The sequence below is a fragment of the Knoellia sp. p5-6-4 genome, assembly GCF_029222705.1.
GTDB lineage: Bacteria > Actinomycetota > Actinomycetes > Actinomycetales > Dermatophilaceae > Pedococcus_A.
Map to the genome: position 1 here is coordinate 508,122 of NZ_JARGZF010000002.1, position 55,307 is coordinate 563,428.

56 protein-coding genes and 1 riboswitch (1 of these 57 only partly in view) are annotated in these 55,307 nt (G+C 72.7%); of the genes, 20 read left to right on the top strand and 36 right to left on the bottom strand.

Features of this window, described 5'->3' with window-relative positions:
• Positions 1-109: 109 nt before the first annotated feature.
• Positions 110-445, bottom strand: a complete 336-nt coding sequence (locus tag P2F65_RS13890) for a hypothetical protein (protein ID WP_275808802.1) — start codon at positions 443-445, stop codon at positions 110-112.
• 398 nt (positions 446-843) lie between these two features.
• On the opposite strand from P2F65_RS13890, the gene P2F65_RS13895 reads away from it, so the two are divergent.
• Positions 844-1,368, top strand: a complete 525-nt coding sequence (locus P2F65_RS13895) for a type II toxin-antitoxin system PemK/MazF family toxin (protein WP_275808805.1) — start codon at positions 844-846, stop codon at positions 1,366-1,368.
• Positions 1,369-1,427: 59 nt separating this feature from the next.
• Positions 1,428-1,928 carry a type II toxin-antitoxin system PemK/MazF family toxin gene (locus P2F65_RS13900; protein ID WP_275808808.1) on the top strand — a complete coding sequence of 167 codons (501 nt, stop codon included), beginning with the start codon at positions 1,428-1,430 and terminating at the stop codon, positions 1,926-1,928.
• Between the two features lie 68 nt (positions 1,929-1,996).
• Here the strand turns inward: P2F65_RS13900 and rpsT are convergent, their stop codons facing one another.
• From rpsT to P2F65_RS13920, 4 genes are all read right to left on the bottom strand, one after another.
• On the bottom strand, positions 1,997-2,257 hold the full coding sequence (gene rpsT / locus P2F65_RS13905; RefSeq protein WP_275808811.1) for a 30S ribosomal protein S20: 261 nt from the start codon (positions 2,255-2,257) through the stop codon (positions 1,997-1,999).
• A 191-nt stretch (positions 2,258-2,448) separates the two neighbouring features.
• A complete protein-coding gene (gene holA, locus P2F65_RS13910; protein ID WP_275810662.1) occupies positions 2,449-3,441 on the bottom strand; it encodes a DNA polymerase III subunit delta in 993 nt (330 codons plus the stop codon).
• 40 nt (positions 3,442-3,481) lie between these two features.
• Entirely contained in the window at positions 3,482-5,746 is a 2,265-nt protein-coding gene (locus tag P2F65_RS13915; protein ID WP_275808814.1) for an ATP-dependent DNA helicase, read from the bottom strand.
• 34 nt (positions 5,747-5,780) lie between these two features.
• Positions 5,781-6,845, bottom strand: coding sequence for a GNAT family N-acetyltransferase (locus tag P2F65_RS13920; protein ID WP_275808816.1), 1,065 nt, complete (start codon positions 6,843-6,845; stop codon positions 5,781-5,783).
• A 222-nt stretch (positions 6,846-7,067) separates the two neighbouring features.
• Here P2F65_RS13920 and P2F65_RS13925 point away from each other — a divergent pair, with 222 nt between their 5' ends.
• The 3 genes from P2F65_RS13925 to P2F65_RS13935 are packed head-to-tail and all read left to right on the top strand — an operon-like array spanning position 7,068 to position 8,973.
• On the top strand, positions 7,068-7,868 hold the full coding sequence (locus P2F65_RS13925; protein WP_275808819.1) for a hypothetical protein: 801 nt from the start codon (positions 7,068-7,070) through the stop codon (positions 7,866-7,868).
• Between the two features lie 26 nt (positions 7,869-7,894).
• The gene (locus tag P2F65_RS13930) at positions 7,895-8,335 is read left to right on the top strand and encodes a phage holin family protein (RefSeq protein WP_275810665.1); all 441 of its coding nucleotides are present in this window, start codon (positions 7,895-7,897) and stop codon (positions 8,333-8,335) included.
• Positions 8,332-8,973 carry a DUF3618 domain-containing protein gene (locus tag P2F65_RS13935; RefSeq protein ID WP_275808822.1) on the top strand — a complete coding sequence of 214 codons (642 nt, stop codon included), beginning with the start codon at positions 8,332-8,334 and terminating at the stop codon, positions 8,971-8,973. The genes P2F65_RS13930 and P2F65_RS13935 overlap by 4 nt, the downstream gene beginning before the upstream one ends.
• 57 nt (positions 8,974-9,030) lie before the next feature.
• Here P2F65_RS13935 and hflX read toward each other — a convergent pair whose 3' ends face one another.
• On the bottom strand, positions 9,031-10,485 hold the full coding sequence (gene hflX, locus P2F65_RS13940; RefSeq protein WP_275808824.1) for a GTPase HflX: 1,455 nt from the start codon (positions 10,483-10,485) through the stop codon (positions 9,031-9,033).
• Between the two features lie 74 nt (positions 10,486-10,559).
• On the opposite strand from hflX, the gene P2F65_RS13945 reads away from it, so the two are divergent.
• Positions 10,560-11,177, top strand: coding sequence for a methyltransferase (locus P2F65_RS13945; protein WP_275808826.1), 618 nt, complete (start codon positions 10,560-10,562; stop codon positions 11,175-11,177).
• Here P2F65_RS13945 and dapF read toward each other — a convergent pair.
• The 3 genes from dapF to def are packed head-to-tail and all read right to left on the bottom strand — an operon-like array spanning position 11,161 to position 13,564.
• On the bottom strand, positions 11,161-12,027 hold the full coding sequence (dapF, locus tag P2F65_RS13950; protein WP_275808828.1) for a diaminopimelate epimerase: 867 nt from the start codon (positions 12,025-12,027) through the stop codon (positions 11,161-11,163). The genes P2F65_RS13945 and dapF overlap by 17 nt on opposite strands.
• Entirely contained in the window at positions 12,020-12,964 is a 945-nt protein-coding gene (gene miaA / locus P2F65_RS13955) for a tRNA (adenosine(37)-N6)-dimethylallyltransferase MiaA (RefSeq protein WP_275808830.1), read from the bottom strand. The genes dapF and miaA overlap by 8 nt, the downstream gene beginning before the upstream one ends.
• Before the next feature lie 3 nt (positions 12,965-12,967).
• Positions 12,968-13,564: a peptide deformylase gene (gene def, locus P2F65_RS13960; protein WP_275808832.1), complete on the bottom strand. Its 597-nt coding sequence runs from the start codon at positions 13,562-13,564 to the stop codon at positions 12,968-12,970.
• 112 nt (positions 13,565-13,676) lie between these two features.
• On the opposite strand from def, the gene P2F65_RS13965 reads away from it, so the two are divergent.
• Complete coding sequence (locus P2F65_RS13965) at positions 13,677-13,895, top strand: antitoxin (RefSeq protein WP_275808834.1); 219 nt, start codon at positions 13,677-13,679, stop codon at positions 13,893-13,895.
• A gap of 67 nt (positions 13,896-13,962) precedes the next feature.
• Here the strand turns inward: P2F65_RS13965 and miaB are convergent, their stop codons facing one another.
• The 12 genes from miaB to P2F65_RS14025 form a co-directional block, all read right to left on the bottom strand.
• Positions 13,963-15,492, bottom strand: coding sequence for a tRNA (N6-isopentenyl adenosine(37)-C2)-methylthiotransferase MiaB (miaB, locus tag P2F65_RS13970; protein WP_275808837.1), 1,530 nt, complete (start codon positions 15,490-15,492; stop codon positions 13,963-13,965).
• 118 nt (positions 15,493-15,610) lie between these two features.
• Positions 15,611-16,342 carry a LamG domain-containing protein gene (locus P2F65_RS13975; RefSeq protein WP_275808841.1) on the bottom strand — a complete coding sequence of 244 codons (732 nt, stop codon included), beginning with the start codon at positions 16,340-16,342 and terminating at the stop codon, positions 15,611-15,613.
• A 218-nt stretch (positions 16,343-16,560) separates the two neighbouring features.
• Complete coding sequence (locus tag P2F65_RS13980; protein ID WP_275808843.1) at positions 16,561-17,211, bottom strand: regulatory protein RecX; 651 nt, start codon at positions 17,209-17,211, stop codon at positions 16,561-16,563.
• Between the two features lie 25 nt (positions 17,212-17,236).
• On the bottom strand, positions 17,237-18,268 hold the full coding sequence (gene recA, locus P2F65_RS13985; protein ID WP_275810668.1) for a recombinase RecA: 1,032 nt from the start codon (positions 18,266-18,268) through the stop codon (positions 17,237-17,239).
• Between the two features lie 277 nt (positions 18,269-18,545).
• Positions 18,546-18,995, bottom strand: a complete 450-nt coding sequence (locus P2F65_RS13990) for a GNAT family N-acetyltransferase (RefSeq protein ID WP_275808844.1) — start codon at positions 18,993-18,995, stop codon at positions 18,546-18,548.
• The gene (locus P2F65_RS13995) at positions 18,985-19,482 is read right to left on the bottom strand and encodes a DUF427 domain-containing protein (protein WP_275808846.1); all 498 of its coding nucleotides are present in this window, start codon (positions 19,480-19,482) and stop codon (positions 18,985-18,987) included. Before P2F65_RS13995 ends, P2F65_RS13990 begins: the two co-directional genes overlap by 11 nt.
• Before the next feature lie 88 nt (positions 19,483-19,570).
• On the bottom strand, positions 19,571-20,401 hold the full coding sequence (locus P2F65_RS14000) for an ABC transporter permease (protein ID WP_275808848.1): 831 nt from the start codon (positions 20,399-20,401) through the stop codon (positions 19,571-19,573).
• Positions 20,398-21,249 carry an ABC transporter permease gene (locus tag P2F65_RS14005; RefSeq protein WP_275808850.1) on the bottom strand — a complete coding sequence of 284 codons (852 nt, stop codon included), beginning with the start codon at positions 21,247-21,249 and terminating at the stop codon, positions 20,398-20,400. The genes P2F65_RS14000 and P2F65_RS14005 overlap by 4 nt, the downstream gene beginning before the upstream one ends.
• Entirely contained in the window at positions 21,249-22,181 is a 933-nt protein-coding gene (locus tag P2F65_RS14010) for an ABC transporter ATP-binding protein (protein WP_275808852.1), read from the bottom strand. The genes P2F65_RS14005 and P2F65_RS14010 overlap by 1 nt, the downstream gene beginning before the upstream one ends.
• Positions 22,182-22,225: 44 nt before the next feature.
• The gene (locus P2F65_RS14015; RefSeq protein WP_275808854.1) at positions 22,226-23,263 is read right to left on the bottom strand and encodes a nitronate monooxygenase; all 1,038 of its coding nucleotides are present in this window, start codon (positions 23,261-23,263) and stop codon (positions 22,226-22,228) included.
• 7 nt (positions 23,264-23,270) lie between these two features.
• The gene (locus tag P2F65_RS14020; RefSeq protein ID WP_275808856.1) at positions 23,271-23,492 is read right to left on the bottom strand and encodes a DUF3046 domain-containing protein; all 222 of its coding nucleotides are present in this window, start codon (positions 23,490-23,492) and stop codon (positions 23,271-23,273) included.
• A 30-nt stretch (positions 23,493-23,522) separates the two neighbouring features.
• Positions 23,523-25,028: a glycosyltransferase family 39 protein gene (locus P2F65_RS14025; protein ID WP_275808858.1), complete on the bottom strand. Its 1,506-nt coding sequence runs from the start codon at positions 25,026-25,028 to the stop codon at positions 23,523-23,525.
• A gap of 91 nt (positions 25,029-25,119) precedes the next feature.
• On the opposite strand from P2F65_RS14025, the gene P2F65_RS14030 reads away from it, so the two are divergent.
• A complete protein-coding gene (locus tag P2F65_RS14030; RefSeq protein WP_275808861.1) occupies positions 25,120-29,838 on the top strand; it encodes an ATP-dependent helicase in 4,719 nt (1,572 codons plus the stop codon).
• Positions 29,839-29,841: 3 nt separating this feature from the next.
• Positions 29,842-30,717 carry a DNA-formamidopyrimidine glycosylase family protein gene (locus P2F65_RS14035; RefSeq protein ID WP_275808863.1) on the top strand — a complete coding sequence of 292 codons (876 nt, stop codon included), beginning with the start codon at positions 29,842-29,844 and terminating at the stop codon, positions 30,715-30,717.
• Positions 30,718-30,720: 3 nt separating this feature from the next.
• Here P2F65_RS14035 and P2F65_RS14040 read toward each other — a convergent pair whose 3' ends face one another.
• The 5 genes from P2F65_RS14040 to rimO all read right to left on the bottom strand — a co-directional run bounded on the left by P2F65_RS14040 (position 30,721) and on the right by rimO (position 34,413).
• Positions 30,721-31,308: a GrpB family protein gene (locus P2F65_RS14040; protein ID WP_275808866.1), complete on the bottom strand. Its 588-nt coding sequence runs from the start codon at positions 31,306-31,308 to the stop codon at positions 30,721-30,723.
• A 10-nt stretch (positions 31,309-31,318) separates the two neighbouring features.
• On the bottom strand, positions 31,319-31,618 hold the full coding sequence (locus P2F65_RS14045; protein ID WP_275808869.1) for a helix-turn-helix transcriptional regulator: 300 nt from the start codon (positions 31,616-31,618) through the stop codon (positions 31,319-31,321).
• A gap of 140 nt (positions 31,619-31,758) precedes the next feature.
• Entirely contained in the window at positions 31,759-32,271 is a 513-nt protein-coding gene (locus tag P2F65_RS14050) for a CinA family protein (RefSeq protein WP_275808872.1), read from the bottom strand.
• A 7-nt stretch (positions 32,272-32,278) separates the two neighbouring features.
• On the bottom strand, positions 32,279-32,926 hold the full coding sequence (locus P2F65_RS14055) for a CDP-alcohol phosphatidyltransferase family protein (RefSeq protein ID WP_275808875.1): 648 nt from the start codon (positions 32,924-32,926) through the stop codon (positions 32,279-32,281).
• Positions 32,923-34,413 carry a 30S ribosomal protein S12 methylthiotransferase RimO gene (rimO, locus tag P2F65_RS14060; RefSeq protein WP_275808879.1) on the bottom strand — a complete coding sequence of 497 codons (1,491 nt, stop codon included), beginning with the start codon at positions 34,411-34,413 and terminating at the stop codon, positions 32,923-32,925. Before rimO ends, P2F65_RS14055 begins: the two co-directional genes overlap by 4 nt.
• Before the next feature lie 33 nt (positions 34,414-34,446).
• Here rimO and P2F65_RS14065 point away from each other — a divergent pair, with 33 nt between their 5' ends.
• Positions 34,447-35,652, top strand: a complete 1,206-nt coding sequence (locus tag P2F65_RS14065) for a dipeptidase (RefSeq protein ID WP_275808881.1) — start codon at positions 34,447-34,449, stop codon at positions 35,650-35,652.
• Here the strand turns inward: P2F65_RS14065 and P2F65_RS14070 are convergent.
• The 3 genes from P2F65_RS14070 to P2F65_RS14080 all read right to left on the bottom strand — a co-directional run bounded on the left by P2F65_RS14070 (position 35,649) and on the right by P2F65_RS14080 (position 40,444).
• The gene (locus tag P2F65_RS14070) at positions 35,649-36,308 is read right to left on the bottom strand and encodes an ion channel (RefSeq protein ID WP_275808884.1); all 660 of its coding nucleotides are present in this window, start codon (positions 36,306-36,308) and stop codon (positions 35,649-35,651) included. The genes P2F65_RS14065 and P2F65_RS14070 overlap by 4 nt on opposite strands.
• A 45-nt stretch (positions 36,309-36,353) precedes the next feature.
• Positions 36,354-37,649 carry a multidrug effflux MFS transporter gene (locus P2F65_RS14075; protein WP_275808887.1) on the bottom strand — a complete coding sequence of 432 codons (1,296 nt, stop codon included), beginning with the start codon at positions 37,647-37,649 and terminating at the stop codon, positions 36,354-36,356.
• Positions 37,650-37,765: 116 nt separating this feature from the next.
• Entirely contained in the window at positions 37,766-40,444 is a 2,679-nt protein-coding gene (locus tag P2F65_RS14080) for a DNA translocase FtsK (protein ID WP_275808889.1), read from the bottom strand.
• Positions 40,445-40,789: 345 nt separating this feature from the next.
• Positions 40,790-40,902: riboswitch (SAM riboswitch) on the top strand.
• 42 nt (positions 40,903-40,944) lie between these two features.
• Here P2F65_RS14080 and P2F65_RS14085 point away from each other — a divergent pair.
• From P2F65_RS14085 to P2F65_RS14100, 4 genes are all read left to right on the top strand, one after another.
• Positions 40,945-42,345, top strand: a complete 1,401-nt coding sequence (locus tag P2F65_RS14085) for an aminotransferase class V-fold PLP-dependent enzyme (protein ID WP_275808892.1) — start codon at positions 40,945-40,947, stop codon at positions 42,343-42,345.
• Between the two features lie 381 nt (positions 42,346-42,726).
• On the top strand, positions 42,727-43,683 hold the full coding sequence (locus P2F65_RS14090) for a helix-turn-helix domain-containing protein (RefSeq protein WP_275808895.1): 957 nt from the start codon (positions 42,727-42,729) through the stop codon (positions 43,681-43,683).
• A gap of 76 nt (positions 43,684-43,759) precedes the next feature.
• Positions 43,760-44,383 carry a hypothetical protein gene (locus tag P2F65_RS14095; protein WP_275808898.1) on the top strand — a complete coding sequence of 208 codons (624 nt, stop codon included), beginning with the start codon at positions 43,760-43,762 and terminating at the stop codon, positions 44,381-44,383.
• Positions 44,380-44,772: a hypothetical protein gene (locus P2F65_RS14100; protein ID WP_275808901.1), complete on the top strand. Its 393-nt coding sequence runs from the start codon at positions 44,380-44,382 to the stop codon at positions 44,770-44,772. The genes P2F65_RS14095 and P2F65_RS14100 overlap by 4 nt, the downstream gene beginning before the upstream one ends.
• 32 nt (positions 44,773-44,804) lie before the next feature.
• On the opposite strand, the gene P2F65_RS14105 is transcribed toward P2F65_RS14100, so the two are convergent.
• Positions 44,805-46,490 (bottom strand): ribonuclease J, encoded by a 1,686-nt coding sequence (locus P2F65_RS14105; protein ID WP_275808903.1) that lies wholly within the window; start codon positions 46,488-46,490, stop codon positions 44,805-44,807.
• Entirely contained in the window at positions 46,487-47,377 is an 891-nt protein-coding gene (dapA, locus tag P2F65_RS14110) for a 4-hydroxy-tetrahydrodipicolinate synthase (RefSeq protein ID WP_275808907.1), read from the bottom strand. The genes P2F65_RS14105 and dapA overlap by 4 nt, the downstream gene beginning before the upstream one ends.
• Before the next feature lie 109 nt (positions 47,378-47,486).
• Here dapA and P2F65_RS14115 point away from each other — a divergent pair, with 109 nt between their 5' ends.
• Together P2F65_RS14115 and P2F65_RS14120 are read left to right on the top strand one after the other, a co-directional pair.
• Complete coding sequence (locus tag P2F65_RS14115; protein WP_275808910.1) at positions 47,487-48,296, top strand: thymidylate synthase; 810 nt, start codon at positions 47,487-47,489, stop codon at positions 48,294-48,296.
• Positions 48,297-48,337: 41 nt separating this feature from the next.
• Entirely contained in the window at positions 48,338-48,805 is a 468-nt protein-coding gene (locus P2F65_RS14120; RefSeq protein WP_275808913.1) for a dihydrofolate reductase, read from the top strand.
• 7 nt (positions 48,806-48,812) lie between these two features.
• Here the strand turns inward: P2F65_RS14120 and paaE are convergent, their stop codons facing one another.
• From paaE to paaA, 5 genes are read right to left on the bottom strand one after another with little or no spacing between them, the layout of a single operon-like run.
• Complete coding sequence (gene paaE, locus P2F65_RS14125; RefSeq protein ID WP_275808916.1) at positions 48,813-49,928, bottom strand: 1,2-phenylacetyl-CoA epoxidase subunit PaaE; 1,116 nt, start codon at positions 49,926-49,928, stop codon at positions 48,813-48,815.
• 16 nt (positions 49,929-49,944) lie between these two features.
• A complete protein-coding gene (gene paaD, locus P2F65_RS14130; protein WP_345803702.1) occupies positions 49,945-50,469 on the bottom strand; it encodes a 1,2-phenylacetyl-CoA epoxidase subunit PaaD in 525 nt (174 codons plus the stop codon).
• A complete protein-coding gene (gene paaC, locus P2F65_RS14135) occupies positions 50,466-51,242 on the bottom strand; it encodes a 1,2-phenylacetyl-CoA epoxidase subunit PaaC (RefSeq protein WP_275808919.1) in 777 nt (258 codons plus the stop codon). Before paaC ends, paaD begins: the two co-directional genes overlap by 4 nt.
• Entirely contained in the window at positions 51,242-51,550 is a 309-nt protein-coding gene (gene paaB / locus P2F65_RS14140; RefSeq protein WP_275808922.1) for a 1,2-phenylacetyl-CoA epoxidase subunit PaaB, read from the bottom strand. Before paaB ends, paaC begins: the two co-directional genes overlap by 1 nt.
• On the bottom strand, positions 51,547-52,569 hold the full coding sequence (gene paaA, locus P2F65_RS14145; protein WP_275808925.1) for a 1,2-phenylacetyl-CoA epoxidase subunit PaaA: 1,023 nt from the start codon (positions 52,567-52,569) through the stop codon (positions 51,547-51,549). Before paaA ends, paaB begins: the two co-directional genes overlap by 4 nt.
• An 84-nt stretch (positions 52,570-52,653) precedes the next feature.
• Here paaA and P2F65_RS14150 point away from each other — a divergent pair, with 84 nt between their 5' ends.
• The 4 genes in view from P2F65_RS14150 to P2F65_RS14165 are tightly spaced (at most 4 nt apart) and all read left to right on the top strand, a layout consistent with a single transcriptional unit that may run on beyond the window.
• Positions 52,654-53,259 (top strand): GNAT family N-acetyltransferase, encoded by a 606-nt coding sequence (locus P2F65_RS14150; RefSeq protein ID WP_275808928.1) that lies wholly within the window; start codon positions 52,654-52,656, stop codon positions 53,257-53,259.
• Positions 53,256-54,059, top strand: a complete 804-nt coding sequence (locus P2F65_RS14155) for an AzlC family ABC transporter permease (protein ID WP_275808930.1) — start codon at positions 53,256-53,258, stop codon at positions 54,057-54,059. Before P2F65_RS14150 ends, P2F65_RS14155 begins: the two co-directional genes overlap by 4 nt.
• Positions 54,056-54,370, top strand: a complete 315-nt coding sequence (locus P2F65_RS14160) for an AzlD domain-containing protein (RefSeq protein WP_275808933.1) — start codon at positions 54,056-54,058, stop codon at positions 54,368-54,370. Before P2F65_RS14155 ends, P2F65_RS14160 begins: the two co-directional genes overlap by 4 nt.
• Positions 54,371-54,374: 4 nt before the next feature.
• On the top strand, positions 54,375-55,307 hold the 5' portion of the coding sequence (locus P2F65_RS14165) for a heparan-alpha-glucosaminide N-acetyltransferase domain-containing protein (RefSeq protein ID WP_275808936.1). Its footprint extends 315 nt past the window's final position; 933 of the gene's 1,248 nt are visible here — the first part of the coding sequence; its start codon is at positions 54,375-54,377; its stop codon lies off the right edge, out of view.

Here is a 55,307-nt window from a genome sequence, read left to right on the forward strand (position 1 = left end):
GATATTAGGCAAGGCTTACCTTCTCAAAATCGCCGTTCCCGGCGGGCGCCGATGGCCCAGAATGACCCACCGTGCCCACCCCGCACCGCACCCCGCCATCGGAGCTCGACTACCGCCGCACGGCGGCCCGGCCTGCCCACTGCGACCTGCCGCACGCCGTGCGCGAGCGTCTCGCCGCGCTCGCCGGCGGCATCGTGGCGGTGGCCGATCCGCCGGTGACGAGCGGCTTCACCGGCGCGTATGCCGGCCGGCTCGTCCTGAAGGACGGCCGGGCGGTGTTCGCGCCGACGATCTCGGCTCCGACCCCACCGCACTGCTGGCCCTCCAGGGCCTCGCCGACGGCACCGACCCGTGGCCGGGCTGGCTGGCGCCGGCACACCGGGCCGACCTGGCTCTGCTCGCAGGGGACGCCGCCGCTGCCCTGGTGGGCGACCGGGTCGTGCACGGCGACCTCCGGCCCGACAACCTGCTGCTCGACCGTGGCGGCAGGGTGCGCATGGTCGACTGGAACTGGGTCTCCGCGGGCCGGCCTGGGTCGACTTCGTCGGGTTGTGGCCCCTGATGTCCCACCACGGCCTCGACGTCGAGCCGTGGCTGGGATCGCCACTGCTGGAGGGCGTGGACGCCGACGACGTCGATGCCTTCCTGGCCGCCATCACCGGCCTCATGTGGCCAAGTCGCGAGGTGACGACTCCACCGCCGCCCTCGCAGTCCTGCGCCCCCACCAGCGCTTCACCGCGCACACGTTCCTGACGCTGCTGCTCAGGCGGCGCGGCTGGGCCTGAGCACCTCCGCGGCTGGGCCCGAGCGCCCCGCGGCCGGCGGGCAGGTAGCGTGCCCGCCATGGCGCGATCACGTCTGGGACAACAGCTCGCCCGCCTGCTCGGCAGGGCCGCCCACGACGGCGCGCGCGGGTGGCTGCGCACGCGCACGACGGCCCCCGCCGGTCGAGCTGCGACGCCCGGCGCCTACCCCGGAGACTTCGAGGGCGTGCCCGACATGACCTACGCCCCCGCCCACGACGGCGACCCCGACCCCGGCGAGGTCGTCTGGACCTGGGTGCCGTTCGAGGAGGACCACAGCAGGGGCAAGGACCGGCCCGTGCTGGTCATCGGCCACGACGGCGACTGGCTGCTCGCCCTCATGCTGACCAGCCGGGACCACGACCGCGACGCGGCTCAGGAGGCCCGCTGGGGTCGCCACTGGGTCGACATCGGCTCCGGGCCGTGGGACCGGCAGGGCCGGCCGAGCGAGGCCCGCGTCGACCGCGTCCTGCGCGTCGACCCGGCGCGAGTACGGCGCGAGGGCGCGGTGCTGTCGAGCCGGCGGTTCGCCGAGGTCGCTGCGGCGGTGCGTGGCCGCCACTGACACGGACACGGCCCCGGGCCTGCCCCGATCCGGTCAGCCTCGCGAATAGGGTTCCGCGCATGGCTGAGAAGAGGTTGGGTGGCCGACTTGCCGTCCTCGTGCTGGATGGCCTGCGACGGGCCCTGGGTCTACCGCCCTCCTACCCGGGGGACTTCACGGACACGCCGGAGGTGGCCTACACGCCGCGGTCTGACGGGCGACCCGACCCGGGCGAGGTCGTGTGGGCACATGTGCCCTTCGAGGAGGACCACCGTCGTGGCAAGGACCGGCCCGTGCTGCTCATCGGGCGCGACGGCAGGTGGCTGCTCGGCTTGATGCTCACGAGCCAGAACCGTCGACCAGACCCCAGCCGCAAGGCGCATGGCGCTCCACGGTGGGTGGAGATCGGGACGGGTCCTTGGGACCGGTCGCAGCGACCGAGCACGGTGCGCGTCGACCGCATCATCCGCGTCCACCCACGCACCGTGCGCCGCGAGGGGGCGATCCTCGACCGGGCCCGCTTCGAGCAGGTGGCTGCGGCGGTGCGGGCCGCCCACCGAACCCCCGCTTCCAGGAGGTAGGCATGCGACAGGGCCCGTCACCGCGATGCGGTGACGGGCCCTGTCGATGGTTCAGGTGGCGCCTCTCGTCAGAGGGAGGCGGCCTTCTTCGCCATGGCCGACTTCTTGTTGGCGGCCTGGTTCTTGTGGATGACGCCCTTGCTCACGGCCTTGTCGAGCTTGGTCGAGGCGACCTTGAGCGCGTCCTTCGCCTTGTCAGCGTCGCCCGCCGCGGCGGCCTCGCGGAACTTGCGGATCCAGGTCTTGAGCTCGCTCTTGACGGCCTTGTTGCGCTCGGTCGCCACGCGGTTGGTCTTGATCCGCTTCAGCTGGGACTTGATGTTTGCCACAGTGTGTCTTTCTGGTTGGTCGGTTGGTTGCCGTTAGAGGGCGGCAGACGCGGCTCGGGACCGGGCGTGGGGCACCCGTGGTTGAACCGCGCTGGGTGGTGCTGCATGCGCGCACGACCTAGGCGCGCACGCGAGGGCCAAATCTACCAGCGGCGCAGGCCAGGGCACAAAACGCGGGTGCCGCGTGACCCTCACCGTCGGGGGCCGCCCTGCCGCTCCCGCGTGATGGTCAGGATCGCGCGCTCCACGGCATACACGGGGTCACGCCCACCGCCCTTGACCTCGAAGTCGGCGGCGGCGACCGCCTGGATCGACCGCCCGAGTGCCTCGGCGTCCCAGCCGCTGAGGGCGCGCCGTGCCTTGTCGACCTGCCAGGGGGCCATGCCGAGGTCACGGGCGACGTCGGCCGAGCGGCCCCGGCCCGCCTGCCCGACCCGGACCAGCTGGCGCAGCTGCTGGGCGAGCACGGCCACGATCGGCACCGGGTCGACGCCGGTGGCGATGGCGTGTCGCAGCAGGCGCAGTGCCTCCCCCGTGTTGCCGGCGACCGCGGCGTCGGCGACCCGGAAGCCGGTGGCCTCGACCTTGCCCCCGTGGTACTTCTCCACGAGCGCCTCGTCGATGACGCCGGTGGTGTCGGAGATCAGCTGCTGGCAGGCGGCGGACAGCTCGCGCAGGTCCTTGCCGACCGCCTCGATGAGGGCTCGCACCGCGTCCGGCGTCGCGCGCCGGCGGGCCGCACGGAACTCGTTGGCGGCGAAGTCGCTCTTGTCGCGGTCGGACTTGACGGCGGGGCAGTCGATGACCCGGGCCCCACCCTTCTTCAGGGTGTCGAGCACCTTCTTGCCGCGCTGGCCGGACTTGTGGGTGACCACGAGGGTGATGTCGGGCTCGGGGGCTGCGAGGAAGGCCAGCAGGTCGGACTGCAGCTCGTCGGGCGCCTCGTCGAGGTCCTGCACGACGACCGCCTTCTCGCCGCCGAACAACGACGGGCTGGTGTGCACGACCAGGGACCCCGGCTCGTAGCCGGCCGCCTCGAGGCGGACCACCTCGATGTCGGGGACGGTGACCCTCACCTCGGTGAGGATCGAGCTCAGCGCACGCTCGGCGAGGATGCCCTCTGGCCCGGTGATCAGGACCAGCGGCGGGACGGTGCGCTGGGGGGTGGTGGTCACGGCGCACAGCCTGCCACGCCGTGGTGACAGGCCGATGCCGAGGGCGGAGTCAGTCGAAGGACATCCGCGCGGCGCTGGAAGCCTCCAGGCCCAGGCCACGCAGGCGGGCCGCGACCACGTCCTCGGGCAGCTCGAGGCTCTCGGCGAGCTCCTCGAGCGTCAGGCCCAGCTCCACGCCGTCGCGCAGCTCCTCGTCGGCGTCCGCCGTCCACGAGTGGCCCTGGGTGACCGCGGTGCGGGAGGAGGCAGCCGGCGGCGGTGCCGACGCCACGGGCCTCGGGTCCGCCTCCGGTCGCGGGTGCTCGGCCCCGTCGCCCATCGTCGTGCCGGCCACCGCGCCGGTCACCCCGCGCAGGGCGGGCTCGTGCACCGTGACCGGTTCGGGAGCGGTCTCGTCGAGGCGGCGCAGCGCGCCGAGCACCCGCTCGCGGTCGGTGGTGGGCCAGAAGGGAGGCAGCGAGCGCTGGAGGAACCCGGCATACCGTGCCGTCATCATGCGGGAGTCGAGGAAGGCGACGACGCCACGGTCGTCGGCCCGGCGGATCAGCCGTCCGGCGCCCTGGGCGAGCCGCAGCGCGGCGTGGGTCGCCGAGACGGCCATGAAGCCGTTGCCCCCCATGCGCGCGATCGCCTGCGAGCGCGCCGACGCCAGGGGGTCGTCGGGCCGCGGGAACGGGATGCGGTCGATGATGACGAGCTGGCAGGCCGAGCCGGGCACGTCGACGCCCTGCCACAGGGTGAGCGTGCCGAACAGGCAGGTCTTCGGGTCGCGCGCGAACTGGCGCACCAGCGTGGTGATCTGGTCCTCGCCCTGGCACAGGAAGCCGATGTCGCCGTCGAAGCGCTCGCGCATCGCCTCGGTGGCGTCGCGAGCGGCGCGCATCGAGGAGAACAGCCCCAGCGCCCGGCCCCCGGCGGCGCGGACGAGCGCCTCGATCTCGTCGAGGGTCTGCTCGCTGATGCCGTCGCGTCCCGGTGGCGGCAGGTGCTGGGCGACGTAGGCGATGGCCTGCTTGGGGTAGTCGAACGGGCTGCCGACGTCGAGGCCGCGCCAGTCGGGAGCGCCGTCACCGCGCAGGCCGAGCGTGCCCGCGACGGCGTCGAAGGTGCCGCCGAGCTCGAGGGTGGCAGAGGTCATCACGACGGTGCGGTCGCCGAACACCTTGTCGCGCAACAGCATCGCCACGCTCATGGGCGCCACCCGCAGCACCGTCCCGCGTCGCGGGTCGCGGTTCACCCACACGACGTCGAGCTCGCGCCGCTCCAGGATGCGGGCGCTGTTCTCGAACACCTCGTCGATGGCCGCCCGCGCGACCTGACGGGTGCCGTCGGACTCCTCCCCCGGCTTGGGCTTCAGCTCGCTCTGCACCTGGCGCGCCGTGTCGCGCACTCGGGAGAGCGCCAGCTCGAGGGCGTCGGGCACTGCAGTCAGCCGGCCCTCCGGCAGCTCGTCGAGCACGCCCTGGAGGAACACTGCGGCGTCGTCGACGGCCTCGGTCGACTCCGCGAGCCGGGAGGCGCGCTTGGCGGCGCTCATCACCAGGCTCGCGGTGATCTCGTCGGTCACCGTCGAGGTCACCCGGTCGACCAGCTCGTGGGCCTCGTCGACGACGAGCACCTTGTGCTCGGGCAGCATCTGGCGGCCCTCGAAGGAGTCGATCGCCATGAACGAGTGGTTGGTGACGACGACGTCGACCTCCTTGGCGGCCTCGCGCGAGCGCTCGACGAAGCACTCGGCCACCATGGGGCACTTGCCGCCCAGGCACTCGTGGGCGCTCACCGACACCTGCCGCCAGGCCCGCTCGCTGACACCGGGCACGAGCTCGTCGCGGTCGCCGGACTCGGTGACCTCCGCCCACTCGCGCAGCCGCACCACCTCGGCGCCGAGCCGACTGGCCTGCTGGTCGACCTGGCCGACGTCGAACAGACCGGACTCGTCGTCGGGAAAGCCGCCCTCGAGCTTGTGGGCACACAGGTAGTTGCGCCGGCCCTTGACCAGGCCGTAGGTCGGGCGCTGGCCGAGCAGCGGCGCCAGCGCGTCGGCCAGCCGGGGCATGTCGCGGTCGACGATCTGGGCCTGCAGGGCGAGGGTCGCCGTCGCCACCACGGCGGGCTTCCCGGCCTGCATGGCGTGCTGCACGGCGGGGATGAGGTAGGCCAGCGACTTGCCGGTGCCCGTGCCGGCCTGCACGAGCAGGTGCTCGTCCTTGGCGATCGCGTCGGCGACCGCGTGCGCCATCTGCACCTGGCCGGGGCGCTCCACTCCCCCGACGCCCTGGACGGCAGCGTGCAGCAGGTCGTCGAGGGAAGGCATGGGGCAAGGGTATGCCGTGGCGCCGGCCGCGCGGTCAGGTGCCGCCGTGCGGCTGCAGCGGCGTGCCGTCGAGACGGCGCGTCATGATGACGTCGTCACGGTCGTCACCCGGCGCAACCCTGATGGCGCAGGGGATCCGGCCGACCTCGGTGTAGCCGCAGCGGGCGTAGAAGCCGCCCACGCCGGTGCCGCTGCGGTAGTCGAGGGTGACCATCTCGATGCCCTCGGTCTCGCGGGCCACCCGGTGCAGGCCGGCCATGAGCAGCCGGCCGAGGTTGCGGCCGTGCAGGTCCGGGTCGACCATCACGCGGTAGAGCCACAGCGCGTGCGCGAGCAGTGGCGTCGCGGAGGCCACCCACCACCCGAGCCCGACGAGACGGCCCGCCGGGTCACGCAGCTGGGCCAGCACCGCCTGGCCGTCGGCCAGCTGCGCCTCGTGGCGGGCCAGCGCGTCGTCGACCTCGTCGCGCGTCGCACCGGGGCGGAAGCCGACAGCCCCACCGGCGTCGTTGACGCGGCACCACAGGCCGAGCACCTCGTCACGGTCGGGCACCTCCGGCACGTGGGACACCCGGTGCATCCGAGGCGCCTCGAGCACGACGGACGGTTCCTCGTCCGGCAGGTCGTCCGGGTGCCGCATGGTGCCGGCGCGGAACAGCCCGGCCCGCTCGGCGGTGCGCAGTGACGCCTGGTGACCGGGACGCACGACGGCCCGCACCGGCACACCCGGGAGCCACTCGGTGGCGAGGGTCACCGCCTCGCGGGCGACCTCCCGGGCGTAGCCGCGGCCCTGCGCCTCGTGCCTGAAGCGGTAGTAGAGGTTGAGGTACCCCTCCGCGTGCCGGAGCCCGGCCATGCCGACCGGGTCACCGGTGGCCAGGTCCTCGACCACCCAGTAGCCGAAGCCGTGCTCGTCCCAGTGGCGCACGAAGCGCTCGAAGACGTCGCGGTTCTCGGCCTCGCCGTGCATCGCCTGCGGCGCATGGGTGTAGAGCCGCGCGTCGGTGTGCAGCGCCACGTGGAAGGGCAGGTCGGCCGGCCCCGGGCGGCGCAGCCTCAGGCGGGGCGTGGTGGTCTCGAAGAGGTGCGGGGTCAGCACGGCGGCAACGCTAGTGGCCGGCGGCGACAGCGTGTGGACGCACCAGGGGACTCGCCCGTGGTCGCGGTTCTTCAAGTCGCCGTCTGCGCGGGCCCGTGCGACGGTGGAGTGCATCAGGGAACGGCGCCTCTCGTGCCAGTGACCTTGCGCTCAAGCAGTCGGGCGTGCTCGCAACGACTGGCACAGCAGCGCGTTCCGGACCACACGAGAGGAACGAACGGCATGACCGACCGACCGTATGGCACCAGCACGGCGACCGGGCCCCAGGCCCAGGTCCCTGCCACTCCCCCGTCCCAGGCCACGACCCAGCCCGAGGGTTCCACCACCGAGGTGGCCAAGGACCAGGCCCAGAGCGTGGTCAGCGACGCCAAGCAGGGCGGACAGCAGGTGGCCCAGACCGCCAAGGAGCAGACCCAGGAGGTCGCCTCCGAGGCCAAGTACCAGGCGCAGCACCTCTACGAGCAGGTTCGCGGCGAGTTCGGCGACCAGGCGGCCAGCCAGCACCAGCGGGCCGCCAGCGGCCTGCGCAGCCTGGGCGACGAGCTCGGGGCGATGGCCCGTGGGCAGTCCACGCAGCAGGGCGTCGCCAGTGACCTCGCCCAACAGGCATCCGAGCGCGTGAGCGCCCTGGCCGGCTGGCTGGAGTCGCGCGAGCCCGGCGACGTCCTCAACGAGGTCACCAGTTTCGCCCGCCGCAAGCCCGGCACCTTCCTCGCCGCCGCCGCGGCCGTCGGCTTCCTCGGAGGCCGGCTGACCCGCGGCCTCGCCGCCGAGGCCACCGACAACGAGCCGCCTGCCACGACCATGGGGAGCACACCGACGCCGCGTGCGTCGGCGACGGACTTCAGCACCGGCAGGACCGGCTACAACCCGGGCCCGGCCACAGCAGCCCCGCGGGCGACCACGCAGGCGACAGCGCTTCCTGACGAGCCGGCCTGGCCCGCCCCGGGCAGCCCGGTGTCGCCCACGGGGGTCGACGCCACCACAGGCCTGGCCCCGGGGACGGGTCAGGAGCGCATATGAGCACTGCCGCAACCGGCGGCCCTGGCATGGGCAACCTGGACGAGGACCAGATCCAGGGGTCGCACGACACCTACGTCAAGGGCGAGGTCTCCTCGATCGGCGCGCTGATCAGCGACGTCGCCACCGACCTGTCGACCCTGATGCGGCAGGAGGTCGCCCTGGCGAAGGCCGAGGCGCGCGAGTCCGCCACGCGGGCCGGCAAGGGAGCCGGGCTGCTCGGTGGCGCAGGAGCGGCGGCGTTCTACGCCGTCCTGTTCCTGTCCATCGCGCTGTGGTGGGCGCTCGGCAGCCTGATCGACAGCCTGGGGTGGTCCGCGGTCATCGTGGCCGTCCTGTGGGCGATCGTCGCCGCGGTCCTGGCCAGCATGGGCCGCAAGAAGCTGAAGGAAGTCCAAGGAATGTCGCGCACCGTGGAGACCGCCAAGCAGGTCCCCGATGCACTGAAGGGAAACGAGGACCGGGTATGAGCGAGCAGACGAGCAACGACCCCGAAGAGATCCGGGCCGAGATCGAGCGGACCCGGGGCGACCTGAGCCGTGATGTCAACGCTCTCGGCGAGGCGGTGTCCCCCGGGAACGTCGCCAAACGCCAGGCGAGCAAGGTGGGCGAGGGCATCGCCGGAGCGGCAACGAGCGTGAAGGAGCGGGTCATGGGAACCGCAGAGGACATGGGCAGCTCGACCAGCAGTGCGGCGTCGGGGCTCACCGACCGCGCGTCCGACATGGCGTCCGGAGTGGGCGACCGCGCGTCGGACGCCACCTACACTGCCAAGCGGAAGACGCGCGGCAACCCCCTGGCCGCCGGCGTGATCGCCCTCGGCGCCGGCTGGCTGCTGGGTTCGCTGATACCGGCGAGCGAGAAGGAGCGCGCCGCGGCGGCGACCGTCAAGGAGAAGGCCCAGCCCGTCATGGAGGAGGCCCAGTCCGTGGCGAAGGAGGCGGCCGAGCACCTCAAGGAGCCGGCCAAGGAGTCCATGGAGTCCGTCAAGGGCACGGCCCAGGACGCCGTCGAGACGGTGAGGTCCGAGGGCCAGTCCGCCGCCCAGGACGTCAAGGGCAGCGCACAGGACGCCCGCGACACCGTCCAGCAGCAGCACAGCAGCTGATCCCTCCCGCAGACGGCGGAGCCCGTCGCCCTCAGGGGCGACGGGCTCCCTCGTCGTTCAGGCGGGGTATGCCGTGAGCTCGGCGGCGAGGTCGGGGTGCACCCGGGCCTGCACGCGGGTGCCGTCGGTGGTGTGCTCGGCGCCGAGGACCTCGCCCTCGTCGTGGAGCCGGCTGACGAGGTCGCCGCGCTCGTAGGGCAGCAGCACGTCGACGTCGATGGTCGGGCGCGGGAGCTCGCCGGCGATGAGGTCGCGCAGCTCCGCGATGCCCTGGCCGGTGCGCGCCGAGACCACGATGCAGTGCTTCTCGTGGCGGCGGAGCCGGTCGAGCACCTCGGGGTCGGCCGCGTCGGCCTTGTTGACGACGATGACCTCCTTGACGTCGGCGGCGTCGACGTCGGCGAGCACCGCCCGGACCGCGGTGATCTGGCCCTCGGGGTCGGGGTGCGACCCGTCGACGACGTGCAGCAGCAGGTCGGCGTCGGCGACCTCCTCGAGCGTCGAGCGGAACGCCTCGACGAGCTGGGTCGGCAGCTGGCGGACGAAGCCCACCGTGTCGGCGAGGGTGTACAGCCGTCCGTCCGGCGTCTCGGCACGGCGGACGGTGGGGTCGAGGGTGGCGAAGAGCTGGTTCTCGACGAGGACGCCTGCGCCGGTGAGCCGGTTGAGGAGCGAGGACTTGCCGGCGTTGGTGTAGCCGGCGATCGCCACGCTGGGCACGCCGTTGGCCTTGCGGCCGGACCGCTTGGTGTCGCGGCCGGTCTTCATCTCCTTGATCTCCCGGCGCAGCTTGGCCATCCGCTGGTTGATGCGCCGCCGGTCGAGCTCGATCTTCGTCTCACCGGGGCCGCGGGATCCCATGCCCTGGCCGCCGGCCGCCTGGCCACCGGCCTGGCGCGACATCGACTCACCCCAGCCGCGCAGGCGCGGGAGGAGGTACTGGAGCTGGGCGAGCTCGACCTGCGCCTTGCCCTCCTTGGACTTCGCGTGCTGGGCGAAGATGTCGAGGATCAGGGCGGTGCGGTCGATCACCTTGACCTTGACGACGTCCTCGAGCGCCCGTCGCTGGCTGGGGGTCAGTTCTGTGTCGCAGATGACCGTGTCCGCACCCTCGGCGATGACGATGTCGCGCAGCTCCTCGGCCTTACCGGCGCCGAGGTAGGTGCCGGTGTCGGGCTTCGAGCGGCGCTGAACCAGGCCTGCGAGGACGGTCGAGCCGGCCGTCTCGGCAAGCGCCGCGAGCTCGCGCATCGAGTTGTCGGCGTCCTCTGCGGTCCCATCGGTCCAGACGGCCGCGAGCACGACGCGCTCGAGGCGGAGCTGGCGGTACTCGACCTCGGTGATGTCCTCGAGCTCGGTCGACAGACCGGCGACGCGGCGCAGGGCCGCGCGCTCCTCACGGTCGAACTGGTCGCCGTCGTATCCGTTGTCGCCGTCGAGCTCGGTGTCGAACAGGGCCTCGTCGGCCAGGGCCTCGGCCCGCTGGTTGAAGAGTTCAGTGCGTGAAGTCATATCCCCTCTAGGTTCTCACCTGATGAACGGGTCGGGCGACTCGTTTATGCCCCCGCTCGCTAGCGTGTGCGCTGATGAGCCAGAGCGACCACTACTTCACCGCGCAGCCCGCGAGCCCGGGCGAGCAGCGGGCCCTGACCGTGCGTCTCGCCGGCCGTGAGGTCACCGTCCGCACGGCCCCGGGCATCTTCAGCCCGGACGGGCTCGACAAGGGCACCGCGGTGCTGCTGCGCGAGGTGCCGGAGCCCCCCGCCACGGGGGACCTGCTCGACCTCGGCTGCGGTTGGGGACCGGTGGCGCTCACCCTGGCGCTGCGCTCCCCCGCCGCCCGGGTCTGGGCGGTCGACGTCAACGAGCGCTCCGTCGCGCTGACCGCGGCGAACGCACGCTCGCTAGGTGCGGACGGCGTTCGAGCCGCGCGTCCGCAGGACGTGCCCGACGACGTGCGGTTCGCGGTCATCTGGTCCAACCCGCCGATCCGGGTGGGCAAGGCGATTCTGCACGACATGCTGCTGCACTGGCTGCCGCGGCTGGAAGCCGGCGGCACGGCATACCTCGTGGTGCAGAAGAACCTCGGGTCGGACTCCCTGCAGCGCTGGCTCGCCGAGCACCTGCCGGCGGACGAGTTCAGCGTCTCCCGCCACGCCTCGGACAAGGGCTTCCGGGTCCTGGCGGTCACACGAGGTTCGTGACGCCGTCGGCGACGAGCGTCGCCGGCCCGGCCAGCTCGACCTCCTGGCCCGGCAGCGCCGAGACGCGCAGGCGGCCGCCGGGAACGTCGACGGTCCACACGTCGGGCGCGCCCTCCCCGGCCCAGAACCTCGTCGCCAGCGCCGCCGCGCAGGCGCCGGTGCCGCAGGAGCGGGTCTCGCCCACACCTCGCTCGTGCACGCGCATGCTGATGTGGCCCAACCCGTGCGGGCGGACGAACTCGACGTTGGTGCCCTGGGGTGGGGCGGGGTTCACCACCGGCGCCCGGGTGAGGTCGAGGCTGTCGAGGTCGATGCTCTCGGGCAGCGCGACGACCGTGTGGGGGTTGCCGAGGTCGAGGCTGACGGCCGAGAAGGGCTCGCGGCCGTCGAGGTGCACCAGGGCGTCGACGCCGTCGTCGCCGGCGTCGACCGGGTCGGCGAAACGCCACGGGCCGAGGTTCACGGCGATGAGGCCGTCGGGCTCGAAGCGCACGCGCTTGACGCCGGCCCGCGTCGCGATGGAGAACTCCGTGGCGGTCTCGAGGCCTTCACGCCGCAGGTAGGCCGCGAAGACCCGCGACCCGTTGCCGCACATCTCGGCGGCGCTGCCGTCGGCGTTTCGGTAGTCCATGAACCAGGTCGCCTCACCCGCCTGCGCCAGCACCGCGTCCTCCGCCGCCATCGCCGTGGGCACGACGCGGATCACGCCGTCGCCACCGATGCCCGCACGGCGGTCTGCCAGCAGGGCGACCTGGCTGGGCATGAGGTCATGGGTGCCGTCGAGGTCGGGCACGATGACGAAGTCGTTCTCGGTGCCGTGCCCCTTGGTGAAGGCCAGTGCGTCAGCCATGCCGGTCATTGTCCCTGATCGCCTGACGCACGAGGTGCACGGCTCGCGCGACGGCGTCGTCGTCGCGCGGATCGAGCCACGTCACGCGCGGGTCGGGCCGGAACCACGACTCCTGCCGCCGGGCCAGCCGGCGGGTCAGCGCGGCGGTCTGCTGCTGTGCCTCGGCCTCGGTCAGGTCGCCGTCCAGCTGCGCCAGCACCTGCGCGTAGCCGATGGCCCTCGAAGCCGTGCGTCCCTCGCGCAGGCCGCACCCCTCCAGCCCGCGGACCTCCTCGACCAGGCCCCCCTGCCACATGCGCCGGACCCGTGCCTCGATCCGCTCGTCGAGCACCGGCCGCGGCACGTCCAGCCCCAGGGTCACCGTGGGCCGCAGGTACTCGCGGCTCGGCATGGTCGCCGAGAAGGGGCGTCCCGTCAGCTCGATGACCTCCAGGGCCCGCACGATCCGGCGGGTGTTGTTCGCCTCGATCGACACCGCCGCGGTGGGGTCCGCCTCGCGCAGGCGCCCCAGCATCGCGGGAGTGCCGAGCTCGGCTGCCTCCTGCTCCAGCCGGCGCCGCACGTCCGGGTCGGTGGGAGGGATCTCGAGACGGTCCAGCGCGGCGCGCACGTAGAGCCCGGAGCCCCCCACGACGAGGGGGTGCAGTCCCCGGTCGGTGATGTCGGCCAGGTCGGCGCGCGCGGCCTGCTGGTAGGCCGCGACGCTCGCCTCCTCGGTCACCTCCAGCACGTCGAGCTGGTGGTGCGGTATGCCGCGCCGCTGACTCACGGGGAGCTTGGCGGTGCCGATGTCCATGCCGCGGTAGAGCTGCGCGGCGTCCGCGTTCACGACCTCGCCGCCGAGCTCCTCCGCGAGGTGGAGCGCGAGGTCGGACTTGCCGGTGGCGGTGGGGCCGACGACGGCGACGACGACGGACTGCTCCGAAGGCTCGGCCATCCCTTACAGGTCGTGCTCGTCGGGGGCGTCGTGCCCGAAGGGGTCGGGGTCGACACCCGGCATCCAGCTGTGACCGGGCTTGCCCCAGCCGTTGCGCTTGACCGCCTTCTTCGCCTTCCTGCCCCACTTCTCGCCCAGGCGGTCGACGTAGAGGAAGCCGTTGAGGTGGTCGTACTCGTGCTGCATGCAGCGGGCGAACCAGCCGGTGGCCTCGAAGGCGACCTCGTTGCCGTCGACGTCGTAGCCGCTGACGCTGGCGCGGTCGCCGCGCTTGAGCGGGAAGCTCTCCCCCGGCACCGAGAGGCAGCCCTCAGCCTCCTCGTGCGGGTCGGGCTCCTCCTGTGCCGGCTTCGACGAGCTCACGTATGGGTTGATGATGACGCCGCGCACGGGAACGTCGTCGGAGTTCTCCATCTGCCAGGTGAAGATGCGCAGTCCCACGCCGATCTGCGGCGCAGCCAGTCCGACCCCGTGGGCGGCGTCCATCGTCTCGAACATGTCCGCCACCAGGGCCTTGAGCTCGTCGTCGAAGGACTCCACCGGCAGGGCGCGCCGGTGCAGGACGGGCTCTCCGGTGATCACGATGGGGCGAACGGTCATGGCGGGCAGTCTCCCAGACTCTCCGGTCGCGGACTCCAGCAGGCTGCGGCAGGGTGGAGAAGTCCGCGGAACACCTGCGGTCGACACATCCCACCAGCGAAGGAGATCCGCCATGGGCATGTTCGACGAGATCAAGGACAAGGTGGCCGACCTCGCCGGCCAGCACGGGGACAAGGTCGAGGAGCACAGCGACACCGGTCTCGACCGCGCCGAGGAGATGGCCGGTGAGCGGTTCGGCGAGCAGCACGCCGAGCACATCGGTCAAGGCCGCGACATCCTCGACGAGCGCATCGGTGAAGGTGGCGGCGACGAGGGGCAGCAGCCCGTCTGACCCACCCATCGACAGGAGCGCCGGACCCGATCGGGTCCGGCGCTCCTGTCGTCAGGCAGTGCCTCGCTCAGCTGCTGGCGCAGGCCGGGACCGAGGCGGGCGACGTGGCGGGGCGCCCCACACCCGGCATGCCGAGGGAGACGGCCGGCTTGCCCGGCACGGGCGCGTCCTGCAGGGCCTGCCAGGCGTCGCCACCGGCGGTGCGGCGCACGGCATACGGTCCGCCGCTCAGGGCGGCGTCGGCGACGAGGTGGTGGGGGGCGCCGTAGGTGACGCCGACGGTGACCAGGTCGCCCGGTCGAGGGCGCTCCGCGCCCTCGGGGACGGCGAGGTGCACGAGCCGGTTGTCGCGCGCCCGACCGGAGAGGCGCTGGGTCTCGGTGTCCTTGCGGCCCTCGCCGGTGGCGACCAGCACCTCGATCTCGCGGCCCTCGATCGTGCGGTTCTCGGCCCAGGAGATCTCCTCCTGCACCTCGATGAGGCGGTCGTAGCGCTCCTGGACGACGGCCTTGGGCACCTGGTGGTCCATCGTCGCCGCCGGAGTGCCGGGACGGATGGAGTACTGGAAGGTGAAGGCGCTGGAGAAGCGGGACTGGCGCACCACCTTGAGGGTCTGCTCGAAGTCCTCGTCGGTCTCGCCGGGGAAGCCGACGATGATGTCGGTGGTGATGGCGGCGTCAGGGATCTGCTCGCGGACCCGGTCGATGATGCCGAGGAACTTGGCGCTGCGGTAGGACCGGCGCATCTCCTTCAGCACCCGGTCTGAGCCGGACTGCAGCGGCATGTGCAGGCTCGGCATGACGTTGGGGGTCTCGGCCATCGCGGTGATGACGTCGTCGGTGAACGCGGCCGGGTGCGGGCTGGTGAAGCGCACGCGCTCGAGGCCCTCGATCTCGCCGCAGGCGCGCAGCAGCTTGCCGAACGCGAGCCGGTCGCCGAACTCGACCCCGTAGGTGTTGACGTTCTGGCCCAGCAGGGTGACCTCGACGACGCCCTGGTCGACCAGCGCCTGCACCTCGGCGAGGATGTCGCCGGGTCGCCGGTCGGCCTCCTTGCCGCGCAGGCTGGGGACGATGCAGAACGTGCAGGTGTTGTTGCAGCCCACCGAGATCGAGACCCAGCCGCTGTAGGCGGAGTCGCGACGGGTCGGCAGCGTGCTCGGGAAGACCTCGAGGCTCTCGAGGATCTCGACCTGGGCCTCGCGGTTGTGGCGGGCACGGTCGAGCAGCGCGGGAAGGCTGCCGATGTTGTGCGTGCCGAAGACGACGTCGACCCACGGCGCGCGCTTCACGATCGTGTCGCGGTCCTTCTGGGCCATGCAGCCCCCCACGGCGATCTGCATGTCGGGGTTGCGGGTCTTGGCCGGACGGAGCTGGCCGAGGTTGCCGTAGAGCTTGTTGTCGGCGTTCTCGCGCACCGCGCAGGTGTTGAAGACCACGACGTCGGCAGCCGCGGGCCGCTCCCCCGCCGGCACGCTGTTGAGGTCGACGTAGCCGGCCGTCTCGAGGAGCCCTGCGAGTCGCTCGGAGTCGTGCACGTTCATCTGGCACCCTTGGGTGCGCACGTCGTAGGTCTTCTGCGTCGTCTGTGTGGTCATCGCACGGACAAGGGTACGTGCTGCGCACGACCGGGTATGCCGCGCGGGCACCGTGACGGTCAGCGCCTGCCGTGGCGCTGGCCGCCGCGTCGGTGTCAGCGGGTGGTACGCGTCGGCGTCAGCAGGGCATCTTGCCCATCAGGGTGGTGCGGGCATAGGCGCCCGAGGTGACACCGGCGCACGTGATGTACCCGTAGAACTGGTCCGTCCACGTGGTCGTCGACCCCTTGCCGCCGACGAGGAAGGGTCGCCCCTGGGTGAGGCGGATGGTCCCCGGCGAGACGTACGAGGTGGTGACGTAGCCGTCGACCGCGATGCTGATCGAGCCTGCCTGGCGGCTGCAGACGACCTCGTGCCAGGCCCCGTTGGCCAGACCGGTTCGCGTGGACTTCACCATGAGGTAGCCGCCGGTGCCCATGAGCACGCAGATCGCTGTGCCGCCGTTGACCGGCTGGAGCGCGATCTTGTACTGACCGGCGTCGTTGCCCATGCCGCCCTGGATGACGTTGGGGTTGGACCCGGCCGCCACCTTGGAGGTGGCGAACACCGCGCCGAAGGCGAACTCGAGGTCGCCCGGGCTGAAGGTCGAGCCGCTGACCGTGCCGTAGGCCGGGGCGGAGTTGAAGCTCACGTAGCCGCTGCCCCGACCCCAGCCGCCCTTCATCGTGAGGTTCTGTGCGTCACCGTCGAGGTCGTCGACCTTGCTGCTGCCGGTGGGGACGCTGAACCCCCACAGTGCCGACGGGCTGGTGGCTGCTTGCGCCTGTGGAGCCGCCACCACCGCCGCGGGCACCAGTGCCGCCACGATCGTCGCCGCGGCAGCGGTCAACTTCTTCACCTTCGTGCTCATTGCTGTTCCCCTCGTGTGTCCGGGATGGCAAAGGGCCCTCGTCCGTCCACGCTTCCGCGGCGTCCCCGTCGCCGCAGGCCCCTCTGACCCAAGCCACGATAGGTAGGACCGCGACGGTGCACGTCCCCCTTTCTGCGTAGGGGCTCTGGGCCAGATGGCGGGCGCCCGCGAGACGGCGGGCGGGCACTGCGCCCGTCAGCACCCGCCCGAGGGTGTCGTCAGTCGCGCTGGTGCTCGGGGGCGTCAGCGATGGCCTCGCGGATCACGGCAAAGGCCATCGACGACGGGTAGCCCTTGCGAGCGAGCATGCCTGCGAGCCGCCGGGTCTGGACGGCGGCGTCGAGGCCGTGCATCGTCCTGAGCTTCTTCTCGACCAGGGCACGCGCTCGCTCCCGCTCCTCCTCCGGGTCGATCTCGGCGAGAGTGGCCTGCGCCGTCTGCGGGTCGACTCCCTTCGTGCGCAGCTCGCGGGCGAGGGCTCGCGCAGCCAGCCCCCGGCCAGCCTGCTGCGACCGCACGAGCATCGCCGCGAAGGCCCCGTCGTCGACGAGGCCGACCTCGGTCATCCGGTCGAGCACGGCCTCGGCCACGTCGTCGGGGCAGTTGCGCTGGCGGAGCTTGTCCCTCAGCTGCTGGCGGCTCCTCGGCGCCATGGCGAGCTGGCGGAGCACGATCTGCCGTGCCACGTCGTACGGGTCCGGTTCGCCGTCTCGCCCCTGGAGGTCCTGCTCGGGATCCGGTGGCGTGGCGCGGCGACGGCGGCGCCTGGCCGGCCCGGCCGACCCCGGCGAGGCGTCTTCGGGAGGGCCGGACGTCGCGGCCAGGGCTGCCTCGAGGGCAGCCCTGGCCGCGTCCTGTCGCTCGCTCATGGAGGTGCTCCGTGGCGCGGGTGGATCAGAAGTCGACCGGGACCTCGGCCACCGGCTCAGCCGGCTTGTCGACCTGCGGGCCGATGCCGAGCTTCTCCTTGATCTTCTTCTCGATCTCGTCGGCGAGGTCGGGGTTGTCCTTGAGGAACGTGCGGGCGTTCTCCTTGCCCTGCCCGAGCTGGTCTCCCTCGTAGGTGTACCAGGCGCCGGCCTTGCGGACGAAGCCGTGCTCCACGCCCATGTCGATCAGGCCACCCTCGCGGGAGATGCCGTGCCCGTAGAGGATGTCGAACTCGGCCTGCTTGAAGGGCGGGGAGACCTTGTTCTTGACGACCTTGACGCGGGTGCGGTTGCCGACCGGCTCGCTGCCGTCCTTGAGGGTCTCGATGCGGCGCACGTCGAGGCGGACCGACGCGTAGAACTTCAGCGCCTTGCCACCCGTGGTGGTCTCGGGCGAGCCGAACATCACGCCGATCTTCTCGCGCAGCTGGTTGATGAAGATCGCGGTCGTGCCGGTGGTGTTCAGCGCACCGGTGAGCTTGCGCAGGGCCTGGGACATCAGGCGGGCCTGCAGGCCGACGTGGCTGTCGCCCATCTCGCCCTCGATCTCGGCGCGCGGCACCAGGGCGGCGACGGAGTCGATGACGATGATGTCGAGGGCACCCGAGCGGATCAGCATGTCGGCGATCTCGAGGGCCTGCTCACCGGTGTCGGGCTGGCTCACCAGGAGCGAGTCGGTGTCGACGCCCAGCTTCTTGGCGTACTCGGGGTCGAGGGCATGCTCGGCGTCGATGAACGCGGCGATGCCGCCCTTGCGCTGGGCGTTGGCCACGGCGTGCAGCGCCACGGTCGTCTTGCCGGAGGACTCCGGGCCGTAGATCTCGACGACGCGGCCGCGCGGCAGGCCGCCGATGCCGAGGGCGACGTCGAGGGAGATCGACCCGGTGGGGATGACCTCGATGGGCGGGCGGACGTCGTCGCCGAGCCGCATCACGGCACCCTTGCCGTGGTTCTTCTCGATCTGGCCCATCGTGGTCTCGAGTGCCTTGAGCTTCATGTCCTGGCTGTTGCCTGCGTTGGAGGCGGCCTGGTTCGGGCGAGCCATCGCCACACCTGCTTTCTGTTCGTCGAGTCGGGCGCGCCTGCCTTCGACCCGGCACCAGTTCGTGTCCTCGAGCTGCTGTCGGGTCAGACGCTAGGAGTCAGCACCGACAGCCGAACCGGCGCCGACCAAAGCGGTGGACGGCGTGACTGCGGAAGTGCTCCTGTGGACGAATCTAGCCGAACACGTGTTCGAAGTCTGCAGGCGCGCCGCGACACGCCGCAGGAGTGCCTCAGCGCCCTGCTCGCCGCATCGGCGTGTGCGGGATGCCGTCCTCGACGAAGCCCCGGCCGCTGGGTTCGAAGCCGAAGCGGAGGTACCAGTCGACGAGGTGGGACTGCGCGTCGAGCGCCACCTCGCGCTCCCCCGCGACCTGCAGCGCACGCTCCACCAGCGCGGCGGCCAGCCCCTCGCCCCGGTGCGCCTCCCGGGTGGCCACCCGGCCGATGCGCAGGCGGCTGCCGTCGTCGAGCAGCCTCAGCGTCGCCACCGGCTCGCCGCCCCGCTCGACCCACAGGTGCCGGGTGAGCGGCTCGGTGTCACGGCCGTCGAGGTCGAGGTAGGGGCAGTCCTGCTCCACCACGAAGACCTCCGAGCGCAGGGCCCACAGCCGGTATGCCGTGTCCGACGGCAGCTCGGCGAAGGTCGCCACCCGCACCTCGTGGGTCACGTCACCAGCCATGCGTCCCGGGGCCTCCCTTGAAGGGGCCGACGACCTTCGAGGTGACCCAGCCGCCGTAGAACCCGCCCGGCTGGGGCACGACCCGCTCCTCGTCGACGAAGCAGGCGTCGACGAGCGCGGGCATGACCGCGAGGTAGCCGGCGATGGGCAGGAAGGGCGCGGTCGGCTGCGGGTACCACCAGACCGCCCGTCGCGCCACGGCGTCGCCGCAGACCAGGTCGCCGTAGGCGGCCTCGCCCTTCCACTCGCACACCGTCGACCCGGGCACCGGGCGCACCGAGCCCGGCAGGAAGCCATGGGGCGGCAGGTAGTAGGTGGGCGGGTGGCTCGTCTCGAGCACCCGGTAACCCTCGGTGGTGTCGGCGACGACCCGCCCTGCGAGCAAGACCCGCAGGCGAGCGGTGGTGCGCTCGAGCCGCGGGGGCCTCGGGTAGTCCCACACCGACTCCTGGCCCGGGCCGGGGACGAGGGGCTGGGGTCGGCTCACCCGGCCAGCCTAGGCGGCCCGCGAGGCGGCCACGCTGCCGGCCGTCACGGCATACCGCCTCCTTGCGCCCGTCGCCGCACGGCGACGGTCACGAGAGGAGCAGCTTCTCCAGCCGCCGCGCGGTGCCGACCACGCCGAGCCCACCGAGCGCCACGAGGTAGAGCACGTGCCACAGGACGCCGGGGTCGACCTCCCCGAGCATGAGCGCCCGCTCGAGCGCGACGCCGTGGTAGAGCGGCGTCGCCTGCACGAGCCACTGCAGCGAGGGCGGGTAGGTGGACAGCGGGAAGAAGGTGGCCGAGAAGAGGAACATCGGCTGGATCGCCAGCGTGATGTAGTCGAAGTCGACCCAGGAGCGCATGAACGTGGTGGCGAACATGCCCACGGCGGCGAAGGCGAATCCGATGAAGACCGCGGCCGGCAGGGCCAGCAGGGCCCACCACGACTGGACCGCCCCGGCCAGCAGGGCGACGAACAGGAACAGCGCCGAGTAGATGCCGCCGCGCATCAGCGACCAGGAGATCTCGCCGACGGCGATGTCGCGCGGCCCCATCGGCGTGGCCAGCACCGAGTCGTAGAGCCGGGCGTAGCGCAGCTTGAAGAAGACGTTGAACGTCGAGTCCATGACCGCGCCGTTCATCGCCGAGGCGGCCAGCAGGGCCGGTGCGACGAACTGGAGGTAGCCGACCTCGGCGCCGCTGTCGGTGACCACGGTCTGCACGAGCGCGCCGATGCCCACGCCGATGGAGAAGAGGTAGAACACCGGCTCGGCGAACCCCGTGACGAGCGCGATCCACCCGTGCCGGAACGAGGTGATGTTGCGCTCGACGAGCATGCGGGCCAGGCCGGCGCCGGCCGGCATGGGCAGGAGCCGGGCCAGTCGGGAGGCCGCCCTCGGCGCGGTGGTGGTGGCGCTCACGTGACCAGCCTCCGGGTGAAGGAGCGGACGGCCAGCACCCAGCCGACCGCGACGAAGGTGGCGAGGACGAGCAGGTGCAGGGCGAGCCACAGCCAGTCGACCTCTCCGGTGGCGACCATGCGGCTGGACTCCACGCCGTGCCACAGCGGGGTGCACCAGGCGACGGGCTGCATCCAGAGCGGCAGCTGGTCAATCGGGAAGAACGTGCCGGAGAACAGCATCAGCGGCGTCATCACCCAGCGGAACAGGATGTTGAAACCGTTGTCGCCCTCCTGGCGGGCGGTGAAGGCGAAGATCGGCACGGTGAAGGCCATGCCGGTGAGCACCGCGATCGGCAGCGACAGCAGCGCCCACCACGACGAGAACCCGCCGAAGAGCGCCGCGACGCCCATGAAGATCGCCGTGGCGACGGTCAGGTGGCCCACGACCGACAGCAGGTGGCCGACGAGGATGTCGCGCACGCCCAGCGGCGTCGCCAGCATCGCGTGGTAGCCCATGTTCCACTTGATGTATCCGAGCACCTGGTAGGTGGACTCCCCCATCGCCACCCACATGGCCTGGGTCGCGACGATGGCGGGGACGACGAACTGCAGGTAGGGCGTGCCACCCACACCGCCGGCGCGGTCGTCGACGAGCGCGCCGAGGCCGAGGCCCATGGACAGCAGGAAGAACAGCGGCGACAGGAAGCGGCCGATGATGCTGCCGCGCCACGTGCGCCGGTAGACGGTCAGGAGGTACTCGAAGACCGCCCCCCAGCGCTCCGAGCTGCCCATCGGCTGCCGGGCACCGTGCTGGGCCCGGTCGCCGGGAAGCGGCGCGGGCTGCGCGGCCGTGGTTGCCGACGTCATCAGTCCACCAGCGTCCGGCCGGTCAGGTGGAGGAAGACGTCCTCGAGGGTCGAGCGCCGCACGAGCGACGACAGGGGCGCGATGCCGCGCGAGTGCACCACCGCGGCGGCCTCGTCGCCGTCGTCGGTGTAGACCAGCAGGCGGTCGGGCAGCACCTCGACCCGCTTGCCGACGCCCGTGACCTGCTCTGCGTGGTCCTTGTGGTCCTCGGCGTCGAAGCGCAGCTCGAGCACCTCACGAGTGGAGTACTCCTCGATGAGCTGCCGGGGCGAGCCCTCGGCGACGATCTTGCCGTGGTCCATGACGACCAGCCGGTCGCAGAGCTGCTCAGCCTCGTCCATGTAGTGGGTCGTCAGCACGAGCGTGACACCCGAGCGCTTGAGCCGGAACAGCCTGTCCCACAACACGTGTCGCGCCTGCGGGTCGAGGCCGGTGGTCGGCTCGTCGAGCAGCAGGATCTCGGGAGAGTTGATCAGCGACCGGGCGATCGTGAGGCGCCGCTTCATGCCACCGGAGAGCGGGTCCACCTTGTCCCGGGCCCGCTCGGTCAGCTGGGCGAAGTCGAGCAGCTCGGCAGCCCGCGACCGGACCTCCTTGCGCGACAGCCCGAAGTAGCGACCGTAGATCCAGAGGTTCTCCTCGACGGTGAGCTCCTCGTCGAGGGTGTCGCGCTGGGGCACCACGCCGAGGCGCGCGCGGATCGCCGGACCGTCGGTGGCCGGGTCGAGGCCGAAGAGCCGCAGCTCGCCGCCGGAGACCGGCGAGACGCATCCGACCATGCGCATCGTCGACGACTTGCCGGCACCGTTGGGGCCGAGGAAGCCGAAGGCCTCCCCCTTCCGCACCGCGAAGTCGATGCCGTCGACGGCGGTGAAGTCGCCGAACGTCTTGGTCAGTCCCCTGGCGCTCAGCAGGATGTCGTCCCCAGTCACAGGCGCCACGCTAGCGAACCCCCGCGACAGTCCTCACCAGGGTTTCAGCCGCGGCGCGCCGCCTGCGACTGCTCCACCTCGCGCAGCAGGCTGCGGACGAGCTCGCCGGCCGGCAGCCGCCGGAGGCGCTCGTGGCCGGTGCCGGCCCAGAGGTGCACGAGCTCCGCCTCCCCCGTGGCCTTGCCGTGGGCGCGCAGCGGCGCCGTCACGTGGTGGATGTGCGGGTATGCCGCGGGTGCGCCTGCGCCGTAGCCGTCCGTCCACGCGGTGCGCAGCGCGCGGGCGCTGCGGCCGGTGAACGCCCGGGTGACCACGGTGCCCCTGCGGTGGGTGAGGGCGTGCACGTGCACCGGTGACGTGCCGGCCTCCGGGCAGGCGAGGAACGCCGTGCCGAACGCCGCCGCCGCGGCTCCCTCGGCCAGCACCTCGGCCGCCTCACGCCCGGTCATGAGGCCGCCTGCCCCCATGACGGGCAGGTCGGTGCGGGCTCGCACGGCCCGCACCAGCTCGCGCACCGGCAGCTGCTCCTCACCCGTGTCGACCGGTCCGCCACGGTGGCCGCCGGCCTCCCACCCCTGGGCCACGACGCCGTCCACCCCGAGGGCCTGCGCCCACTCGACCTCGGCGGGCTCGTTGAGGGTCACCCAGACCGCGACACCGGCCTCCTGGAGGCGTCCGACGACGTCGGCGGGTGGCCACCCGAACGCGAAGCTCACGACGCTCGGTCGCGCCTCGACGAGCACGTCGACCTTGGCTGCGAAGTGGTCGTCGTCCCAGCGCGCCACGCCGAGCTCGACGCCTGCCGCAGCGGCCCACGGGGCCAGCCGCGCGGCATACGCCTCCGCGGCAGCGGTCATCGAGGGCTCGTCCGGCGATGGCGCGAACACGTTGACCCCGAAGGGTTTCGCCGTGCGCGAACCGAGCTCGTGCAGGTCGGACCGGAGGCGCTCAGGGGTCAGGTAGGCCGCGGCGAGGAAGGGGAAGCCGCCGGCCCCGGCGACCGCGGCAGCCAGCTCGACCGTGCTCGGGCCACCGGCCATGGGCGCCAGCACGACGGGCGCGTGGGGCCAGCCGGCAGTCACGCCGCGATCACTTCCTGGCGCGATGCTCGACGCCCAGGCGTCGCGACTCCGGCACGTCCATGTCGTCGCAGAGCGCCAGCCACACCGTGCGGGGCGACTCGCCCTGGTCGAGGGCCTGCAGCGCGGTCCTGTTCCCGAGGGCGCCGACGACGTGGTCGCGCGCCAGGGAGCCGGCGTAGGACTCGCCGAACTCGTCGTTCATCAGGGACCAGAACTTGCTCAGCCGCACAGCGGCGAGTCTGTCACAGGTGCGCGACCGTCAGTCGAGGTGGCGGAAGCGCGGCCACAGCTCGCGCCAAGGGGCTGCGGGGTGGGCGCAGACCATGACGGGTGCGCCCTGCTCTTCGTTGTCGACACCGACACCGTTGTCGAGGCGGTCCACCGTCCGGCAGGTGCCGAAGAGGCCTGTCAGGTGGGGCGCCTGCCAGCCGACCAGGACCACCGTGTCCGTTTCATCCGCAGGAGGGCCGGCGTCGTGCAGTGCGTTGTGCCCGCTGTGCGGGGCGGGGAGCCCGTGCGCCGGGCCGAAGCGTGCGAGGGCGCCGGCCTCCCCGTAGTTCGAGGTGATGACCGCCACCCGGTGCCCCTCCGGCACCCCGCGGACGGCGTCCGCGACCTGCGCCACGTAGACGGGCCACCCGACCTGGTCGCCGGCGAGGGGCCCGATGTCCGGCACCGGCGTGTCCCCCAGGCGCTCCGCAGGGACGGCGGGAAGGGCCAGCACCACCGCGAAGGCCGCGTTCGCGGCGAGCCCGGCAAGGGCCAGCCGGCGCCACCCGGTGCGGGCGGACAGCCAGCGCGCCACCGGCACGCACCCCGCGGCATACATGGCGCTCAGGAGGTGCACCGGGTAGTGCGGCTGCGCGCCGGAGAGCAGGGTGAAGGCCACGAGGACACCGAAGGCGACGGCCAGGAAACCGACCTCGCAGCGCTGCGGCCGGCGCAGGAGCCAGGCCACGCCCACGCCCCAGACGACCGCCAGCACCGGGCCGAGCATGACGAGCAGCAGCGGCAGGGCGAGGGCGCGCACCTCGCCGGCGTTGTTCTCCGCCAGCGCGGCGCCCATCGCCAGCTGGGGCCAGTCGTGGGTGGCCTGGTAGGCGAGGTTGGGCGCGGACAGGAGTGCGGCGAGCGCCGCGCCGGCCCACAGCCAGGGGCTGCGCAGCACGCGACGGGGACCGAGCACCAGCACTCCCACCGCGAGGGCGACGCCGAGCACCGCGACGAGCAGGCGGCTGTAGGACGCGGCACCCGCGACGGCGCCGGCCGCCAGCCACCAGCGGGGGTCGCCGCGCACGGCCAGGACCGTCGCCAGGGTGGCGGCCAGCCAGAAGCTCTGGTCGAGCGTCGAGGTCAGCAGCAGGTGGCCCAGCATGAGGGGCATGGCCGCGAAGGCGTAGCCCCACGCCGCCAGCGCCTGGGCCCCGCGGCCGCCGCCGAGCGCACGGGCGATGAGGGCCACCAGCACCACCGACACCGCCGAGGCCAGCGTGGCGGGCACCCGCAGGGCCCAGGGCTCGTCGACGAGGCCGGCGACCGACCGGGCGAGGAACGGGACGAGCGGCGGCTGGTCGACGTGTCCCCAGGCAGACGGCAGCATCCGGAAGTACAGCTCGTCGCGGTGCCAGCCGTAGCCGCGGCTGCCGGCGGTGAGGACCACTGCCTGGGCCACGGCTGCCGGGAGCACCCAGCGCCAGGCCGTCGCAGGTCGAGTGCGGGTGAGGGCCACCCGGCTCGACGCCGGGGCACGGCTGCTGGTGGTCACGGTCCGCGACCCTAGGGCCGAGCACCGCAGGAGGGAGCAGGTTCCGGGACATGTCGCGCCGGTGTCGGTGCCCGGTGGCAGGCTTGTCGCGATGGCCCGTTCCCCCGGCACCGACGTGCTCGCGCGCTTCTCCCCGGCCACCGCGGCGTGGTTCGAGGGTTCCTTCAGCGAGCCCACGCAGGCGCAGGCCGGCGCCTGGGAGGCCATCAGCTCCGGCAGGCACGCCCTGGTCGTCGCCCCGACCGGTTCGGGAAAGACGCTGTCGGCCTTCCTCTGGGCCCTCGACCGGCTGGCCAGCGAGCCGCCGCCCGAGGAGCGGCTGCGGCGCTGCCGCGTCCTCTACGTCTCGCCCATGAAGGCGCTCGCCGTCGACGTCGAGCGCAACCTGCGCTCACCGCTCGTGGGCATCGGCCACGCCGCCACCCGGCTCGGGCTGCCCGAACCCGACATCACCGTGGCCGTGCGGTCCGGTGACACCCCCGCCAACGAGCGGCGCGCCTTCGCCCGCACGCCGAGCGACATCCTCATCACCACGCCGGAGTCGCTGTTCCTCCTGCTCACCTCCGCGGCCCGGGAGGCGCTCGCCGGCGTCGAGACGGTGATCCTGGACGAGGTGCACGCCGTCGCCGGCACCAAGCGCGGCGCCCACCTGGCCCTCAGCCTCGAGCGGCTCGACGCCCTCCTCGACCAGCCCGCGCAGCGCATCGGCCTCTCGGCGACGGTGGAGCCGGTCGACGAGGTGGCCCGCTACCTCGCCGGCGGCCGACCGGTCGAGGTCGTGCGCCCGCCCTCGACCAAGGAGTGGGACCTCGACGTCGTCGTCCCGATCGCCGACATGTCCGCGCTCGGCGAGGTGGGGCTCGACGACCTGTCCGGGCCCGCCGCGGGCGCCGAGCGGCGCGCCTCGATCTGGCCGCACGTCGAGGAGCGCATCGTCGACCTCATCGCCGAGCACCGCTCGACCCTGGTCTTCGCGAACTCCCGCAGACTCGCCGAACGGCTGACCTCCCGCCTCAACGAGATCTGGCAGGAGCGCCTCGAGGAGGCCGCCGAGCAGCTCGGCGACACCGACGGCACGGCACCCGAGCCGGCTCCGAGGAGGACCGGCACCCGGACCCCGGCGGAGATGATGGCGCAGGCCGGCGCGAGCAGGGGCGCACCGGCTGTCCTGGCCAGGGCCCACCACGGCTCGGTGAGCAAGGAGCACCGCCAGGTCATCGAGGAGGACCTCAAGGCGGGACGCCTGCCGGCCGTCGTCGCCACCAGCTCGCTCGAGCTCGGTATCGACATGGGTGCCGTCGACCTCGTGGTCCAGGTCGAGTCACCGCCCAGCGTCGCCAGCGGGCTCCAGCGCGTGGGCCGGGCCGGGCACCAGGTCGGCGCCGTCTCCCACGGCGTGCTCTTCCCCAAGTTCCGCGGCGACCTCGTCCAGACCGCCGTCGTCGTCGAGCGGATGCGGTCCGGGGCGATCGAGTCGCTGCACGTGCCGGCCAACCCGGTCGACGTGCTGGCCCAGCAGGTGGTGGCCATGTGCGCGATGGACGAGTGGGCGGTCGACGACCTCGCGCAGCTGGTGCGGCGTGCCACCCCGTTCGCCTCGCTGCCGCGCTCGATCCTCGAGTCCGTCCTCGACATGCTCGCCGGCCGCTACCCCAGCGACGAGTTCGCCGAGCTGCGGCCGCGCATCGTCTGGGACCGCGTCGCCGGTGTGCTCACCGGCCGGCGCGGCGCCCAGCGGCTCGCCGTCACCAGCGGCGGCACCATCCCCGACCGGGGCCTGTATGCCGTGTTCCTCGCCACCGGGGAGGGCACCGGCAGGCGGGTCGGCGAGCTCGACGAGGAGATGGTCTACGAGTCGCGGGTCGGCGACGTCTTCACCCTCGGCACCTCCACCTGGCGGATCGAGGACATCACGCACGACCGGGTCCTGGTCACCCCGGCACCCGGGCTCCCGGGGAAGCTGCCGTTCTGGAAGGGCGACCAGCTCGGGCGTCCCGCAGAGCTGGGCCGGGCCGTCGGGGCCTTCGTCCGCGAGCTCGTCGGGCTGCCCCCGGCGAAGGCGCGGGCCCGCGTGGCCGCGGCCGGCCTCGACGAGTGGGCCACCGACAACCTCCTCGCCTACCTCGAGGAGCAGCGTGAGGCGACGGGCCACGTCCCCGACGACCGCACCATCGTCATCGAGCGCTTCCGCGACGAGATCGGCGACTGGCGGGTGGCCCTCCACTCCCCCTTCGGTGGCCAGGTGCACGCCCCCTGGGCGCTGTGCGTCTCGGCCCGGATGCGTGAGCGCTTCGGCGTCGACGTCCAGGCCATGCACGGCGACGACGGCATCGTCTTCCGCCTTCCCGACCTCGAGTTCGAGGACGGCCGCGGTGCGGGCGCCGAGCTCCTCGAGCTGGTCCGCCTCGACCCTGACGAGGTCCACGACCTCGTGACCGGGGAGATCGGCGGGTCTGCCCTGTTCGCCGCGAGGTTCCGTGAGTGCGCCTCCCGCGCCCTGCTGCTGCCCCGCCGCCGCCCCGACCGGCGACAGCCCCTGTGGCAGCAGCGGCAGCGCGCTGCCCAGCTGCTCGAGGTGGCCAGCCAGTACGCCTCGTTCCCGATCATCCTGGAGACGGTGCGCGAGTGCGTGCAGGACGTCTTCGACGTGCCGGGCCTGACCGAGCTCATGCGCGACATCGAGGCGCGCACCGTCACGATGGTCGACGTCGAGAGCTCGCAGCCCTCGCCTTTCGCCCGGTCGCTGTTGTTCGGCTACGTCGCGCAGTTCCTCTACGAGGGCGACTCTCCGCTGGCAGAGAAGCGGGCCGCCGCGCTGTCCCTCGACCCGACCCTGCTGGCCGAGCTGCTCGGCCGCGGCGAGGGTCTGTCGCTGCGCGACCTCCTCGACCCGGCCGAGGTGACCCGCACCGAGCGCGAGCTGCAGCGCCTGGCGCCCGAGCGGGCCTGCCGCGACGCCGAGGACGTCGCCGACCTGCTGCGGAGCCTGGGCCCGCTCGCCCTGGGCGAGATCGAGCGCCGGTGCCGGGACGGCCTGTCCCGCAACGACATCGGGAGCTGGCTCGTCGACCTCGAGGGTGCCCGGCGCCTGATCCGGGTGCGCATCGCCGGCGAGGAGCGCTGGGCCGCCATCGAGGACGCCGGACGACTGCGCGACGCCCTCGGCGCCTCCCTGCCCGTGGGTGTGCCGCAGGCGTTCCTCGAGTCAGTCCCCGACCCGCTCGGCGACCTCGTGGCCCGCTACGCGCGCACGCACGGCCCGTTCTCCGCGGCCGATGTCGCCCACTGGTGGGGCATCGGTCCCGCCGTGGCCCTCGACGCCCTGCGCCGGCTCGTGTCGGCCGGCCGCGTCGTCGAGGGCGAGCTGCTGCCCACGGAGAACGGCGGCGGCGCCCACGGCCTCGACTACTGCGACGCGGAGGTGCTGCGCACCCTCCGTCGGCGCTCCCTGGCGGCCCTGCGCGCCGAGGTCGAGCCGGTTCCCGCCGTCGAGCTCGCCCGCTTCCTGCCGAGCTGGCAGGGGGTGGGTGGTGGCCTGCGCGGCCGCGAGGGCCTGGTCCGGGCGGTTGAGCAGCTGGCCGGCGCCGTGGTGCCGGCCAGTGCCCTCGAGACCCTGGTGCTGCCCTCCCGGGTGGCCGGCTACACCCCCGGGCTCCTCGACGAGCTGACCAGCACGGGCGAGGTGCTGTGGCGAGGGCACGGCTCGCTCCCCGGCGACGACGGATGGGTGTCGCTCCACCTCGGCGACACCGCCCACCTGACCCTGCCGCCGCACGACGACCTCGAGGTGGCCGACACCCAGCAGGCGGTGCTCGACGCACTCGCCGGCGGCGGGGCCTACTTCTTCCGCACCCTCTCCGACGCCGTCGGCAGCACAGACGACGAGTCCCTCATCACCGACCTCTGGCAGCTCGTGTGGGCCGGCCTCGTCACCAACGACACGATGGCGCCCCTGCGGGCGCTCCTGTCCGGGGGCCGCACCACGCACCGCCGCACCCGGTCGGCGCCGCGTTCGACCCGGTATGCCGGTCGGCGGGGCTCCCTCGGCGCGCTGTCCGGCCAGCGCCCGGCCGGCAGGCCGGCGCTGCCCAGCCGCAGCGGACCGCCGACCGGCGCCGGCCGGTGGTCGCTGCTGCCGGCGCCCGAGGCCGAGGCCACGGTCCGGTCCTACGCCACCGCCGAGGTGCTCCTCGACCGCTACGGCGTGGTGACCCGCGGGTCGGTCGTCGCCGAGGGCGTCGTCGGCGGCTTCGCCGGCGTCTACCGGGTGCTGGCCGCTGCCGAGGAGTCGGGCAGGGTGCGTCGGGGTTACTTCGTCGAGTCGCTGGGGGCCGCCCAGTTCGCGGGCACCGGGGCGATCGACCGTCTCCGGGCCGGCGTGCGGCCGCTGGGCGGCGCCGAGGCGTCGGTCGAGCCCGCTTCGGCGGTGGTGCTGGCCGCGTCCGACCCGGCCAACGCCTACGGTGCCTCCCTGCCGTGGCCGGCCCGGCCCGCCACCGAGGAGGAGACCGGTCGCAAGGGCCACCAGCCGGGCCGCAAGGCGGGCGCCCTCGTCGTCCTCGTCGACGGGGCGCTCGTCCTCTACGTCGAGCGCGGGGGCAGGACGCTGCTGTCGTGGTCGGATGACCCCGCTCTGCTGCAGGCTGCCGCCGACGCGTTGGCGCTCGCGGTCCGCGAAGGGGCCCTGGGGCGCCTCACGGTGGAGAAGGCCGACGGCGGGTCCGTGCTCGGGTCGGACCACCCGCTCGCCCAGGCCCTCGCCTCCGCAGGCTTCCATGCGACACCACGTGGTCTGCGGCTGAGGCGATGAGCCGTGCCTGAGGGCGACACCGTCTGGCGGACGGCGACCCGCCTGCACCAGGCGCTGGCCGGCCGGCCGGTCACCCGGTGGGACCTGCGCTGGGGCGAGCTGGCCACGAGCGACCTGGTGGGGGCGTCCACCGTCGCGGTGGTCAGCCGCGGCAAGCACATCCTCCACCGGCTCGACGCGGGGGTGACCCTGCACTCGCACCTGCGGATGGAAGGTCAGTGGCGCATCGAGGACGCGACGCGAGTGTCCCCGCGACAGCTGGCCAACCCGCAGGTCCGCGCCCTGGTGGCCACCGAACGCTGGGCCGCCCTGGGCCTGAGGCTGGGGATGCTCGACCTCGTGCCGACGGCCGCGGAGGACACCCTCGTCGGCCACCTCGGGCCCGACGTGCTGGGCGAGGACTGGGACGCCCACGCGGCGGTCGCGAACCTGCGGTCCTGCGGGCAGATGCCCATCGGCGCCGCCCTGCTCGACCAGCGCAACCTGGCCGGCGTGGGCACCTTGTGGGCCAGCGAGTCCCTCTTCCTCCAACGCATCAACCCCTGGACCGGGGCGGCCAGTCTCGAGGAGCAGCAGCTGGCGGCCCTGGTCGAGCGGGCCCACCGGCTCATCGACGCGGCCCGGCACCACGCCGTGCAGAGCAGCACCGGCGTCCGCCGGCTCGGCGAGACCAGCTACGTGCACGGACGCTCGGGCCGCCCCTGCCGACGCTGCGGGCAGGGCGTGCGGGTGGCCATGATCGGCACGCCCCCGCAGGAACGCACGATGTTCTACTGCCCCAACTGCCAGGGCGGGCTCGGCCCCACCGACGACGGTCGCGCGCAGACGCCGCTGGGCTCGAGCTCGCGGGGGCGGGCCAAGCCTTACCGGCGCGCCTGACGCCTACGGGGCCGAAGGTGCTCCGGCCCTCACGAGGATCGCCTCGACCACCTCCGACTTGGCGTCCGCGTAGTCCTGCACGCAGCGCCAGCGGCGCGACGGCAGCTCACGCTTGGTCGCGGCATACCGGTCGCGGTCCTCGCGGTGGGTGCACAGCCAGTCGCGGAACATCCGCATCCGCGCGACCTCCCGGTCCGCCACCCCGGGTGAGAACACGTGAAGGTTGACGTCATGGGAGTCCCCGTTGGCGAGGCGGCGGGCCACCACGCGGTGCTCGAGCCAGTCGGGCTCGCGGACGCGCAGGTGGTAGCCGACGGCCAGCAACGCGGGCAGGTATGCCGGCTCGTCAGCGGAGTCGGGCACGAGCAGGAGGACGTCGATGACCGGCTTCGCGGGCAGCCCTGGCACCGACGTGGACCCCACGTGCTCGACGGAGAGGGCAGTGGACCCGAGGGCACTGGTGATCGCAGCCCGCTCCTGAGCGAACAGCCCGGGCCAGGCCGGGTCGGGGCCGACGACGACCACCGGCACGGCATACGGATCGGTTGGGACGACCAGCCCTGTAGCCGGGAGTGGACCGGTGCCGCTCACGCGGGGAGGGTCAGGCAGCCGAGGCCGAGACGAGCGGCGTGGCGGGCACCGGGAGCGAGACGGGCGCGGTGAGCGCCTCGGACTCGGCGACCCGCTCGGAGACGTGCCCCAGCACCTCCGACAGCGGCAGGTGCAGCGCGCTGCAGATCGCGGCGAGCAGCTCGGAGGACGCCTCCTTCTCGCCGCGCTCGACCTCGCTGAGGTAGCCGAGCGAGACGGACGCCGCGGCCGAGACCTCACGCAGGGTGCGGCCCTGGGACTGGCGCTGCTCACGGAGCACGTCGCCGAGTTCACGACGGAGCAAGATCACAGCGCCTCCTTCACAGCTTTCCGGCCCGGTTCTGGCACCCACGTTACCGCGCAGGACCGACGGCGCGCGCGCAGGTTTGGCCAACCGACACCTCGGGAGCCGGTGGCCGCGTGGCCGGGCACCTCGGGACCACTCGCACCTCAACCGCCGGAGACCGGCGGTTCTTCCGCCCTCGCCAGGCCGGCGCGCAGCTCGTCGAGGGCCGCCCGAACCGCAGCCGCCCGGATCGCGGGACGGTCACCGTCGAAGTGGTGCTCCCGCACCGTGGCGCCGTCCGGGCCGGCCACGGCGACGAAGACGGTGCCCACCGCAGCCTCGTCCTGCGGGTCGGGGCCGGCCACGCCGGTGGTGGCCACTCCCCAGTCGCTGCCCACCACCGTGCGCACGGCCCTGGCCATCTGGCTTGCCACCTCGGCGTCGACGGCGCCCACCTGCGACAGCAGCGCCCTGTCGACGCCCAACAGCGAGGCCTTGACCTCGGTGGCGTAGCTGACCACGCCCCCGCGCAGCACCGCCGAGGCGCCGGGCACGTCGGTCACGGCCGCACAGACCAGCCCACCGGTGAGGGACTCCGCGCAGGCCAGGGTCTCGCCGCGACGCTTCAGGGCGGCGACGACGTCGGCGGCGTGGGGGCTCTCAGCGGGGGCGGTCACCGCGGGGTCACCCGCGCTTGGCCGCACGGGCGCGCTTGAGCAGGGTGCGCTCGCTGGTGCGGCGCAGCCGGCGTGCCTTCACGACGTAGTCGATCCCGGTCACCAGGGTCACCCCGACGGCCAGCGCCATGGTCAGCCACGCCACCGCAGTCCAGGCCTCGGAGAGCGGGAACGTCCACAGGGGCAGGGTGAACAGGGTCAGGGTGACGCTCTGGAGGACGGTCTTGAGCTTGCCGCCCCGCCCGGCCGGCATGACGCCGTGCCGGATGACGAAGAAGCGCATGAGGGTCACGCCCCACTCGCGAACGAGCACGAGGACGGTCACCCACCACCAGAGCTCATCGAGGATCGAGAGCCCGACGAAGGCCATCCCCATGAGCGCCTTGTCGGCGATGGGGTCTGCCACCTTGCCGAAGTCGGTGATCAGGCCCCGACTGCGGGCGATGTCACCGTCGACGCGGTCGGTCGCGATCGCGAGCAGGAACACCCCGGCCGCCCAGAACCGGAGGGTGGGGTTGTCCCCGCCGTCGGAGAGCAGCAGCCAGCCGTAGACGGGGACCATGAGGATCCGCAGCATCGTCAGGGCGTTGGCGATGTTCCACGGGCTCGGCGGTGGCTTCGGCGTGGGGTCGAGGAGGTGGTCGTGCTCGCTCATGCAGGCTCCGCGAGCAGGTCGATCCCCTCGGTGCCCACCACGGTGGCCGTGACCGTGTCGCCGACACCGACACCCGGGCAGGCTGCGGCCTCGAGGACCGTGACGCCGTCGACGTCCGGGCCCTGGTGGAGGGCGCGGCCGACCACCCGGCCGTCCTCGTCGTCCACCTCCTCGACGAGCACCTCGACGAGCTCGCCGATTCGCTCCTCGGCCCGCTGCGCGTTCAGCTCCTCGATGAGCGCGGAGAAGCGGGCGACCCGCTCGGCCACGACGTGTTCCGGCAGCTTGTGGCCGTAGCCCTCGGCCTCGGTGCCGTCCTCGTCGGAGTAGCCGAATACCCCGACGACGTCGAGCCGGGCAGCGACGAGGAACGCCTCGAGCTCGGCGAGGTCCTCGTCGGTCTCGCCGGGGAACCCGACGATGACGTTGCTGCGGATCCCGGCCCGGGGCAGCCGGGCCCGCACGTCGTCGAGGAGCCCGAGGAACGCCTCGCGGCCGCCGAAGCGCCGCATCCGGCGCAGCAGAGGAGCGGAGGCGTGCTGGAAGGAGATGTCGAAGTACGGCACGACGCCCGGGGTGGCCGCCATGGCGTCGAGCAGGCCGGGACGGATCTCGGCGGGCTGGAGGTAGGACACCCGGACCCGCTCGATTCCCTCGACGGCCGACAGCTCCGGCAGCAGCTTCTCGAGCAGGGCGAGGTCGCCGAGGTCCTTGCCGTAGGAGGTGGAGTTCTCGCTGACGAGGAAGACCTCCCTGACCCCTCGCTCGGCCAACCACCGCGCCTCGGCGAGGATGTCGGTGGGCCGGCGCGAGACGAAGGCACCCCGGAACATCGGGATGGCACAGAAGGCGCATCGTCGGTCGCATCCGCTGGCGATCTTCAGCGGCGCCCAGGGCCTGCCGTCGAGCCGGGCCCGGATGACGCGCGGACCGGAGGCGGGTGCCGGTCCCTCCACGGTGACGTCGGCCGGCTCCAGCGTCGCCGGCGCCTGCTCCGGCGAGGTCGGGTCGCCGTGGCCGGGCAGGGCCACGCCACTCGTCCCACCCTGGCGCTGCACCGGTGAGAGCGGCAGCAGCCGGCGCCGGTCCGAGGGCGTGTGCGAGGCCGGCCGCTCCCCGGCGAGGATCGCCTTGAGGTGGCTGGACATGTCGGCGTAGGTGTCGAACCCCAGCACCGCGTCGGCCTCCGGCAGCTCGGCCGCCAGCTGCTCGCCGTAGCGCTCGGCGAGGCATCCGACCGCGACGACGGCCTGGGTGCGGCCGTCGTCCTTGCCCGCGGACGCCTCGAGCAGCACGTCGATCGAGTCCTTCTTGGCCTGCTCGACGAAGCCACAGGTGTTGACCACCGCGACGTCGGCCTCGGCCGCATCGTCGACCAGCCGCCAGCCCTCGGCCGCGAGGCGGCCGGCCAGCTCCTCCGAGTCGACCTCGTTGCGGGTGCACCCCAGGGTGACCAGGGCGACGCTGCGCGAGGCGGAGGAGCTCATGCGCCCACTCTAGAGGTGGATAGGGTCGCATCCATGAGCGCCGCTCCCGTCGCACCCTCCGCCCGCATCCGGTCGCTGCTCGAGCGCCAGCCGGTGCTCGACGGCCACAACGACCTCCTCTGGGAGGCGCGCGAGCAGGCGGGCTACGACTTCGACCGGCTCGACATCGGCGCCGGCTCGCCGACCACCCACACCGACCTGCCACGGCTGCGCCGGGGCGGGGTCGGCGCCCAGTTCTGGTCGGTCTTCGTCCCCTCCTCCCTCACAGGCGACGACGCGGTCAGCGCCACGCTCGAACAGGTGGACGCCGGCCACCAGATGGTGGCCCGGTATGCCGCCGACCTGGCCTTCGCCCGCACCGCGGACGAGGTGGAGGCGGCCTGGGCGACGGGCCGTATCGCCTCGCTCCTCGGCGCCGAGGGCGGACACTCGATCAACTGCTCCCTGGCCACCTTGCGCATGCTGCACGTCCTCGGGGTGCGCTACCTGACCCTCACCCACAACAGCAACGTCCCGTGGGCGGACTCGGCCACCGACGAGCCGGTGGTCGGCGGGCTGTCGCGCTTCGGGGTCGAGGTGGTCCGCGAGATGAACCGCATCGGCATGCTGGTCGACCTCAGCCACGTCTCGGCCGACACCATGCGCGACGCGTTGCGGGTCTCCGAGGTGCCGGTGCTCTTCTCGCACTCCTCGGCCCGTGCGGTCTGCGACAGCCCGCGCAACGTCCCTGACGACGTGCTCGGGTCGTTGCGCGACAACGGCGGGGTCTGCATGGTCACCTTCGTGCCGAAGTTCGTGAACCCCGACGCCGCGGCCTGGCACGCGCAGGCGGTCGCCGAGGCGCAGGCGCAGGGCATCAGCCAGGCCGACGCCGCGGCCTTCTCCCCCTTCTACAGCGACTACCGAGCCCGCAACCCCGAGCCCCCGGCCGCCCTCGAGGACGTCGTGCGGCACTGCGAGCACGTCCGCGAGGTGGCGGGCATCGACCACGTCGGGGTCGGCGGCGACTACGACGGCGTGGAGGTGCTCCCGCAGGGCATGGGCGACGTCACGGCATACCCGGCGCTGCTCGATGCGCTCGCCGAGCGGGGCTGGTCCGACGACGACCTGGCCAAGCTCACCAGCGGCAACGTCCTGCGCGTGATGCGCGACGCGGAGACGGGTGCCCGGGCGCTGCAGGAGCAGCGCGGGCCCAGCCTGGCGACGACCGCCCAGCTCGACGGACCCACGGCCCCCTAGCGCCGCTTCAGCACGGTCAGGCTGACCACCCGCGAGATGATCATCGCCACGTAGAGGACGCCCGCGACCTGCTCGACCATGGCGACCGACCTCGCGTGGGGCAGCACGGGGATGACGTCCGAGAGGCCCACGCTCGTCAGGGTCGCGAAGGACAGGAACAGCAGGTTCGGGAAGCCCTGGAACCCCTCCCCCTGGAACGACACGAACGAGTTGGGCCAGACCACCTGCACCGCCATGAAGGCGTAGGCGAAGCCCCAGGCCACGACGGTGAAGTTGGCGCCCACCGCGAACACCTCGTCGCGGGTGACGAAGGTGTCGTCGAAGAGGTACCGCACGAGGCCGTAGGCCGTGTAGCCGTAGAACAGGGCGTGGAGGATGGACGACCACAGGCGGATCACCTCACTGCCCGGGTACACCGCCTCGGCGACAGTCAGGACCATCACTGGGATCCCGAGGGTGATGGCGATCCAGGTCAGCGCCGGGGTGGCCCGCACGGCCCAGACCGCGACGGCGAGGACGAACAGCCCGAACACGCCGAGCACGGCGCGCCCCACAGGGGTCTCCCCGGCGAACGGGTACGCCAGCACGGCGATCAGCTGGGCGGCAAGGAGCACACCCGAGGGATGCGCCTTCACGGTGGTCATCCAGTCGGACATGGCGGACACCCTAGGGCGTGACCCGCCTCCCGGCTCGACGCGGCGTCAGTCCTCGAGCACCGACACCCGCAGGGTGAGGGCAGCCACGACGGCTGCGCCGGTGGCCGTGGTGGCCATGACCAGCGCCATGGGCACGGCTGAGCCCGACCCCAGGGCGCCGATGACCGGTGCGGCCGCGCCACCGATCACGAACTGCGAGGCGCCCAGCAGCGCCGCGGCGGTGCCGGCGGCCTCGCCGTGCCGGGTGAGCGCCAGCGCGGGGGTGTTGGGCAGCGTCAGGCCGCAGGCGAACAACAGGAACCACAACGGCCCGAGGACCAGCGGCAACCCGCCGACGCCGGTGACTGCGGCCGCGAGCAGCACGAGGGCGGAGACTGCGCCGATGCCGACCCCCGCCCGGACGATGTCGCGCGGGCCGAGACGGCGCAGCAGGAGGGGGTTGAGCTGGGACCCGGTGAGGAAGCCCAGCGAGTTGAGCCCGAAGGCGAGGCCGAACTGCGCGACGCTGAGGCCGTAGATCTCCTGGAGCACGAAGGACGAGCCACCGATGTAGGAGAAGAGGGTGGCGAACATCAGGCCCGAGATCAGGACCAGCCCGACGAACGTGCGGTCGCGCAGCAGCGACGCGTAGGTGCGCAGCACCGGCAGCGGCTCGAGACGACGGCGACGCTCGGGCGGCAGGGTCTCGCGCAGCAGCAGCGATGCCACCGTCACGAGCACCACCCCGGCGAGGGAGACCAGGCCGAAGACCCCGCGCCACGAGGTGTGCGCGAGGACGGCGCCTCCGATGGTCGGCGCCACGATGGGGGCGATGCCCATGACGAGCATCAGCCGCGAGAGCAGCGTGGCTGCCGCCGAGCCGGTGAACAGGTCGCGCACCGTGGCCATGGCCACCACCGAGACCGCGGCGTTGCCGAGCCCCTGCACGACACGAGCTGCGGTGAGCAGCTCGACGGTGGGGGCGAACGCGCAGGCCACCGACGCGACGATGTGCAGCACGAGGCCGGCGATGAGCGGCTTGCGGCGGCCGACGGCGTCGGCCAGCGGGCCGACGAGCAGCTGGCCGAGGCCGAGGCCGAGCAGGATCCCGGTGAGGGTGCCCTGCACCTGCGACTCCGTGGCCCCGAGCTCGTCGGCGATAGACGGCATCGCGGGGAGGTAGGTGTCGATGGTGAGCGGCCCGATCGCGATGAGGGCGCCGAGCACCAGCACGAACCTCACGTAGGAGCGGCCGCGCGGCGCCTCGAGCATCACCGGCCGCGGGCGGCGGACGCCCCGGCGGCTGGGTCGCTGCGCCGGGTCGGTGGGTCCGGGAGTCAGCTCAGTGGTCGGCGCAGTCACGTCGGTGGCCAACGCAACCGAGTGGGCTCACTATTCCGCGCCGTCTCATTCCACGGCGTATGCCGGTGGAGCACCGTTGGTGCCACCACGGCGTACCGGGGTCGTGGGGCCGATGCTCAGCCGCGCTCGGTGAGCGACCAGGCGTCCTCATCGCTCTCGCCGTCCACCTGCTCGTAGGCGTCGAGGTCGGGGCCGAGGTCGCGGGCCGCGTAGGCGCCGACCGCGACCTCGTCGGTGCGGTCGACCGAGCCGTCGGTGACCGCCCCCGCGCCGTCGCCGTCGAAGACCGGGTCGGGGTCGGGGACGTCCTCGCCGCGCATGAGCGCCAGCGTGGTCGGCAGGTCGTCGGGCTTGACCAGCACGTCGCGGGCCTTCGAGCCCTCCGAGGGGCCCACCACGCCGCGGGACTCGAGCAGGTCCATGAGCCGCCCCGCCTTGGCGAAGCCCACCCGGAGCTTGCGCTGGAGCATCGACGTCGAGCCGAACTGCGTCGTGACCACGAGCTCGGCGGCCTGCAGCAGCAGGTCGAGGTCGTCGCCGATGTCGTCGTCGATCTGCTTCTTGGCCGCGACCACGGTGACGTCGTCGCGGTAGTTGGGCTTGAGCTGCTCGGTGACGTGCTTGACCACGGCGTGGATCTCGGACTCGGTGACCCAGGCGCCCTGCACGCGCATCGGCTTGCTGGCGCCCATGGGGAGGAAGAGCGCGTCACCCTGCCCGATGAGCTTCTCGGCGCCGGGCTGGTCGAGCACGACCCGGCTGTCGGCGAGCGAGGAGGTGGCGAACGCCATCCGCGACGGCACGTTGGCCTTGATGAGGCCGGTGACGACGTCGACCGAGGGGCGCTGGGTGGCGAGCACCAGGTGGATGCCGGCGGCGCGCGCGAGCTGCGTGATGCGGACGATCGACTCCTCGACGTCGCGCGGCGCGACCATCATCAGGTCGGCGAGCTCGTCGACGATGACGAGCAGGTACGGGTAGGGGTGGATCTGCCGCTCCGACCCCGGCAGCGGCTTGACCTTGCCCGCGCGGACCGCCTTGTTGAAGTCGTCGACGTGCTTGAACCCGAACATCGCGAGGTCGTCGTAGCGGGTGTCCATCTCCCGCACCACCCACTGCAGGGCCTCGGCGGCCTTCTTCGGGTTCGTGATGATCGGGGTGATGAGGTGCGGGATGCCCTCGTAGGCCGTGAGCTCGACGCGCTTGGGGTCGACCAGCACCATGCGCACCTCGTCCGGTGTCGAGCGCATGAGGATCGAGGTGATCATCGAGTTGACGAAGCTCGACTTGCCGGCGCCGGTGGCGCCCGCCACGAGCAGGTGGGGCATCTTCGCGAGGTTGGCGATGACGTAGCCGCCCTCGACGTCCTTGCCGACGCCCATGACCATCGGGTGCTCGTTGCCGCGGGCCGCCTGGCTGCGCAGCACGTCGCCGAGGCTGACCTTCTCGCGGTCGGCGTTGGGGATCTCGATGCCGATCGCGGACTTGCCCGGGATCGGGCTGAGGATGCGCACGTCGGCCGAGGCCACGGCATACGCGATGTTCTTCGACAGCGCGGTGACGCGCTCGACCTTGGTGCCCCGGCCGAGCTCGACCTCGTAGCGGGTGACGGTGGGGCCGCGGCTGAACCCGGTGACCTGCGCGTCGATGTCGAACTGCTCGAGGACCTGCGTCAGCGACTCGACCACGCGGTCGTTGGCGGCGCTGCGGGTCTTGTGCGGCGACCCGGGCTCGAGGATCGCGTTGTCGGGCAGGGTGTAGGTGATGTCGCCGGCGAGGGCGAGCTGCTCCACCCGCTGCGGCAGCGGCGTCGTGGGTGGGGCCTCGAGGGCGGCCTTGACCTCCACCGCCGGACTCTGGGCGGCGCCACCGGGCTCCTTGGTCGAGCTGGGGGCCAGGACGCCAGGCGTCGTGGGGCGCTTCTGGCCGGGGCGCAGCCGCTTGCCGTCCGGGGCGACGACGGCGGCCTGCTCGAACGGCATGTCGCCGTCGAGGTTGCCGTCGGCGTCGGGGCCGATCTTGCGTCGCTGCCGCTTGGGCTTCTCCTCCTCGGGCTCCTCGACGGGTGTGCCGCGGTGCAGCAGGTGGTCACGCAGCTCGGCGAGCCGCTCGGGGATCATGTGGACCGGCGTCGCGGTCAGCACGAGCAGCCCGAAGAAGCCGAGCATCAGGAGGATCGGCACCGTGCCGTAGACGCTGACCGCGGCCTCGAGGGGGCTCGAGGCGAGGAAACCGATGATGCCGCCCGCGTCACGCATGGGGTCGGCGCCGTCCGGCGGCTGCGGGATGCCCTTGGCGACGTGCACGAGGCCGGAGGCCGCGAAGGAGAGGGCCCCGAGGCCGATGCCGATCCGGGAGTTGGCGGTGGACTCGTCCGGCGCCCGGAGCAGGCGCAGGCCGAGGAAGAGCAGGGCGAGCGGCACGGCATACGCGACCCGGCCGAACGTCCCGGCGACGACGGCGTGGACGACGTCACCGACGACGCCCTCGAACGCCCACCACTCGCGCGCGGCGACGACGATGGCCAGGCCGATGAGGGCGAACCCGAAGCCGTCGCGGCGGTGCTCGGGCTCGAGGTCACGGGCGCTGTGGCCGACGCGGCGCACCGCGCCGCCGGCGACGTGCGCCATGCCCATCCACGTCCCCCGGATCGCGCGCAGCGGCAGCGGCAGGCCGCCGCCCTTGGCCTGCCCGCGCGGGGCCGCCTTCTTGGTGGCGGGCTTGCGGTTGGCCGGGCGCGTGGACGTGCTGCGACTCGTCGAAGAGCGCGCGGAGGTGGACGGACGTGTCGCCATGCTCCGCACGGTACGCGATCGCCTCTGCGGAAACACGCGTCACACGCGCCACAGCGAGCGGTTTCTTGCCCGCGACGGCATCCTCCGAACGGTGGACCCGCCTATCGGGATTCGGCCATTTCCGCAGGTCAGGGCACCAGCGTCGGCGCGGACGTGCCACCCTGAGGGTGCGTCTGGCGGGGCCTGCGTCGACGCTCTGGCGGGAGCGTCGACGCAGGCAGGCCTGGCCACCGCGCCCCTCGCCCCCGCCACGCCCGCTGTCCTTTGGGGCCGGGTCTCAGATGGCGGGAAACACCACCGACCTGGTGGCGCCGGGCGGACGTCGCTCGCTACCGTTCCCGCCAAGGTCATGAGTGCCAGCGCGCAGCCCCGGCTTGCTGGCCAGCAACCCTCCTCCGCGGTGGGGTGCTCCGGGTGACGACCGGGTCGCCTGCGCCCGCAGGTGGCAAGCGCGGACCCGCGGCCACTCCCCCGGGTCCACCGGACCCCAGGAGCACGCCGTGTCCATCGCCAGCACCAGCCGCAACCGAGCCCCCGAGACCCACACCGGGCAGGCCCACCACCGTCGCCACCTGCGGCCCGTGCCCGGCGAGCCCGCCGGCGCGGGCCCGGTGCCCCCGGTGGTATCGGCCGACCTCGGCGTGCCGACCCTGCACCGCACCGTGGTCGACTACGCCAACCTCGACCACGCCGCCTCCACACCGGCTCTCGTCTCGGTCAAGCAGGCCGTCGACACCGCCCTGCGCACCTACTCGTCGGTGCACCGGGGCAACGGGTATGCCTCGCGCGTGACGAGCCGGTGGTACGAGGCGGCCCGGGAGGAGGTCCGGCGCTTCGTCGGTGCGCGTGAGGGCGACGAGGTCGTCTTCACCCGCAACACCACCGACTCGTTCAACCTGCTCGCCCGCGCCCTCCCCCGGGGCACGGAGGTCTTCGTCTTCGAGGCCGAGCACCACGCCACGCTGCTGCCGTGGGCGGGCCGCACCACCCGCCTGCCGGTCCCCGGCAGCCTCGACGATGCGCGCGTGCTCCTGTCGAGCGCGCTCGAGCGCTCCACCGCCCGCCACCGCCTTGTGGTGATGTGCGGGGCCTCCAACGTCACCGGCGAGGTGTGGCCCGTGCGCGAGCTCGCCGAGGTCGCGCGCCAGCACTTCGCCCGGGTGGCCCTCGATGCCGCGCAGCTCGCCCCGCACCGCACCATCGACCTCGAGGCGCTCGGGGTGGACTACGTCGCCTTCTCCGGCCACAAGCTCTACGCGCCGTTCGGCGCCGGCGTGCTCGCGGGGCCGGGCGACTGGCTCGACCAAGCCGCCCCGTACCTCGCCGGCGGCGGCGCGACCGCCTCGGTCACCGAACGGGGCACGAGGTGGCACCGGGGGGCGGCGCGCCACGAGGCCGGCTCCCCCAACGTGATCGGCGCGGTCGCGCTGGCGGCGGCGTGCTCGACGCTGGCCGAGCACCGCGAGGCCGTCGAGGCGCACGAGATCGCCCTGGGCCGGCGGCTGACCGAGGGCCTGGCCGCCGTCGACGGCGTGCAGACCTACTCGATCTTCGGCCCCGACCACGAGCGGGTGCCCGTGGTGGCGTTCACGGTCGACGGCCTGGACTCCTCGCTCGTGTCGGCAGCCCTCTCCGCCGAGCACGGGATCGGCGTGCGGGACGGCAAGTTCTGCGCCCACCTCCTGGTGGACGCCCTGCTCGACGACCCGTATGCCGCCGGCCCGGCGACCGCGGTCCGCGCCAGCGTCGGGCTGGCCAACACCGCCGAGCACGTGGACCGGCTGCTGTCGGCCGTGGCGTCGCTGGCCGCCCGGGGGCCCGCCTTCGAGTACGAGCGCGGCCCTGAGGGCTGGACGCCGGTGTCCGACCCGCGCGACCTCAGCCTCCCCCGCCCCTGGTGAGGCGGGAGCAGGCCGAAGGGTCAGCCGGGTCAGGACCAGCGCGGTTGCTGGTCGCGGGGCGTGCCTGGCGGCGCCTCACCGTGGTGCGAGGTCCCACCTCTCGCGCCAGGACAGCACTCTTCACGCGAGAGCTGGGACCTCACGCACGTGGGGCGCTTGGGCCAGGCGGCGGAAGAGGTCAGGACCAGCGCGGGTGCTGGTCGCGGTCGAACCTGGTGTCGACCCCGTAGATCGGGGCGAGGATCGCGATGGTGACGAGAATGGCGAGAACGATGAAGAAACCCATGGCAGAAATCTTGCGCCCAACCTGATTACCGCCACGAGTGGCAGAAATGCCATCTCCCATAGATTTTCCGCCATCTCCTGTGTCACGCTGTCGGCATGCTGCACAACGTGGCCGTGCCCCTGGTCAACACAGTCTCCCCGTTCGAGTTCTCCGTCGCCTGCGAGGTCTTCGGCCTCGACCGCACCGACCAGGGCGTGCCGCCCTTCGACTTCGCGGTCTGCAGCGAGCAGCCGGGGCAGCCGGTCCCGACCGAGATGGGCTTCACCCTCACGGCCCAGCACGGCTTCGACAGGCTGGCCGAGGCCGACCTCATCGTGGTGCCGGCGTCGCGGCCGCGACAGGCCCCCGTCCCCGCGCCGCTCGTCGAGCAGCTGCGGGCTGCCGACGAGCGGGGCGCCTGGGTCATGTCGCTGTGCAGCGGCGCCTTCACCCTGGCCAAGGCCGGGCTGCTCGACGGCAGGCGCGCCACGACGCACTGGATGAACACCAACGAGCTGGCCGAGGAGTTCCCCGCCGTCGACGTGGTGCTGGACGTGCTCTTCGTCGAGGACGGCAACATCATCACCTCGGCCGGCACCGCCGCCGGCATCGACGCGACCCTCCACCTCGTGCGCAAGGAGCTGGGCGCGACCGTGGCCTCCGCGATCGCGCGCCGCATGGTCGTTCCCCCCCAGCGCGACGGCGGTCAGCGCCAGTACGTCGAGGCGCCACTTCCCGCGATCGAGGCCGACTCCCTCCAGCCGGTGCTCGAGTGGGCCACCGAGAACCTCGCCGAGGACCTCTCGGTCGAGACGCTGGCGCGGCGGGCCATGATGTCGGAGCGGACCTTCGCCCGCCGGTTCCGGGCCGAGACGGGCGCGACACCGCACGCCTGGGTGACCGCCCAGCGGGTACTGCTCGCCCGGCGCCTCCTCGAGGACACCGACGCCTCCGTGGAGCAGGTCGCCGGCCGCACCGGACTGGGCACGGCCGCCATCCTGCGCCACCACTTCACCCGTCAGGTCGGCACCACGCCCCAGGCCTACCGCCGCACGTTCCGTTGTACGGGCTGACAGGCGCCACTGCTGAATCCACGTCAATGAAGTCATCAGCCTTCATTTGTCGCTATTAATGCCCTAGGCTTCATGCATGTTCGTCCTGACTGCTGACCAGAAGCGCAGCACCCGGCACGGCGACCGGGTGCCCCAGGCCCTGGCGACCCTCGAGGGCGCCCTGGGCCCGGGCCCGGACTCAGGCGTGGCGCTCCCCTTCGAGCGGACGGTGGGCGACGAGATCCAGGGCGCGCTCTCCTCCCCCGGTGCCGCGGTGCGGGCGGTCACCGAGCTCGTGCGGCTCGGCGACTGGCGGATCGGGCTCGGGGTCGGCGCGGTCGACACGCCGCTGCCCGACTCCACCCGGGCCGCCTCGGGCCCCGCCTTCCTCGCTGCCCGCGAGGCCGTCGACAGGGCAACCTCCTCCCCCACCGACCTCCGGGTCGTCCACGCTGACGGCGCCGGCCACTACGGTGGGGCCGACCGGGCGCGACAGGCAGAGTCCGCCCTGTGGTTGCTCACGGTGCTGCTGCGACGCCGCACCCCCGAGGGATGGGAGATCGTCGACATGGCCGACACGGGCCTGACCGGCCGGGACATCGCCGACCGGCTCGACATCTCCCCCTCGGCGGTCAGCCAGCGCCTGGCGCGGGCCGCCCTCCACGAGGGGCGCCGGGGTGCCGAGCTCGCCGAGGCTCTTCTCGCCGAGGCGGACGCGTGAACAGCACGCTCGCCACCGTGCTGGTCATCGGCGTCCTGGGCGTGGTCGCCCTCGCCGGCGGTGGCCTCCTGACCACCCTCGTCTTCCGGCAGGTCGACCGCGGTGACCACGTCGCCCCCACCGACGAGGCCGACTCGGTGGAGGCCGCTCAGGAGATCCTGCGCGGCGGCGCCTGGATCGGCGTGCTCGAGCGGACCGCGATCTACGCCTCCATCGTGGCCGGCTGGCCCGAGGGCATCGCGGTCGTCCTGGCCGTCAAGAGCCTCGCGCGCTACCCCGAGCTGCAGGCGGGCAAGAAGTCCGCCGCCGCCGAGCGGTTCATCATCGGCACCTTCGTCAGCACCCTGTTCGCCTGCGCGTGCGCGGGCGTCGCCATGTCGCTGCTCTGATCGTCGCTGCCCTGACCGCCACCTGACGCGGGTCAGGCCTCGATGACCACCGGGATGATCATCGGGCGCCGGCGGATCTTGCCGCCGACCCAGCCACCGACGGCGCGTCGCACGACCTTCTCGAGCTGCTGCGTGTCGGTCACGCCCTTGCCGGTGGCCTCGGCGAGGGCCTGCTCGATCTTGGGACGCACCTGCTTGAAGATCTCGTCGTCCTCGGCGAAACCACGCGCGTGGATCTCCGGGCCGGCGGCGATCTTCCCGGTGGCCGCGTCCATGACGACGATGACCGAGATGAAGCCCTCGTCGCGCAGGATGCGGCGGTCCTTCAGCAGCGCCTCGTCGAACTCGCCCACCGAGGAGCCGTCGACGTAGGTGTAGCCGCACGGCACGGCGCCGACGATGCGCGCCTTCCCGTCGACGAGGTCGACTACCACGCCGTCCTCGGCGAGCACGACGTTGTCGCGGTCGACGCCGGTCTGCACCGCCAGCTCGGCGTTGGCCACGAGGTGGCGCCACTCGCCGTGCACCGGCATGACGTTGCGGGGCTCGACGATGTTGTAGCAGTAGAGCAGCTCGCCGGCGCTGGCGTGGCCGGAGACGTGCACCCGGGCGTTGCCCTTGTGCACCACGTCGGCACCCAGCCGCATGAGGCCGTTGATGACCCGGTAGACGGCGTTCTCGTTGCCGGGGATGAGCGAGGAGGCCATGAGCACCGTGTCGCCCTCGCCGACGTCGATGCGGTGGTCGCGGTTGGCCATCCGCGACAGGGCCGCCATGGGCTCGCCCTGAGACCCGGTGCAGATGAGCACGACCTGGTTGTCGGGGAAGTCGTCGAGCCGCTTGACGTCGACCAGCACGCCGTCCGGCACGTGAAGGTAGCCCAGGTCGGCGGCGATGGTCATGTTGCGCACCATCGAGCGGCCGACCATGGCGACCTTGCGCCCGGCCTTCTCGGCGGCGTCGAGCACCTGCTGCACGCGGTGGATGTGGGAGGAGAAGCAGGCGACGATGATGCGGCGGCGGGCGTGCCGGAACACCTTGTCGATGGCCGGGGCGATGTCCTTCTCCGGCGTGGTGAACCCGGGAACCTCGGCGTTGGTGGAGTCGGTCATGAACAGGTCGACGCCCTCCTCACCGAGCCGCGCGAAGGCGCGCAGGTCGGTGAGCCGGCCGTCGAGCGGCAGCTGGTCCATCTTGAAGTCGCCGGTGTGCAGGATCGTCCCGCCAGGAGTGCGGACGAAGACGGCGAGCGCGTCGGGGATGGAGTGGTTGACGGCCACGAACTCACAGTCGAAGACACCGAGCTGCTCGCGCATGCCCTCCTTCACCCCCAGGGTGTAGGGGGTGATCTTGTGCTCGCGCAGCTTCGCCTCCACCAGGGCGAGGGTGAGCATCGAGCCGACGAGCGGGATGTCGGGCTTCAGCCTGAGCAGGTACGGCACCGCGCCGATGTGGTCCTCGTGGCCGTGGGTGAGCACGATCGCCTGGACGTCGTCGAGGCGGTCCTCGATGTACTCGAAGTCCGGGAGGATCAGGTCGACGCCCGGGTGGTGGTCCTCGGGGAAGAGGACGCCGCAGTCGATGACGAGCAGCTGCCCGTCGTGCTCGATGACGGCCATGTTGCGGCCGACCTCGCCCAGGCCGCCGAGGGCGACGATGCGGACCCCGCCCTCGGGCAGCGCGGGGGGTGCGGGAAGCTCTGGGTGGGGATGGCTCACATGAGTCCTGACGTTCTGAGGCCGTCACGCAGTGCGGCGGCCTGCTCGGAGGTGGCTTCGACCAGGGGAAGGCGCACGGCGGCGGAGTCGATGACCCCGAGCTCCTTGAGCGCAGCCTTGGCCATGATGGCTCCCTGGGTGATGTTCATGATGGCGTCGACCACCGGGATGAGCTGGTGGTGCAGCTCGCGCGCCCGCGCGAGGTCTCCCTTGTCCACGGCGGCGACCATCTCGGAATACACGTCACCGGCCACGTGCCCCACGACGCTCACCACGCCGGTCGCGCCCTGCGCCAGGTGGGCCAGCGAGAGCACGTCGTCGCCGGAGAACCACAGCAGGTCGGTCTCGGCCATGACCCTGGTGGCGCCCCACAGGTCACCCTTGGCGTCCTTGACGGCCTGGATGCGGGGGTGGCGGGCCAGCTCGAGCAGGGTCTCGGTGGTGAACGGTATGCCGGAGCGCCCGGGGATGTCGTAGAGCATCACCGGCAGCTCGGTCACGTCCGCGACGGCCGTGCAGTGGGCGCGCAGGCCCTCCTGCGGGGGCTTGTTGTAGTAGGGCGCCACCACCAGGAGCGCGTGGGCCCCGGCCGCCTCCGCAGCCCGCGCGAGCTCGAGGGAGTGCGCGGTGTCGTTGGTGCCCGCGCCCGCCGTGACCCGGGCCCGGTCGCCCACCGCCTCGACCACGGCGCGCACCAGGTCGACCTTCTCCCTGTCGGAGGTCGTGGGCGACTCACCCGTGGTGCCGTTGACGACGATGCCGTCGTGGCCGTGGTCGACCAGGTGCTGCGCCACCCGCTGTGCGGCGTCGAGGTCCAGGCTGCCGTCGGGCCGCATCGGGCTCACCATGGCCGTCACGACGCGGCCGAAAGGAGACGCAGAAGTCATGGTGGTCAGGCTATCGCGCGTCGCGGCCACCCCCGGTATGCCGTGCCGCGGGCGGACTCGAGCGCCCGCCTCCCGTGGCTCGCCGCCCGAGCGGCGTAGCCTTGCCGTCGTGCGGCAATACCTCGACCTCCTCGACCACGTCATGACCCACGGGGTCGACAAGTCGGACCGGACGGGCACCGGCACCCGCAGCGTGTTCGGCTACCAGATGCGCTTCGACCTCTCCGAGGGCTTCCCGGTGCTGACCACCAAGAAGCTGCACCTGAAGTCGATCATCGGCGAGCTGCTCTGGTTCCTGCGCGGCGACACCAACGTGAAGTGGCTCCGGGACCGCGGCATCACCATCTGGGACGAGTGGGCCGACGAGAACGGCGACCTCGGGCCGGTCTACGGCTACCAGTGGCGCTCGTGGCCCACCCCCGACGGTGGGCACGTCGACCAGATCGCGAAGGTCATCGAGTCGATCAGGACCAACCCCGACTCCCGCCGGCACATCGTCAGCGCCTGGAACGTCGCCGACGTCGATTCCATGGCGCTGCCGCCGTGCCACACGATGTTCCAGTTCTACGTTGCCCCGGCCCGCGACGGAGGGCGCGCGAAGCTGTCGTGCCAGCTCTACCAGCGCTCCGCCGACATCTTCCTCGGTGTGCCGTTCAACATCGCCTCCTACGCGCTGCTGACGATGATGGTGGCCCAGGTCTGCGACCTCGAGCCCGGCGAGTTCATCCACACCCTCGGCGACGCCCACCTGTACTCCAACCACGTCGAGCAGGCACGTGAGCAGCTGACCCGCGAGCCCTTCCCGCTGCCGCAGATGAGGATCGCGCCCGGAAAGCAGATCGACGAGTTCGACCTCGAGGACTTCGAGCTGGTCGGCTACCGGGCCCACCCCTCGATCAAGGCGCCCATCGCGGTCTGAGCGCAGGCGGCGCACGGTCGGCACGCGGCATACTGCGTGGCATGACCCGCGTCACGCTCATCGCAGCCCTCGGCCGCAACCGCGTCATCGGCCGCGACGGCGAGATGCCCTGGCACCTGCCGGAGGACCTCAAGCACTTCAAGCACACCACAATGGGCCACCCGATGGTCATGGGGCGCAAGACGTTCGAGTCGATCGGGCGCGTGCTGCCCGGGCGCCGGACCATCGTCATCACGCGGCAGCCCGCCTGGAGCCACGCCGGCGTCGAGGCCGCGCACTCGCTGCCGGAGGCCCTGTCGCTGGCCGGCCCGGCCAACGAGGTCTACGTCGTCGGGGGTGGCGAGGTCTACGCCGAGGCGCTGCCGTTCGCCCAGCGGCTGGTGCTGACCGAGGTCCACGACTCCCCCGAGGGTGACACGTGGTTCCCCGAGTGGTCGCCCGAGAAGTGGCGCGAGACCTCGCGCGAGCCCCACGAGGGCTTCGACATCGTCACCTACGAGCGCGCCTGAGGCTCCGTCAGGCGTCGTAGTCGAGCGAGACCTCGTCGGTGACGGGGTGGCTCTGGCAGGCGAGCACGATGCCGGCCGCCACCTCGTCGGGCTCGAGCGCGTAGTTGCGGTCCATCCGCACCTCCCCCGACACGAGCCGCGCGCGGCAGGTGCCGCAGACGCCGCCCGTGCAGGAGTACGGCGCGTCGGGGCGGGAGCGCAGCGTGGCGTCGAGGATGGTCTCCTCCCGGCTGGGCATCTCGATGCGGGTGGTGCGCCCGTCGAGGTTGACCGTGACGACGGCCTCCGGTGGGGCGCCCTCCTCGACGACGACCTCACGGCGCGGCAACTCCTGCTCCGTGACGTGGAAGACCTCGTGGTGCACGTGGTGGCTGTCGACGCCGGCCTCGGCGAGCAGCTCCTGGGCGCCGGTGACCATGCCGTAGGGACCGCAGAGGTACCACTCGTCGACCGTCTCGACGGGAGCGAGCGCCGCAAGGATGCGGCTGACGCGGTCGGGGTCGAGCCTGCCGGAGAACAGCTCGACGTCCTGCGGCTCGCGCGAGAGCACGTGCACGAGCTGGAGCCGCTCCGGGTAGCGGTTCTTCAGGTCGGCGAGCTCCTCGAGGAACATGACCGAGGAGGTGCGTCGGTTGCCGTAGAGCAGCGTCACCCGCGAGCCCGGCTCCTCCTCCAGGACCGCGGTGATGATCGACAGCACCGGCGTGATCCCGCTGCCCGCGGCGACGGCGACGTGGTGGCGGCTGGCGTCCGGCTGCGTCGGGCACGTGAACGAGCCCAGTGGCGTCATCACGTCGACGACGTCACCGGGGCGCACGACGTCGTTGAGCCAGTTGGACATCCGGCCACCGGCCACGCGGGCCGAGGCGACCCGCAGCGTGCCGGTGGCGCTGGCGGCGGACGGTGCGACGCAGATCGAGTACGACTGCCGCACGTCCTCGCCGTTGATGCTGGCGCGCAGGGTCAGGTGCTGGCCCGGTGCGTAGGCGTAGTCGTCGCGCAGCTCCTCCGGGACGGCGAAGGTCACGGCCACCGCGTCGTCGGTGAGCCGCTCGACGCCGGTCACGGTGAGTGCGTGGAACTGGGCCCGCCGCCGCGTGGGACGGGTCACGAGAGCAGCCATCAGATCGCCTTGGCCATCAGATTTCCTTGAACTGGTCGAAGGGCTCGCGGCACGCCAGGCACCGCCGGAGGGCCTTGCATGCGGTGGAGCCGAAGCGGGCCAGCTCCTCGGTGTCGGTGCTGCCGCACTGCGGGCACGCGACCTGCCGGACCTGCAGCGAGACTGCCACGGGGCCCCCGTCGCGCGTGCCGACGCCCGGCTCCGGCGGTGCGATCCCGAACTCACGCAGCCGGGAGCGGCCGCGCTCGGACATCCAGTCCGTGGTCCACGCGGGACTCAGCCGGGTCTCCACGGAGCAGGCGTAGCCGTGCCGCTGCGCCTCGTGCACGATGCGGTGCTCGATCGCCTCCATGGCCGGGCAACCGGAGTAGGTCGGCGTGATGGCCACCGAAACCCGATGGGCCGCCTCGTCGACCTCCAGGTGGCGCAGGATCCCGAGGTCATCGATCGTGACGACGGGCACCTCAGGGTCAGGGATGTCGGAGATCGCTTGGGCGACAGCGGATCTCAGCAGCGGCTCGGCCTCGGTCACGACGGTCACCAGCTGGCCCCGGGGTGCGACCGGGCGATGTGCTGCATCTCCGCGAGGAGGTAGCCCATGGGGCGCGAGTGGATGCCGTCGCGGCCTCCGCGGCTGCGCCACCTCGGCGTCTCGGGCAGCTCCAGCGTCGCCTGCGCCACCACAGCGGCGATCCGGGCGGTGCAGGCCTCGTGGAGGGTCGACGGCAGCACCCCGATACCGGTGTCGGCAGCAGCCCGCGCGGCCTCGTCGTCGTCGAACAGCTCGGTGACGTACGGCGCCACGGACTCCAGGCCCTCCTGCATCCTCCGGTGCGACTCGTCAGTGCCGTCGCCGAGCCGGAGCACCCACTGCGTGGCGTGGTCGCGGTGGTAGGTGACCTCCTTGAGCGCCTTCTCGGCGACGCCGGCGAGCACCGGGTCGCTCGAGCGGCGCAGGGCGGCGTAGAGCTCGCACTGCCAGGTCGAGAACGTGAGCAGCCGGGCCATCTCGAAGCCGAACCCGTCGCGCTCCTGCTCGACGAGGTGGACGTTTCGGAACTCCCGCTCGTCGCGGAAGTAGGCCAGGTCGTCCTCGGACCGGCCGGTGCCGTCGAGCTCGCCCACGCGGGTCAGCAGGGCACGGGCCTGCCCGAGCAGGTCGAGGCCGACGTTGCCGAGCGCCATGTCCTCCTCGATCTGCGGGGCGCGCGAGATCCACTCGCCGAGCCGCTGCGCGTAGACGAGGGCGTCGTCGGCCAGGCCCTGGATGTACTGCGCCGCAACAGGGTTCGCGGCCACCAGCGACTCACCCATCAGAGGTACTCCACGTCCTCGGGCACGTCGTAGAACGTGGGGTGGCGGTAGACCTTGTCGGCCGCCGGGTCGAAGAAGGAGTCGCGCTCGTCCGGGCTCGACGCGGTGATGTCGGCCGCCTTGACCACCCAGAGCGAGACTCCCTCCTGGCGTCGGGTGTAGACGTCACGGGCGTTGCGCAGGGCCATCGTCGCGTCGGGCGCGTGCAGCGACCCGACGTGCACGTGCGACAGGCCACGCTTGCCGCGGACGAAGACCTCCCACAGCGGCCACGACTTCTCGTCGCCCACACCGTTCTCCGTGCTCACGCGGCACTCCCCTGACGCTCGCGCCCGGCCTGCTTGGCGGCATACGCGGTGGCAGCCTCGCGCACCCAGGCACCGTCCTCGTGGGCGGCGCGGCGGTGGGCGATGCGCTCGGCGTTGCACGGCCCGTCGCCCTTGAGCACGCGCCAGAACTCGTCCCAGTCGATGGGGCCGAAGTCGTAGTGGCCGCGCTCCTCGTTCCACCGCAGGTCGGGGTCGGGCAGCACGATGCCGAGCTTCTCCGCCTGCGGCACCATCATGTCGACGAACTTCTGGCGCAGGTCGTCGTTGGCGAACCGCTTGATGCCCCAAGCCATCGACTGCTCGGTGTGCCCGCCGGCCTTGGCCGCCTCACCGGTGTCGGGCGGCCCGAACATCATCAGGGCCGGCCACCACCAGCGGTTCGCCGCGTCCTGGGCCATCGCCTTCTGGGCGTCCGTGCCGCGCATGAGCGTCCAGAGGATCTCGAAGCCCTGGCGCTGGTGGAACGACTCCTCCTTGCAGACGCGGATCATCGCCCGGGCGTAGGGGCCGTAGGAGCAGCGGCACAGCGGCACCTGGTTCATGATCGCTGCACCGTCGACGAGCCACCCGATCGCGCCGCAGTCGGCCCACGTGAGGGTCGGGTAGTTGAAGATCGAGGAGTACTTCTGCTTCCCCGAGTGCAGCCGGTCGAGCAGCTCCTGCCGGTCGACCCCGAGGGTCTCCGCGGCGCTGTAGAGGTACAGCCCGTGGCCCGCCTCGTCCTGCACCTTGGCCATGAGGATCGCCTTGCGACGCAGGCTGGGCGCGCGGGTGATCCAGTTGCCCTCCGGCTGCATGCCGATGATCTCGGAGTGCGCGTGCTGGGCGATCTGGCGGATCAGCGTCTGGCGGTAGGCGTCGGGCATCTCGTCGCGCGGCTCGATGCGCTGGTCGGCCTCGATGAGGTCGTCGAACAGGCCCGACTCGGCGGCGTTGAGCGGCTCGTCGGGGTTCGGCAGGGCGTGGTCCGCCTCGGGGCCGAAGTCGTTGCCGTACATGCCTCCAGTATGGGGTGGTGTTACACCTCATTGCAATTGTGCCGCTTTGGTGTCACACCGCCCGCCGGGTGCGAGGATGGCTGGGTGGACGCCCACGAGCACGCGCACCCGCACCCCACCCACGAGCACGAGGCCGCGACCGGCCCGGTGGCCGACGCCAGCGTGCGCCTCGCCCGGGAGAGCGACGCCCCCGCGGTCGGCCTGGTGCAGGCCACCGTGTGGAGGCAGGCGTATGCCGACGTGGTGCCGGCCGACGTCCTCGCCACCTTCGAGCCCGCCGCCTTCGCCAAGGCGTGGCGCACCTCGCTGGCAAACCCGCCGGAGGGCGTCCACCGGTTGCTGGCTGCCTGTGCGGGCGAGCAGGTGGTCGGGTTCGCGGCGATCGGCCCGAGCCAGGACCCCGACGCGTCGCCGCTCACCGGTGAGCTCACCGCCATCGGGGTCCACCCGCAGGCCCGCCGGGCCGGGCACGGGTCGCGCCTGCTCAACGCCGCCGTCGACACGTTGCGCGGTGCCGGCGCCGAGTCGCTGCACACCTGGCTGCTCGCCACCGACGAGGACACCAGGGCCTTCTTCGCCCGGGCCGGGCTGTCCCCGGACGGCGCCTTCCGCGACCGCGTGGTCTCCCCCGACGGCCGGACGGCCCGCGAGGTGAGGCTGGTGGCGGCCATCGGCGCAACGGGACCGTGACGACCCTCGACCCTGCTCGGCGGCGCGCCGTGCAGCGCCAGGCGCTTTCGGTCGGCATCGCCACCGGCGCCTACGGCATCAGCTTCGGCGCCCTGTCGACCGCGGCCGGGCTCGACATCCTGCAGACCCAGGCGCTGTCCCTCCTGTTGTTCTCCGGCGGCTCCCAGTTCGCCTTCGTCGGCCTGGTCGCCGGAGGGCTCGCCGGCGCACCCGCGGCGATCGCCACCTCGACCCTGCTCGGCGCCAGGAACGGCCTGTACGGGCTGCAGGTGGCCAGGATGCTCGACGTCCGCGGCCTGCGGCGCGCTGCCGCCGCGCACCTGACGATCGACGAGTCCACCGCGGTCGGGGTGGCCCAGCCCGAGGAGCGGGCGGCTCGGCTGGGCTTCTGGGCCACGGGCATCGCGGTCCTCGTCCTGTGGAACCTCATGACCCTGGTGGGCGCCCTCGTCGGCGACGCCATCGGCGACCCGAAGACCTACGGGCTCGACGCGGCGGCCGCGGCGGCCTTCTGCGGCCTGCTGTGGCCGCGGCTGAAGTCGAGGGACGCCTTCGCGATCGCGGCCCTGGCCGCCCTGGTGGCCGTGCTCTTGGCCCCGCACGCCCCCGCCGGCGTGCCCGTGCTGGTCGCTGCGCTCACGGCACTGGTCGGGGCCGTGTGGCCGACGGCGCACCGCGACCCCGCACCGCCCCACCACTGGTCCGACGAGAGCGCGCCGCCCTCCGCTGAGCACGTACCCGGGTCCGGCCCCCCTCCCTCCTCGCCCGAGGGGCCACACGCGAGGAGGGAGCAGCCGTGACCATGTGGACGGCGGTCCTCACCGCGAGCGCCCTGGCCTTCGCCCTGAAGTTCCTCGGCTACGTGGTGCCGGCCGGTTGGCTCGAGGGACCGCGGACCAGCCGGGTCACCTCGGCGCTGCCGATCGCGCTGCTGTCGGCCCTGGTGGCGGTGCAGACCCTCACCGGCGAGGGAGGCGGCCTCGTGGTCGACGCCCGTCTCGCCGCCGTCCTGGTGGCGATGGCGGCGCTGGCCCTGCGGGCCCCCTTCCTGCTCGTCGTGACCCTCGCCGCGGTGACGGCAGCCCTGCTGCGCGCGGCCGGCTGGGGCTGACCCGGTGTCGACCCCCCGGTCGGAGCAGGGACGCAGTGGACCGGGCCGCCGGGACGCCCGTCTCGCCTCGCGCCTGGTCGGCATCGACGTGGCCCGGTGCGTGGCCCTGCTCGGGATGATGGCCACCCACATCCTCAACCCGGTCGACGCCTCTGGCCGCCTCGCGTGGCCCCAGGCCGTGGCCGGGGGCCGGTCCTCGGCGCTGTTCGCCGTCCTGGCCGGGGTCTCGCTGTCCCTGATGACCGGGCGGCAGCGCCCTCACACGGGGACGCGGCGGCTGGGTGATGCCGCGGGGCTGGCGGCCCGGGCCCTGGTCATCGCCCTGGTGGGGCTGTGGCTGGGCCAGCTCGACACCCGGGTCGCCGTCATCCTCGTCTACTACGCCGTCCTCTTCCTCCTCGGCCTGCCGTTCCTGGGGCAGTCGGCGGGCACCCTGCTGGCCCTGGCCGGCTGGTGGTGCCTGGCCGCCCCGGTCGCCTCGCACGTGGTCCGTCAGGCGTGGGGGCCACAGCCGGCCACGGTGCCGACCACGGCCAGCGTCGATGCGCTCGGTGCGACCCTCGTCGACCTCCTGCTCACCGGCTACTACCCGGCCATCCCATGGTTGACCTACCTGCTGGCGGGAATGGCGATCGGCCGCCTCGACCTGCGCAGCAACGCCGTGGCGACCCGCATCCTCGCGGGCGGCTGCGGCACTGCCCTGGCCGCCTGGGGGCTGTCCTGGGCCCTGACCTCGCTGTCAACAGCGCAGCAGGCCATGGTCACGAGCTCGCCCGGCGCAGCCTCCTGGGACGAGGTGGCCCACCGCATCGCTCTCGGCATGGGCGGCACGACCCCCACCGACACGTGGTGGTGGCTGGCAGTGGCGGCACCGCACTCGGCCACCCCGCTCGACCTGGCCCACACGGCCGGTACCGCAGCCGCGGTGATCGGTGCC

Excerpts from the sequence above, each read along its gene's own strand:
- P2F65_RS13895 (WP_275808805.1), top strand. The coding sequence starts at position 844 with ATGGCGCGATCACGTCTGGGACAACAGCTCGCCCGCCTGCTCGGCAGG.
- P2F65_RS13900 (WP_275808808.1), top strand. The coding sequence starts at position 1,428 with ATGGCTGAGAAGAGGTTGGGTGGCCGACTTGCCGTCCTCGTGCTGGAT.
- P2F65_RS13915 (WP_275808814.1), bottom strand. The coding sequence starts at position 5,746 with ATGCCTTCCCTCGACGACCTGCTGCACGCTGCCGTCCAGGGCGTCGGG.
- P2F65_RS13925 (WP_275808819.1), top strand. The coding sequence starts at position 7,068 with ATGACCGACCGACCGTATGGCACCAGCACGGCGACCGGGCCCCAGGCC.
- P2F65_RS13930 (WP_275810665.1), top strand. The coding sequence starts at position 7,895 with ATGGGCAACCTGGACGAGGACCAGATCCAGGGGTCGCACGACACCTAC.
- P2F65_RS13935 (WP_275808822.1), top strand. The coding sequence starts at position 8,332 with ATGAGCGAGCAGACGAGCAACGACCCCGAAGAGATCCGGGCCGAGATC.
- hflX (WP_275808824.1), bottom strand. The coding sequence starts at position 10,485 with ATGACTTCACGCACTGAACTCTTCAACCAGCGGGCCGAGGCCCTGGCC.
- P2F65_RS13945 (WP_275808826.1), top strand. The coding sequence starts at position 10,560 with ATGAGCCAGAGCGACCACTACTTCACCGCGCAGCCCGCGAGCCCGGGC.
- dapF (WP_275808828.1), bottom strand. The coding sequence starts at position 12,027 with ATGGCTGACGCACTGGCCTTCACCAAGGGGCACGGCACCGAGAACGAC.
- miaA (WP_275808830.1), bottom strand. The coding sequence starts at position 12,964 with ATGGCCGAGCCTTCGGAGCAGTCCGTCGTCGTCGCCGTCGTCGGCCCC.
- def (WP_275808832.1), bottom strand. The coding sequence starts at position 13,564 with ATGACCGTTCGCCCCATCGTGATCACCGGAGAGCCCGTCCTGCACCGG.
- P2F65_RS13965 (WP_275808834.1), top strand. The coding sequence starts at position 13,677 with ATGGGCATGTTCGACGAGATCAAGGACAAGGTGGCCGACCTCGCCGGC.
- miaB (WP_275808837.1), bottom strand. The coding sequence starts at position 15,492 with ATGACCACACAGACGACGCAGAAGACCTACGACGTGCGCACCCAAGGG.
- P2F65_RS13975 (WP_275808841.1), bottom strand. The coding sequence starts at position 16,342 with ATGAGCACGAAGGTGAAGAAGTTGACCGCTGCCGCGGCGACGATCGTG.
- P2F65_RS13980 (WP_275808843.1), bottom strand. The coding sequence starts at position 17,211 with ATGAGCGAGCGACAGGACGCGGCCAGGGCTGCCCTCGAGGCAGCCCTG.
- recA (WP_275810668.1), bottom strand. The coding sequence starts at position 18,268 with ATGAAGCTCAAGGCACTCGAGACCACGATGGGCCAGATCGAGAAGAAC.
- P2F65_RS13990 (WP_275808844.1), bottom strand. The coding sequence starts at position 18,995 with ATGGCTGGTGACGTGACCCACGAGGTGCGGGTGGCGACCTTCGCCGAG.
- P2F65_RS14005 (WP_275808850.1), bottom strand. The coding sequence starts at position 21,249 with ATGACGTCGGCAACCACGGCCGCGCAGCCCGCGCCGCTTCCCGGCGAC.
- P2F65_RS14030 (WP_275808861.1), top strand. The coding sequence starts at position 25,120 with ATGGCCCGTTCCCCCGGCACCGACGTGCTCGCGCGCTTCTCCCCGGCC.
- P2F65_RS14055 (WP_275808875.1), bottom strand. The coding sequence starts at position 32,926 with ATGAGCGAGCACGACCACCTCCTCGACCCCACGCCGAAGCCACCGCCG.
- rimO (WP_275808879.1), bottom strand. The coding sequence starts at position 34,413 with ATGAGCTCCTCCGCCTCGCGCAGCGTCGCCCTGGTCACCCTGGGGTGC.
- P2F65_RS14065 (WP_275808881.1), top strand. The coding sequence starts at position 34,447 with ATGAGCGCCGCTCCCGTCGCACCCTCCGCCCGCATCCGGTCGCTGCTC.
- P2F65_RS14070 (WP_275808884.1), bottom strand. The coding sequence starts at position 36,308 with ATGTCCGACTGGATGACCACCGTGAAGGCGCATCCCTCGGGTGTGCTC.
- P2F65_RS14080 (WP_275808889.1), bottom strand. The coding sequence starts at position 40,444 with ATGGCGACACGTCCGTCCACCTCCGCGCGCTCTTCGACGAGTCGCAGC.
- P2F65_RS14090 (WP_275808895.1), top strand. The coding sequence starts at position 42,727 with ATGCTGCACAACGTGGCCGTGCCCCTGGTCAACACAGTCTCCCCGTTC.
- P2F65_RS14095 (WP_275808898.1), top strand. The coding sequence starts at position 43,760 with ATGTTCGTCCTGACTGCTGACCAGAAGCGCAGCACCCGGCACGGCGAC.
- dapA (WP_275808907.1), bottom strand. The coding sequence starts at position 47,377 with ATGACTTCTGCGTCTCCTTTCGGCCGCGTCGTGACGGCCATGGTGAGC.
- P2F65_RS14120 (WP_275808913.1), top strand. The coding sequence starts at position 48,338 with ATGACCCGCGTCACGCTCATCGCAGCCCTCGGCCGCAACCGCGTCATC.
- paaE (WP_275808916.1), bottom strand. The coding sequence starts at position 49,928 with ATGGCTGCTCTCGTGACCCGTCCCACGCGGCGGCGGGCCCAGTTCCAC.
- paaC (WP_275808919.1), bottom strand. The coding sequence starts at position 51,242 with ATGGGTGAGTCGCTGGTGGCCGCGAACCCTGTTGCGGCGCAGTACATC.
- paaA (WP_275808925.1), bottom strand. The coding sequence starts at position 52,569 with ATGTACGGCAACGACTTCGGCCCCGAGGCGGACCACGCCCTGCCGAAC.